Genomic DNA, 56,367 nt, shown 5'->3' with positions numbered 1-56,367 from the left:
ACGGCAGGGCAAGACGTTCCTGCTCGACGCGCTGGCGCGGGCGACCGGCGGGTTCTACTTCGCGGCGACTGAGGACACCGAACTGGAGTCGCTGCGCCGGTTCGGGCGTGCGCTGGCCGCCCGCGCCGGCACCGGCGGCGAGTTCCAGCTGCACAGCTGGGAGGACGCGCTCCGGCAGCTGTACGCCGTGGTGCCGGATGGCTTGATCATCATCGACGAGCTGCCGTACCTCCTGGCTGCCAGCCCGGCGCTTGCCTCACAACTACAGCAGGTGCTGGACCCCGGCGGGCTCGCCCGCGAGACGACGTCGAAGCTGCTGGTCTGCGGCTCGGCGATGGCCGTGATGGGGAGCCTGCTGAGCGGCAACGCCCCGTTGCGCGGCCGGGCGAGCCTGGAACTGGTGGTCCCGCCCATGGATTACCGCACCGCGGCGGAGTTCTGGGGCGTGATCGACCAGCCGGAGTTGGCCGTGCTGCTGCACAGCGTCGTCGGCGGCACCCCCGCATACCGGCACGAGTTCGTGCACTCCGACGCACCGGCAGACCTCGCCGACTTCGGCGACTGGGTAGTGCGCACGGTACTGAATCCGGCCGTGCCGCTGTTCCGCGAAGCCCGCTACCTGCTGGCCGAGGAGACCGGAGCCCGGGACACCCCGCTCTACCACGGGGTCCTGGGCGCGATCGCGCTCGGCCACAACACGCGCGGCGGCATAGCCGGATACCTGGAGCGTCCCTCGACCAACATCAGTCACCCGCTGACCGTGCTGGAGGACTGCGGGCTGGTCTCCAAGGAGCCCGACGCCTTCCGCACCGGGCGATCGACGTACCGGATCGCGGAACCGCTGATCACCTTCTACTCCGCAGTGATGCGGCGCAACTGGAGCTTCCTGGAGCGCGGCATGGCCGAACAGGCCTGGCAGGCCGGCCAGGGAACCTTCCGGTCCCAGGTCGTCGGCCCGCATTTCGAGCAACTGTGCCGGGAGTACGCCCTGCGAAACGCGGTCGCTCTGTTCGGCGGACCGCCGAGCACGGTCGCGGCGGGCACGGTCGCCGATCCGGCCACCCGGTCACAGATTCAGGTCGACGTCGCGGTGCTGGGCACCGAGGGCGGGGTGATCTCGCTCGGCGAGGCCAAGTGGCAGCAGACCATGGGCCTGCCCCACCTGGACCGGCTGCGCCGGGCCCGCGACCTGCTCGCCGCCAAGGGCCACCGGACGACCGGCACCCGCCTGGCCTGCTACGGCGGCGCGGGCTTCACACCGGACCTGCGGCGCGTCGCCGAGGCCGAGAACGTCCTGCTGGTCGACCTCCCGGCGCTCTATGCCCAACCGTGATCGCGTAGGCCGTCCACGGGCTGCAGCATCGCCTTGATCGTTCGACTTGCCGGGCACCTGTGCGTATCTTGCGACCGAATACCCACAGGTGCCTGGCAAGTCCGGCGATCATGAGCGGCGCGCCGACGGCGCGACCGGCGGACGGTCAGGGACGGCGGAGGGACTCGTAAACCGCGAGGAGTTGGCTGGTGACGACGTCCGGGTGGAAGGTGTCGAGGTAGCGGCGGCGGGCCACGTCGGTGAGGGTCGGGGCGGCCTTGAGGGCGTCAGGCAGGGCGGCGGCCCAGTCGTCGACGGTGGGCGGGACCGCGAACCCGGCGTTGTCGATCAGGTACGGGATGCCGCCGAGGTTGCTGCCGAGCACCGGCCGGCCGTTCGCCAGCGCCTCGATGATCGCGGTCGGCAGCACGTCGTGCCAGGTCGACGGCACGGCCACCATCGCCGAGGTGCGCAGCGCGGCGCGTACCCCCATCCGGTCCATCGGGCCGAGGTATTCGACGTCGGCCCGCTCTGCGGCCACCTGCTCGGCCAGGCCGCGCAGCTCGCCGTCACCGGCGATGCGCAGCCGGCCCAGCGACCCGTCGGGGTGCCGCCGCCACGCGTCCAGCAGCAGGCCGAGCCCCTTCTCCGGGGACAGCCGGGCGGCGAACAGCAGCCCGTCCCCCGCGGTGATCGGCGGCGGGCCCGGGTCCTCGACGGCGTTCGGCTTGACCGTGATCTGGCGGTCGGTGATGCCGTAGTCGCGCAGGTGCCCGGCGATGGCCTCGGTGAGCGCGATGTACCGGTCCACCGAACGCCAGGTCGAGCGGTGCACCGCCAGCGTGGTGGCCATGATCGCGCTCTGCGCGGTGGAGCCGCGGTAGCACTTGTGCTTGATCGCGGGCAGCGCGAACGCCTTGCCGCGGCACTCATGGCAGGCGTGGCCGTCGCGGAAGTACAGGCCGGGCGCGCACACCTGGCGGTAGTTGTGCACCGTCTGCACCACCGGCACGCCGTGCGCGTGGGCGGTCCGCACCACCCAGGGCGAGAGCAGAGGGTACGGGTTGTGCAGGTGCAACACGTCGGGGCGCTGCTCGCGCAGCAGCCGGGCCAGGTCCTTCTGCGCCGCCGGGGCCCAGATCGGGGAAATCGGCAGCAGCGCCTTCTGCGCGGCCGACAGCGACGGGATGTCGTCGGAACTGCGCAGGAACGGCAGCACCGTGACACCGGCCTGCTCCAGCTGCGCCATCTCAAGATCGACGATGATGTTCTCGCCCGAGGGCAGCTCGGAGCGGTACCGATTGTGGGCGACGACGACCTTCAACGGTTTCCTGCTCTCTGCTCGGCTGACCATAGAACGGTAGCGTTAGCGCCGTGCCCGAGTTGCCCGAGGTGGAGGCGCTCGCCGCGTACCTGCGTGAGCGAGCGGTCGGCCGGCGCGTCGAGCGGGTCGACGTGTCTGCGATCAGCGCCCTGAAGACGTTCGACCCGCCCCTGTCCGCGACCCATGGACTGACGATCACCGGTGCCGGCCGGCACGGCAAGTTCCTGGACATCGAGCTCGGGGACCTGCACCTGGTGATCCACCTGGCCCGCGCGGGCTGGCTGCACTACCGCGACGCGCTGCCGGACACCCTGCTCAAACCGGGCAGCGGGCCGATCGCGCTGCGGGTGCGGCTGTCCGACGGGTCGGGCTTCGACCTGACCGAGGCCGGCACCCGCAAGAAGCTCTCCGCGTATCTGGTGACCGACGTGAACCAGGTCCCCGGCATCGCCCGGCTCGGACCGGACGCGCTGGGCCTGGACCTGGCCGGGCTGACCGAGGTGCTGCGTCCCCTCAACTCCCAGATCAAGGGGGTGCTGCGGGACCAGCAGGTGCTCTCGGGGATCGGCAACGCGTACTCCGACGAGATTCTGCACGTGGCTCGGCTGTCGCCGTACGCGCGGGCGGACCGGCTGACGCCCGAACAACTGGAGAGCCTGCACAGCGCTATCCAGCAGGTGCTGACCGAGGCGTTGGAGCGCTCGGTCGGGCAGAAGGCCGCCACGCTGAAATCGGAGAAGCGGGCCGGCCTGCGGGTACACGGGCGTACCGGGCAGCCGTGCCCCGTCTGCGGCGATACGGTGCGTGAGGTGTCGTTCGCCGATTCCAGCCTGCAGTACTGCCCTACCTGCCAAACCGGTGGAAAACCGCTCGCAGATCGCCGACTTTCCAAACTCCTGCGCTAGTGTCACGCACAGCCCAGTTCGTATAGTGTCCCGGTCCTGGGGTGTTCGGACGCATCGGCAACACGGTGTCTCCGCTAACCCCGGACAAACCATGCGAGACTGAACGTTGTGGGCGACACCCGTCCTGCCGCACGTTCCGACCGCAGGGCTGCAGCACCTGCCGGCGCCACCGGGCAGGAACGTGACGCACGGGAGGACCCAGGTGAGGTGACGACGAGCCTGAAGCACCCGACCACCGTGCCCAAGCGGTCGAACGTCCCGGATTACGTAGCCGACCGATACGAGTTGCCCCCCGTGCCGAAGACCAACGGTGTCGCCCGCAACGCGTTCGCCCGGGGCACCGCGCGCCGCGCCCGCTGGCACCGGCCCTACATCCTTTGCCTGGTCATCGGCGACCTGCTCTGCGCCATGGCGGCGAGCTGGACCGCGATCTCGCAGTTCGCGAACAACCGGGTCACCTCCGGTTTCGACCAGATCGCGCAGTTCCAGCTGGTCGCGTACGGCATGATGCCGTTGATCTGGTTGCTGCTGCTCTGGGGCAACGGCGCGTACGACCGGCGGGTGATCGGTCTGGGCACCGACGAGTTCAAGCGGGTCTTCCGCGCGACCATCGCCGTCGCCGCGACCGTGTCCTTCCTCGCCTTCGGTTTCCAGAAGGCCGGCCAGGACGAGGGCCTGTCCCGCGGCACCGTCGGCTTCGTGATCATCGCCGCGATGGCGTACATCTTCGGCATGCGCCTGCTGGCCCGCCGCGCGCTGTATGTCGTGCGCCGCCGCGGCAGGCTGGCCACGTACCGGATGCTGCTGATCGGCTCGCTGCCCGAGACGCTGTTCGTGTACAAGGTCGTCTCGCGCAACCCGAAGGCCGGGCTGGTGCCCGTCGCCATCCACCTCTCCGAGCACCTGCCGGCCTCCCGGCGCGCGCAGGCCCCGGTGCCGGTGCACTACGGGCGCGACCTCGTCGATCTCGTGCACGAGCTGCGCGCCGACACCATCGCGGTGTGCGGCTCGGCCGGCGCGGAACCCGACGAGCTGCGCCGCCTCGCCTGGCAGCTGGAGGGCACCGGCATCGACCTGGTGGTCGCGCCGCAGCTCACCGACATCGCCGGACCCCGGGTGCACATCCGCCCGATCGAAGGCCTGCCGCTGCTGCACGTCGAGGAGCCCAAGCTCTCCGGCATGGCCTGGCTGGCCAAGAACTCGCTGGACCGCATCGCTGCCTTCATCGGCCTGGTGCTGCTCGCCCCGCTGCTGCTGGTGATCTCGCTGGCCATCTCGATCACCGACCGCGGCCCGGCGTTCTTCCGGCAGCTGCGGGTCGGCCACGAGGGCCGGGTGTTCAAGGTGTGGAAGTTCCGCACCATGTACACCGACGCCGAGGAGCGCAAGAGCAAGCTCGAAGCCCAGAACGAGGGCGACGGCATGCTCTTCAAGATCCGCGACGACCCGCGGGTCACGCCGGTCGGGCGCTTCCTGCGGGCCAGCTCGATCGACGAGCTGCCCCAGCTGATCAATGTGCTCAAGGGCGAGATGTCGCTGGTCGGGCCGCGCCCGCTGCCCGCCGACGACGGCGACTACCTGGGCGACGTGCGGCGCCGGCTGCTGGTGCGGCCCGGCATGACCGGCCTGTGGCAGGTCTCCGGCCGCTCCGACCTGAGCTGGGACGAGGCGGTCCGCCTGGACCTCTACTACGTCGACAACTGGTCGCTGGCGTACGACCTGAGCATCCTGTGGCGCACCGTCGGCGTCGTGCTCCGCCGCAAGGGCGCGTACTGACGAAGACCTGAAAACGGCCGGGCAGCCCGTGGGCTGCCCGGCCGTTCCCGTTTCAGGCGAAGATCACGTCCAGATCCAGCTCGTATGGAAACGGCACGGTGCCGCTCATCAAGCCGGTGCGCTTCTCCTGGATGAGGTAGCCCTTGGGGCCGGGTTGGGCCAGCACCTGGACTTCCCTGACGCTGGGCTCGACTATCCAGTACTCCGGCACGCCGACCATGGCGTATCCGGCGCGCTTGAGCACCAGGTCGGTGCTGGGATTGCTGGGCGAAACCACCTCGACGACCAGCTTCGCCGCAGTCGGTGGCAACGCCGCCACCGAACTGCTGAGCAGGTCGGCGTCGAAGATCACGAGGTCGGGGATGAAGTAGGAATTGGCGTCACGCCGTAGCACCCCGAGGTTCTCCCCGACCACAAGATGTGCGGGTGCCTGCGATTCCAGCAGCCTGCGCAGGCGATACAACGTCGCGAAGTGGGCCATGGGGGGTGGTGGGGTCACGAGCAGGGTCCCGTCGAAGATCTCGTACCGGTAGCCGTCGTCGGGAGTGTCGAGAAGGTCCTCGAACTGCCAGGCGCGCAGCGGCTGAGGCCGGAGCAGCGGATGGGTCATCGTTGTCACCCGTCCTCTCTATCGGTGCCCGTGTGACATCTCCAGAGTGCAGCACGAAGCTGCGGTGAGGAAGCTTCCCCAGGTCACATGAACGACGCCGGGCAGGCACCGCGACGCCTTCGGACCCGTCCCACGCACAAGTCCTTCACAACTGGGACTGAGGTTGCGCACAGGTGACCGCTACAGTCCCTGGTCATGAGTGAACGTCGGGTCCTGGTGGTGGAGGACGATCCCACCATCGCCGGGTCGGTGATCGCCCGGCTGCGGGCTGAGGGCTTTGCCGTCGCGCATGCCGGGACGGGGCCCGCTGCCGTGGAGGCGGCGGGGCGACTGAAGCCGGATCTGATCGTGCTGGATCTGATGCTGCCGGGGTTCGACGGGTTGGAGGTCTGCCGCCGGGTGCAGGCGCAGCGTCCGGTGCCGGTGCTCATGCTCACCGCCCGCGACGACGAGAACGACCTGCTGGTCGGGCTGGCCGTGGGCGCCGACGACTACCTGACCAAGCCGTTCTCGATGCGGGTGCTGGCCGCCCGGGTGCACGCGCTGCTGCGCCGGGCCGACCGGTCCACCGCGCCGGACGCGCCGATCAAGCTCGGCCCACTGGAGATCATCCGTTCCGAGCGCCGGGTGCGCCGGGACGGGGCCGAGGCGCACCTGACCCCGACCGAGTACGACCTGCTGGTGTACCTCGCCGAGCGGCACCGGTCGGTGCTGCCTCGGGAGCGGCTGCTGGCCGAGATCTGGGGCTGGGCCGAGGGCTACGGCACCCGCACGGTCGATTCCCACATCAAGGCGCTGCGCCGCAAGCTGGGTGCCGACCTGATTCGCACGGTGCACGGAGTCGGATACGCCCTGGAAGCCGAAACCACGTGATCGAACGCGTCCTCGACTGGCTCACCCACCCCATGTACCGGGTGCTGGGGCCGCTGATCGTGCTGTCCAACCGGGTGCTGGACCGGCTGCCCCGCCCGCTCGACCCGTTCCGGTCGATCAAGCTGAAGCTGGCCATCCTGCTCGGCATCTCGGGCGCGACCGGCCTGCTGGTGTTCTGGGGACGGCTCGGTTTCGTCAACTGGCCGGTCGCCATCTCCGCGGCCCTGGTCGGGCTGATCACGCTGCAGGTGCTGGCGCACGGCATGACCAAGCCGCTTCGCGAGATGACCGCGGCGGCGCGGGCGATGGCCCGCGGCGACTACAGCCGCCGGGTGCGCGCCACCAGCCGGGACGAGGTGGGCGAGCTGGCCCGCGCGTTCAACCTGATGGCGGCCGACCTCGCCGCCAGCGACCAGCAGCGGCGCGAGCTGATCGCGAACGTGTCGCACGAGCTGCGTACGCCGATCACCGCGCTGCACGGGGTGCTGGAGAACATCGTCGACGGGGTGAGCGAGGCCGACCCGGCGACGCTGCGCACCGCGCTGGCGCAGACCGAGCGGCTGGCCCGCCTGGTGACCGAGCTGCTGGACCTGTCGAAGGTCGACGCGGGCGCGGCGGCCCTGCGCCGGGAGCCGATGCCGGTGGCGGAGTTCCTGGCCCGGGTGGTCGAGGAGGCGAGCCTGAACGCCCCGGCGACCCGGTTCCGGCTGCACGACGTCACCCCGCACACCATCAGCGCCGACCCGGCGCGCCTGCACCAGGTGTTCGCGAACCTGCTGGAGAACGCGGCCCGGCACAGCCCGGCCGGCGGGCTGGTCACCGTCAGCGCCCGCCCGACCGGCACGCAGACCGTCTTCGAGGTGCTCGACCAGGGAGTGGGCATCGCGCCCGCCCTCCGGGAGCGGGTCTTCGAGCGTTTCACCCGGGGCAAGAGCGCCGAGTCGTCCGACGGCGGCACCGGACTCGGCCTCGCCATCGCCCGCTGGGCGGTGGAACTGCACCACGGCACGATCGCGATCGTCGACCCGCCCGGCGGGACCGGCTGCCGCGTACGCATCACCCTGCCCCAGAAGTCCATGCCTCATCAGTCGCCCGCAGAAGTCGGAGCCAACGATGTCAGACACCTCTCCGGACACCCCAGCGCAGCCTGACAGCTCACCGCCGCCCGAGTCGTCGCCGCCGTCCGCCGACGCGGGCCCGTCCGCGAGCCCGGACGCGCAGGTCACGGGGACCGAGCAGGCTCCCGCTGCGGAAACGTGGACCGCACCGGACCCCGCGCCGCCGACGGCCGAGGACAGCACCGCCGCTGTGACCAAGACGTCGGCCCCGGCCCCCGCGGCGACCGCGGTGCCCCCGCAGACGTACCCGGCCGACATGTCGCGGTTCTCGCCGCTGCCGCCGCCCCCGCCGGGCTTCCTGCAGGCGCGCTGGCAGGGGCCCGACTACGCGGGCGGGCCGGCGGCCTGGATCGCGGCGCTGGTCGGCGGCCTGGCCACCGCCATCGCGCTGCCGCTGACCCGCCCCGGCATCGGCTGGCTGCTGGTGGGCCTGGTCATGACGGGTGCGGTCTGGCACGCGGCACGGTTCGGCCCGAAGCCCGACACGGCGCTGGAGCGCTGGATCCGGGTCGGCTGGGCGGTGCTCGCCGTGGCGCTGCTGGCCGTCGGCACCTTCCGCGACGCGGGCTGGCTGTTCGTCTTCTGCGTGCTCGGCGCGATCGCGTGCGGTTCGCTGGCGGTGGCCGGCGGGCACTCGGTGCGGGCCGTCGTCGTCGGCGCGCTGGCGGTGCCGCTGGCGTTCTTCCGGGCCATCCCTTGGCTGGCCCGGGGCGCACGCGCCTGGCAGCAGACGCGGGAGAAGAGCGGCACCGCGGGCCGCGTGGTGCTGTCGCTGATCGTGACGTTCGTGCTGCTGGTGGTCTTCGGCGCGCTGTTCGCCTCGGCCGACGCCGCGTTCGCGACCCTGCTCGGCGACATCCTGCCCGAGCTGAACGCCCGCATGATCTTCCGCGGTGTGCTGTACACCGTGGTCGGCGGCCTGATCACCGCCGGCGCGATCTTCACCGTGCTGGCCCCGCCGGACCTGTCCGGCATGGAGCGCCCGGCGACGCGGCGCATCGGCCGCATCGAGGTCGCCCTGCCGCTCGGCGGCCTGGTGCTGCTGTTCGGCGCGTTCGTGGCGGTGCAGCTGCGCTTCTTCTTCGGCGACAAGGCCTACATCCAGAAGACCAGCGGACTGACCTTCTCGGAGTACGCGGTGCAGGGCTTCCGCCAGCTGCTCGTGGTGACCATGCTGACCCTGGTCGTCATCGGCCTGGTGTCGCGCTGGGCGGCGAAGGAGGCCCGCCAGGACCGGATCCTGCTGCGTACCCTGCTCGGCGCGCTGGTGCTGCTGAGCATGGTGATCGTCGGCTCCGCGGTCTGGCGCATGTGGCTCTACCAGAACACCTACGGCTGGACCCGGGAGCGGCTGTTCTTCGGCTCGGTCGAGCTCTACCTGGGCGGCGTGTTCATCCTGATCGCGCTGGCCGGGTGGAAGCTGCGGGCCTCGTGGTTCCCGCGGGCCGCGGTGGCCGGGTTCGCCGGGCTGCTGCTGTTCCTGGGCGTCGCGAACCCGGAGCACTTCATCGCGGAGCAGAACGTCGAGCGCTTCCAGAAGATCGACTTCTGGTACCTGCGGGCGCTCGGCCCGGACGCGGCACCGGCTCTCGCCGAGCTGCCGGAGCCGTACCGCAGCTGCGCACTGAGCTGGGTCATCCGCGACCTGAAGGCCGACCCGGACCAGTGGTACTCCTGGAATCTCAGCCGGGCCCAGGCCGCCGAGCTGCTGGAGGACATGTACGTCATGGGGGCCAGCCAGGCCTGCAACGAGTCCGAGCGCCTCAACGCGAAGAGGTGATCCCGCGCCTGCCCGTCGCCTCCCGCGAGGGGCGACGGGCAGGCGGCGCGCGTCTACAGTCGGACGCGTGATCGAGGACAGTGCGTTCGCCCTGCAGGGGCTCGTCAAGAGGTTCGACACCAAGGTCGCCGTGGACGGCGTGGACCTCGCCGTGCCGGCGGGCTCGTTCTTCGGCCTGCTCGGGCCGAACGGAGCCGGTAAGACCACCACCCTGTCCATGGCCGTCGGCCTGCTGCGGCCGGACGCCGGGCGGGCCCTGGTGCTCGGCCACGACGTGTGGCAGGACCCGGTCCGGGCGAAGTCGCTGATCGGCGTGATGCCCGACGGCGTACGCCTATTCGACCGGCTCGACGGCACCGAGCTGCTCACCTACCAGGGCCTGCTGCGCGGCATGGCGCCTGACGTCATCGACGCGCGGGTCACCGAACTGCTGGACGTGCTGGCGCTGACCGACGCCGGGCGCACCCTGGTCATCGACTACTCGGCCGGCATGAAGAAGAAGATCGCGCTGGCCTGCGCGCTGCTGCACGCGCCCCGGCTGCTGGTGCTCGATGAGCCGTTCGAGGCCGTCGACCCCGTCAGCGGCGCGGCCATCCGCGACATCCTCACCCGCTACGTCGCCGGCGGCGGCACCGTCATCTTCTCCAGCCACGTGCTGGAGGTGGTGGAGCGGCTGTGCACCCACGTCGCGATCATGGCGAACGGCCGGATCAGCACGGTCGGCGCCCTCGACGAGGTACGCGATGGGCGCTCCCTGGAGGAGGCCTTCGTCGCGGTGGTCGGCGGGCGCACTTCGACCGGCTCGGAGCTGTCATGGCTCTGACCTTCGCCCGGCTGAAGCTGCGCGTGCTGCGCAACGGCTTCCGCGGCCGCCCCGGCAAAATCGCTCTGTTCGTGATCGGCCTGCTCTGTGCGCTGTTCTACGGCACCATGGCGGCGCTGTTCTTCCTGGTCCCGTACCTGCCGAACGGGCCGGACTGGGCGGCGGTGGTCCCTGCGCTCGGCGGGACGGTGCTGGTGCTCGGCTGGATCCTGATGCCGCTGGTCTGGTTCGGTGTCGACGAGACCCTGGAGCCCGGCCGCTTCGCGCTGCTGCCGGTGCCCCGGGCCACGCTGCTGCGCGGGCTGCTGGTCGCCGCACTGCTGGGGGTGCCCGCGTTCGGCACCCTGCTGGCGACCTCCGGGCTGGCCATCGGCGCGGGCATCGCCGGGGGCCCGCTGCCCGCGGTGGCCGCCGCCGTCGGCGTGCTGCTCGGACTGCTGCTGTGTGTGGTGGTGAGCCGAGCCGTGACCAGCGGGTTCTCCCGCGCGCTGCGGTCGCGGCGGACCCGCGACCTGGCCGCGGTGGTGCTCGCCGTGCTCGCCGCGTCGCTGGGCCCGCTGCAGTTCCTGCTCACCTCGGGCGCGCAGCAGGTCGGCACGCAGCGCCTGGCCGCCCTCGCCGACGTGCTCGGCTGGACCCCGCTGGCAGCGCCGTACGTGGTGGGCCTGGACGCGGTGCAGGGACGCTGGGCGGCGGTCGCGGCGCGGCTGGCCGTGACCGCCGTGACGATCCTGCTGCTGGCGTGGTGGTGGTCGCGTTCGCTGGAGTCGGCGATGCTCGGCACGGCCGGGGGTGGCGAGGTCCGGGTGCGGGCGGCCACCGGAGCCCCGGTCGCCCGGTTCTTCGGGCGGAGCCGGCAGCCACGCACCGCTTACGGCGCGATGGTGGTCCGCGAGCTGCGCTACTGGGTACGCGACGTGCGGCGGCGGGCCAGCCTTATCACGTTCGCGGTGATCGGGGTGTTCCTGCCGGTCGTCATGAACCTCGGCCCGGGCGCCGGTGGCAACGTCGTCGCGCAGAGCGTGAACGGCGGTTCCATGGTGCTGGTCGGCGCGCTGGCCGGGCTCGGCATCGCGAACCAGTTCGGCTACGACGGCACCGCGTACGCGATGCACGTGGTGTCCGGGGTGTCGGGCCGGCTGGAGCTGCGGGCCAGGACGGTGGCGTACTCCTGGTACATCGTGCCGCTGCTGCTCGGCCTCGCCGTGCTCAACGCGGTGCTGCGCGGGGACCTGCTGCTGCTCCCGGTCATGGTCGGCACCCTGTTCGCCGCGTACGGCACCGGGCTGGCCTGCGCGATGCACGTGTCGGTGTGGGCGGCGTACTCGCTGCCGGAGAACCAGAACCCGTTCGCGATCAACACGGGCACCGGTGTCGCGAAGAGCTTCCTGGCGATGGCGGCGTGGCTGGCGGGCATGGCGCTGGCGCTGCCGGTGCTGCTGCTGGTGCTGCTCGGCGGGTCGGTCGGGGCGGTGCTCGCACTGCCGGTCGGGCTGGCGTACGCGGCCGGTGCGATCTGGCTCGGGCTGCTCACCGCCGGTGACATCCTCGACCACCGGCAACCTGAGCTGCTGGCGGCGATCACCCCCCGGACATGAAGGGTTCACCTACGAATCGTCGGCCGGTGGCGCAGCTCACCGAATAATCGTTGGAGTTTGTGGGGCCCCATGCGATGTAATAGTTGGTATGAGCATCATGAAGAAGATGCGGACGCGGAGCCGCAGCGCCGAGCAGATCCACCTCGAGCGCACCCACGCCGAGCGCGCGCAGCGTCGCCGCGCCGCGGAACTCGGTGACCCGATGGCAGCCGTGTTCGTACGCCTGCACTGAAACTTTTCTCCTCCTCCAAGAGCGTTGCGGCCCCTGTCGCGCCATCCGGCGACAGGGGCCGCAATGCTTTCCCGGCCGTGCCAGGCCACCGACGTGAACCCACCTCCCGTATTCCAGTCGCGCGGGAGTACCGGTACGGTGGGCACGGCCGCCACCCCTCGGCTCATGACCCCTGCGTTGTTTCCGCGCGGGCGTCTCCAGGGCTGGCGAGAGAGAAGGAGGCGTGCGCGTATGACGTCCGAGGCACCGCAGCAGCCCGGCTGGCCGCCGGCTGACGCAGCCGAGCGCAAGAGCGGATTCGGCCTGTTCGAGGCGCCGCCGGCACCCGACGAGTTCCCGGTGTTCACTCCGTACGGCAGCGCGCCGGAGGAGGCGTTCCCGCCGGACTCGGTCGCCGACCAGGCCCCGCCCGCATTCGGCGGGTTCCCGGCCGAGCCCCCGGCCGCCGCGCCGACCGGCGACGGAGCGCCGTACGTGCCGGCTCCGGCCGTCGTGCCGATCCCCGGCGTACGCCACGAGATGTCGTCGTCGTTCGCGGCGCACGAACCTTTCGTCACCTCGGCGCCGCCTGCCGAGCCCGACTGGTCGACGCCGCAGGCGCAGCCGGAGTGGGCCGCGTCCCAGGACTGGTCCACCCCCGCCGAGCAGCCGTGGCAGGCCGAGCCCGCCGCCGAGCAGCCCTGGCAGTCGGCCGCCGCCGCACCCGCCGCGGAGCAGGCCTGGCCCGACTACTCCGACTTCAGCAAGCCGCAGGAGCAGCCCCCGGCCGCGCCCGCCTTCGAGCCGGCCCCGGCCGAGCCGGCCACCGCGTCGGGCTCCTGGGCCGCGTTCGCCGCCGGTGAGTCGCCCAAGCCCAGCGCTCCGTCCGGCCCGTGGACCCCGCCGCCCGCGGTCGCCGCGCTGATGGACCCCGAGCCGGAGGCCCCGGCCGCCCCGGCCTACGAGCCGCCGCCCGCCTACGAGCCCGCGCCGTACACGCCGACCTCCTCTTACGAGCCCGCGCCGTCCTACGAGCCCGCTCCCGCGTACGAGCCTGCCTCGTCGTACGAGCCCGCGCCGTCGTCGTCGTACGAGCCCGCGCCGTCGTATGAGCCCGCCTCGTCGTACGAGCCCGCGCCTGCGCCGTCCTACGAACCGGCCCCGTCTTACGAGCCCGCCTCGTCGCCCGCTCCGGCGTACGAGCCCACTCCCGCGTACGAGCCCGCCTCGTCGTACGAGCCCGCGTCGTCCTACGAGCCCGCCTCGTCGTACGAGCCCGCCTCGTCGTACGAGCCCGCACCGGCGGCTCCCGCGTACGAGCCCGTTGCCGCCGCGGCTCCGGTGAGCCCGCCGCCGAGCGCCGGTCCGGTCAGTTCGCCGCCCGCGCCGACGACGCCGGTCAGCACGCCGCCGGCCATTCCGGTCACGCCGCCGCCGTCGGTGGCGCGCGCCTCGGCCGGAGTCGCCTCCGTCTCGGTGCCGGCCGCGAGCCGGGTGAGCCCCGCAGAGGACACGCCCGCCGCGATGCCCAAGCCCCAGGGCCGGGTGTACGGCTCTGCCACCGTGTCCGCGCCCGCCGAGGAGGCCCCGGCCGCCGCGCCGATGTCGCCGCCTCCCCCGCCGCCGGCGCAGCCCGCGGCGGGTGCCGCGCGGGCCACCGCCCGGGTGACCGTGCCCGGTGCTCAGCCCGCTCAGGCCGAGCCCCACGCCGCCCCGCCGATCGCCCGCTCGTCCACGGTGTACGGCGCGCCCGCCCGCCCGGCCGAGCAGCCCGCTCCGCCCGCTCCTGAGCAGGCCGCACCGCAGGGTGGTGCCCCCGCGCCGGCCCAGCGCCAGCCCCGCCAGCACGCGTTCGGTGACCTGCTCCAGCCTGCCGGGGCTCCCCCGGCGGCTGCCGCGGTGCCCCCGGCCGCTCCGCCTGCTCCGGCCGGCCCGCCGCCCTCGGTGTACGGCAACCCGCCCGCGACGCCGCCCGGCCCGCCGCAGCGCCCTCCGATGCAGCCGCCGGCCCGTCCGGCCGGGCCCCCGCCCGGTGCGGGCATCGTGCCCGGTCAGCGTCCGCCGATGGACTCGCCGCCGCCCGCGGCGCAGGAGCAGTCTCGGTTCGACAACTTCAAGCCGGACGAGACCGGCACCGGCTCGCTGGAGATCAAGCCGGTCCGCAGCGGGCGCGTGATCCTCATGGTGGTCGTCGGCTGCGCGCTGCTGCTGGCGCTGGCGTTCGGCGTCCTGATCGGCGCGGACAAGTTGATCAACGGCGACGACGGCGCCGCCCCCGCGTTCGGTGTGGGCGACTGCCTCAAGCAGTCGGGCAGCGTGGCCGTCGCGGCCGCGTGCACGGATCCGCAGACCTACAAGGTCACCTCGGTCGCCGACAGCAAGGAGCAGTGCGACAAGACGCAGCCGCACGTCACCGTCGACAGCAAGGTGCTGTGCCTGGCTCCGAACACCGCCGAGGGCGGTCAGCCGTCCACGGCTCCGTCGGAGCCCGCGGCCACGCCGACCCCGTGACGACGGCTTACCCGTAACGAGTGAAAGGCCCTGTGGCACTGACCACAGGGCCTTTTATTTCGTTCGCATGACGTCACACCCGGCCAGCACACTGGCCGCATGTTGCGCGACGCCCTGCCCGCGAGGCCCGAAGCACGCCGGATGCTCGTCGGCACCCTTTTCTCCGCGCTGGGCCGAGGGCTGACGCTGCCGTTCCTGTTCATCTACCTGACCGAGGTGCGGCACCTGTCCGGCACCACGGTGGGCCTGCTCATCGGCTGGTTCGGCCTGCTCACCCTCGCGGTCGCGCCGCTGTCCGGCTCGCTGATCGACCGGTTCGGCGCGCGCCGGGTGGTCATGCCCGCACTGCTCATCGAGGCGGTCGGCGTCGGCTCGCTGGCCCTGGTCGGCACCACCTGGCAGGCCGCGGTGGCGCTGACGCTGAGCGGCCTGGGCGCGTCGACGATCTGGGCCGGCATGAACACGGTCTTCACCTCGATCACCGGCGAGCAGGAGCGGCAACGGGTCTTCGGCCTCCAATTCGCGCTGCTCAACCTGGGCATCGGCATCGGCTCGGCGACCGCGGGCAGCATCGTGGACACCGCCCGGCCGGGCACCTTCCAGCTGATCTACGTGCTGGACATGTTCTGCTACGCCGGGCCGTTCCTGATCCTGCTGTCCATGCCGAAGGTGGGCCGGCGGCTGGTCGAGACGCCGACGCTGACCGAGACCGGCCGCAAGCGGGGGTACGGCGAGGTGCTGCGGCACAAGCCGTTCCGCCGCCTGATGATCTTCAGCGTGCTGCTGACGGTGTCCGGGTACGCGCAGCTGGAGGTCGGTTTCACCGGCTTCGCGACCAAGGTCGCGGGCGTCACCCCGCAGATCATCGGCTACTCGTTCACCGCCAACACCGTCGTGATCGTGCTGGCGCAACTGCTGGTCATCAAGAAGCTGCAAGGCCGCAGCCGCAGCCGGGCACTGGCCTCGGTCGGCGCCGTGTTCGGCACGGCGTGGCTGGTGCTCGGCCTGGCCGGCTACATCGACGGCGGCAACATGGTGCTCAGCGCCGCGATCGTGATCCTGTTCGGCGCGATCTTCGCGGTCGGCGAGACGATGCTCTCCCCGGTCAGCCCCGCCCTGGTCAACGTGCTCGCCACGGACGAGCTGCGCGGTCGCTACAACGCGCTCTCCTCGATGGTGTGGGGCATGTCCGCGATCGTCGCCCCGGTCAGCGCCGGCCCGCTGCTCGGCGCCGGGCTCGGCGGCGTGTGGATCGCCCTGGTCACCGCGGGCACGCTCGCCGCCTCGCTGGTGGCCCTGTCGCTGCGCAAGCTGATCACGCCGGAGCAGGACGGCCGCACGGTCGCGACCGTGCCCGGCGTGCTGGAGCCGGCCCCGGCCTGACCGCGCGGCGGTATGCCACGTCACCACCCCGCCCCTGCGTCCACCGCCCCATGATCGGGCAGAATGGCGGTATGCGGGTACGGGCGCCGGAGCTGCGCGGACGAGGCTGGTTGAACACCGGCGGCAAGGATCTCAAGCTGGCCGACCTGCGCGGCCGGATCGTGATTCTGGACTTCTGGACCTTCTGCTGCATCAACTGCCTGCACGTGCTCGACGAGCTGCGCCCGCTCGAAGAGAAGTACGCCGACGTGCTGGTGATCATCGGGGTGCATTCGCCGAAGTTCGAGCACGAGCGCGACGCGGACGCGCTGGCCGCGGCGGTGGAGCGTTACGGCGTGGACCACCCGGTGCTCGACGACCCGGACATGGACATGTGGCAGCAGTACGCCGCCAAGGCCTGGCCGACGCTCTCGGTGATCGACCCCGAGGGTTACGTCGTGGCGAACATGGCCGGCGAGGGCCACGCCGAAGGGCTGCGCCGCCTGCTGGACGAGCTGATCGCCGTGCACGAGGCGAAGGGCACGCTGCACCGCGGCGACGGCCCGTTCGTGCCCCCGCCGCCGAGCGACACCCTGCTGCGCTTCCCCGGCAAGGCGCTGCCGCTGCCCGACGGCACCGTGCTCGTCTCCGACTCGGCCCGGCACAGCCTCGCCGTCCTCGACCAGGACCTGTCGGCGGTGCTCCGCCGGGTGGGCTCCGGCGGGCGCGGTCGCGCCGACGGCGGCCCGGCCGAGGCGAGCTTCTCCGAGCCGCAGGGCCTGTGCCTGCTGCCCGCCGACATCGCGGCGCTCGTCGGCTACGACGTCGTCGTCGCGGACACCGTGAACCACCTGCTGCGCGGCGTACGGCTGAGCGACCTGGCCGTGACGACGGTGGCCGGCACCGGCAGGCAGTGGCGGTCGAGCCTGGACGAGCACGCCCACGACGCCCGGTCCATGGACCTGTCCTCGCCGTGGGACGTCGCCTGGTACGGCGGCAAGGTGATCATCGCCATGGCGGGCACGCACACGCTGTGGTGGTTCGACCCGGTGAAGCGGACCGTCGGCCTGTACGCGGGCACCACCGTCGAGGCGCTGCGCGACGGCGCGCTGGACCAGGTGTGGATGGCCCAGCCGTCCGGCCTGTCCGCCTCGCCCGACGGCCGCAGGCTGTGGCTGGCCGACTCGGAGACCAGCGCGCTGCGCTGGATCGAGGACGGGCAGATGCACACCGCGGTCGGCCAGGGCCTGTTCGACTTCGGGCACGTGGACGGACCCGCCGACCAGGCGCTGCTGCAGCACCCGCTGGGCGTGTGCGCGCTGCCGGACGGCTCGGTGCTGATCGCGGACACGTACAACGGCGCGGTCCGGCGCTGGCAGGACGGCACGGTGTCCACCGTGGACAGCGGCCTGGCCGAGCCCAGCGACGTGGTGCTCGACGCGGACGGCAGCGTGATCGTGGTCGAGTCGGCCGCGCACCGGCTGGTCCGGCTCGCCCCCGGCGCGGCCGGTGTGGTCGACGGCGGCCGGCACAAGGTCGAGCGGCCCCCGTCGCCGCTGACCCCGGGCACGGTCACGCTCGACGTCATCTTCACCCCCGCGCCGGGCCAGAAGCTCGACCGCAGTTTCGGCGACCCGACCCGGCTGGAGGTGTCCGCCTCCCCCGCCGAGCTGCTGCTGGAGGGCGCCGGGGTCACCACGGACCTGTCCCGCAAGCTGGTCCTCAACCCGGCCGTGGCCCAGGGCGTGCTCCAGGTCGTGGCGCAGGCGGCGACCTGCGATGAAGACGCCGAGTTCGCGGCCTGCCACCTCACCCGCCAGGACTGGGGCGTACCGGTCGTCATCACCCCGGACGGTCCCGACCGCCTCCCCCTGATCCTCCGCGGCCTCGACGGCTAAGGCAGGAAGGGGCGGAGAGGCACTTCGGCGTACTGGAGTGCCTCTCGGACGGCGCGGGCCAGCGCGACCGCGCCCGGGGTGTCGCCGTGCAGGCAGATCGAGTCGACGGCGTGCGGCAGCACCGTGCCGTCGAGCGCGATGACCCGCTGGTCCACGGCCATCAGCAGGGCGCGGGCCACCACCTCCTCCTGGTCGGTGATGACCGCGCCGGGCTTGGTACGCGGGAGCAGGGTGCCGTCGGCCCGGTAGGCGCGGTCGGCGAAGCCCTCCGCGTAGACCGGCACGACCGCGTCCCCGGCCGCGGTGGCCAGCGGCGAGCCGGGCGCACACAGCACCGGCAGGCCGGTCGCCTGTGCGGCCTCGACGATCGCGTCGATGTGCGCGGTCGCGTGGTAGAGCGCACCGTGGGGTTTCAGGTATCGCACCCGGGCGCCCTCGGCCGCGGCCAGCGCCTGGAGCGCCCCGACCTGGTAGATGATCTCGTCGCGGAGCTGGTCGAGGTCGTACTCGATGAACCTGCGGCCGAAGCCGGCCAGGTCGCGGTAGCCGACCTGCGCGCCCACCGCGACACCCTGCCGGGCGGCCAGGTCGCAGGTGCGGCGCATGGTCGCCGCGTCCCCGGCGTGGAAGCCGCAGGCGACGTTGGCGCTGGTCACCAGGTCGAGCAGGGCCTCGTCGTCCCCGAGTTCCCAGCGGCCGAAACCCTCACCGAGATCAGCGTTGAGATCCATAGAGGAACACAGTAGTGCCTGGACGCGCCTGCGCGAGCAGCCCGAGATCGGCGGGGTGCACGACGCCGACGACCGGGTAGCCGCCGGTGGTCGGGTGGTCGGCGAGGAACACCAGCGGCCGGCCGTCGCCGGGCACCTGGATCGCCCCGGCGAGCAGCCCTTCGCTGGGCAACTCCCCGGTCACGGCCCGGGTCAGCGGCGGCCCGTCGAGCCGCACCCCGATCCGGTCGCCCTGCCCGACCGTGTACGCGTCGCGCAGCAGCTCACCCGGGTCGGCGAACCAGTCGTCCCGCGGCCCGAACCGCACCCGCAACCGGATCTCGCCCCCGGGCGCGGACACCGGCACGAAGTCGACCGCGAGCGGTCCGACGCCGCGTTCACCGGCGCCGCCGCCCATCCCCGGACCCTGCGGTCCGGGTCCTGTCGCAGGGCCGGACGACACACCGGCCGACACTCGGGCAGCGCCGGGGTGCGCCTGGCCAACGGGAAGCGTCTGCCCTGCGCGCAGCGGTTCAGGGCCGATGCCGGAGAGCGTGTCGGTGCTGCGCGAGCCGAGCACCGGCGGCACCGCGATGCCGCCCGACACGGCGAGGTAGCTGCGGATACCCTGGTCCGGCGGTCCGATCTCGACGCATGAGCCCGCGGGCAGTCCGAACGCGACCCCGTAGGGTGCCGGGCGGCCATTGACGGCCAGCGGCGCGGGCGCGCCGGTGAGCGCGCACCAGACGGACACGCGCGCCCGCAGGACCGTGCCGCCGTAGGTGAGTTCGATCGCGGCGCTGCTCTCGGGGTTGCCGACGAGGCGGTTGGCCAGCCGCAGTGCCGCCGGGTCGAGCGCGCCGGACCGGGCGACGCCGAGTTCGGCATAGCCGACACGGCCCAGGTCCTGCACGGTGGCCAGCGGGCCAGGCTTCAGCACCTCAAGCATCGACGAACCTGACTACCGTTCCCGGCGCGAGCAGCGCGGGAGGGTCGCGGTCGAGGTCGAACAGGACCAGCTCGGTGCGGCCCACCAGCTGCCAGCCGCCGGGCGAGCTGCGCGGATAGATTCCGGCGTACGGCCCCGCGAGCGCCACCGAGCCCGCCGGCACCCTGGCCCGCGGGCTGGCCAGCCGGGGCAGCCACCGCTGCTCGGCCAGCCCGGTCAGATAGCCGAAGCCGGGCGCGAACCCGCAGAACGCGACCGTGAACTCGGTCTCCCGCAGCACCCGCGCCGGATCGGCCTGCCACGCCGCCGCGACGGCGTCGTGGTCGGGCCCGTCCCAGTGCACCGGAACGTCCACGCGGGACGGTGGCGCGGACGGCGCGGCCTCGGGTGCGAGTTCCGCCCAGCGCGGCTCGCCCCGCACCCCGCGCAGCAGCACCGTTCGCGCCGCGGGCACTATCTCCTCGCAGGCCAGCTCGCCGCGCTCGCGGGCGGCGCGCAGCGCGCGGAACCACGCTGCCGGGTCGTCGACCTCCAGCAGCAACGAGTCCCAGCCGTACTTCCGGACCAGCACGACGCAGATGTTACCGGCCTCACGCGCTTAGGCTACGCACGAGTAACCTACGGTGCCGTAGCCTAGGGGGCATGACCGACACGGCCGCCCCGCGACGTCTGCGCCCCGTCGACATCGGCAAGCCACGGATGCGTGGCTGGCTGCACGCGTACGCCTTCTTCGTCGCCCTGGTGTGCGGCATCGTCCTGGTCTCCATCGCCGCGTTCCGGCCCGGCGGCACACCCGTGACCAGCGTGGCGGTCTACAGCCTCACCGTGTGCGGGCTGTTCGGCGTCAGCGGGCTCTACCACCGGCGGGTCTGGAGCGAGCGCGGCTACCAGCTCATGCGGCGGCTCGACCACGCCATGATCTTCATCTTCATCGCGGGCACGTACACCCCGTTCTGCCTGCTCCTGCTGCCGTCCGGCAAGGCCGTGCTGCTGCTGGCCCTGGTCTGGGCGGGGGCACTGGGCGGCGCTGCCATGTCGCTGATCTGGCCGCACGCGCCGCGCTGGGTCTCCGCGCCGCTCTACCTGGCCCTGGGCTGGGTCGCCGTCGCCGTGCTGCCCGACATCCTGCACAACGGCGGCGTCACCGCCCTGGTCCTGCTGATTGTCGGCGGCCTGGCCTACAGCGTCGGCGCGGTCTTCTACGCACTGCGCCGCCCCAACCCGTGGCCGACCGTCTTCGGCCACCACGAGTTCTTCCATGCCTGCACCCTGGTCGCCGCCATCTGCCACCACATCGCCATCTACTTCGCCCTCTTCGCCTGACCCCAGCGCATGATCGCTCGACTTGCCAGGCACTTGGCCGAATGAGCCGTCAAGATACGCACACCTGCCCGGCAAGTCGGGCGATCTAGGGTCAGGCGCGGGCGGTGTGGGCGGCTACGAGTTTGGCCGTGTCGGTGTCGGGCCAGTCTGTTTCGGGCTGGTGGACGGCCAGGCCGCAGGTGCGCAGGCCGTCGGAGTCGACCTCGCCGCCGCCCGCGTCGAGCTGCGCGGAGAGCTGGGAGATGGTCGGGTTGTGCCCGATGACCAGGACCGTGCGGAACTCGGGTTCCACTTCCCGGATGAGGGCGAGCAGCTCGTCGGGCGAGCCCTCGTACAGCCGGCGTTCGTAGCGGACCACCGGCGACCCGGCGCCGGCCAGCGCGACCGCGACCGAGTGCCAGGTCTGGCGGGTGCGCCTGGCCGGCGAGCAGAGCACGAGGTCGGGCACGTAGCCGTGGTTGACCATCCAGGCTCCGGCCGCGGCGGCGTCGGCATGGCCGCGGTCGGTCAGCGGGCGGTCGGTGTCGGCCAGCCCCGCGGGGCGGTCGGCCTTGGCGTGACGCAGCAGCACCAGGGTGCGTGGGCGCGTTCCGGCGCCGGACAGCGGGGCCATGTGCCCAGCTTGCCGCAAGCGCGACGGTTGCGCATCCCAACTTCGGCGATAACCGCTCGGCACCCGGCTGAACGGCGCAGACGGGAACGGCGCCCCCGCGTGAGGAGGGGCGCCGTTCACCTATTCGTGGGATGGGTGCGGGGCGCGGCCGGGGCCGCACCCCGTGGGGTCAGAAGGAGGCCTCGTCCAGGTCCATCGCATCGAGCGTGGCCAGCTCGACGATGCGCCGGTCGGAGCCCAGCCGCGGCAGCACCTCGCGCGAGAAGAAACGCGCGGTGGCCACGACACCGGTGTAGAACGCCTGGTCGGTGCCCGGCTCGCCGGACAGCTTGCGCAGCGCGACCTCGGCGCGGCGCAGCAGCAGCCAGCCGACGACCAGGTCGCCCACGGCGAGCAGCAGGCGGCGCGAGTGCAGGCCGACCTTGTACAGCGCCCGCGGGTCGTCGCCCTGCGACTCGGCGAGCCAGCCGGTGAACGTGCCGAGCATGGCCTGCACGTCGCCGAGGGCGGCGGCCAGGGACGCGCGCTCCTCCTTGAGCTGGCCGTTGCCGGCCTCGTTGGTGAGGAACTCCTGGATCTCGCCGGCAACCGACATCAGGGCCCGGCCGTTGTCCCGCACGATCTTGCGGAACAGCAGGTCGAGGCTCTGGATCGCGGTGGTGCCCTCATACAGGGAGTCGATCTTCGCGTCGCGGACGTACTGCTCCAGCGGGTAGTCCTGCAGGAAGCCCGAACCGCCGAAGGTCTGCAGCGACTCCGAGCCGAGCAGCTCGAACGCACGCTCGGAGCCGCAGCCCTTGACCAGGGGCAGCAGGAAGTCGTTGATCTTCGAGGCCCGCTTGGCGGCCTTCTCGTCACCGGCGGCGGTGGCGATCGACACCCGGTCCTGCCAGTACGCCGTGTACGCGACCAGCGCGCGCAGGCCCTCGGCGTACGACTTCTGCAGCAGCAGCGAGCGGCGTACGTCCGGGTGGTTGGTGATGGCGACGCGCGGCGCGGTCTTGTCCGTCATCTTCAGCAGGTCGGCACCCTGCACGCGCTCCTTGGCGTAGGACAGCGCGTTGAGGTAACCGGTCGACAGCGTCGCGATGGCCTTGGTGCCGACCATCATCCGGGCGTTCTCGATGATCAGGAACATCTGCCGGATGCCCTCGTGCACCTCGCCGACGAGCCAGCCCTTGGCCGGAACGCCGTGGCCGCCGAAGGTGGTCTCGCAGGTCGTGGAGACCTTGATGCCCATCTTGTGCTCGACGTTGGTGACGAAGACGCCGTTGCGCTCGCCCAGCTCGCCGGTCTCGGCGTCGAAGTGGAACTTCGGCACCACGAACAGCGACAGGCCCTTGGTGCCCGCCGCGTGACCCTCGGGGCGGGCCAGCACGTAGTGGATGATGTTGTCGGACATGTCGTGCTCGGCCGAGGTGATGAAGCGCTTCACGCCCTCGATGTGCCAGGAGCCGTCGTCCTGCTTGACCGCCTTGGTGCGGCCCGCGCCCACGTCCGAGCCCGCGTCGGGCTCGGTGAGCACCATCGTCGAGCCCCACTTCTTGTCGACGAACAGCTCGGCCCACTTCTTCTGCTCGTCGGTGCCCTCCAGGAAGAGCACGTGCGCGAACGACGGGCCGGAACCGAACATCCAGACCGGCGCGTTCGAGCCCAGCACCAGCTCGGCGAAGGCCCAGGTCAGGGTGCGCGGGGCGGAGCTGCCGCCGAGGGCGGGCGGCAGGTCCAGGCGCCAGAACTCCGAGTCCATCCAGGTCTGGAAGGACTGCTTGAAGCTCTCCGGCATGGTCACGGTGTAGTTCGCCGGGTCGTACACCGGAGGATTGCGGTCGGCGTCGGCGTAGCTCGCGGCCAGGTCGACGCGCGCCATGCGGTCGATCTCGCTCAGCACGCTGCGCGCGGTGTCCGCGTCGACCTCGGCGAAGGGGCCCTCGCCGAAGGGCGTGTCGAAGACCTCGAACAGGTTGAACTCAAGATCCCGCAAGTTGCTCTGGTAGTGGCTCATTCTTCCCGCCCTCAGCGCATTCAGTTACCGACCAGTAAGTACGACTGTATTACTCGTCAGTAACCATCGGCAAGCGAACTGCCGAGAAGTTCACATCACAACCAGGTGAAATCCCCCACCCTTCATCGCGCCGACGCGCGACCGTGGCGGACATAGTTAATAAAACGGACACATGCAAGGCACCACGCCGCGATGCCGCAACCTAACCGCATCGACGTCGTTCTTCCGGGTGACGCGCGGGCACCCTCGCCCCGCCGGCCACAGGGGAGGAAGAAAGATGATCGAGAACCTGCGCAAGCTGATGTTCGAGCCGCGCTACCCGATCCGCTACATCGGCCGCCACCGCGCCCCGAGCGCGCTGCCCTCGCTGACGCTGGCCGTGCGCCGCAGCCGCACGACCTCGGTCGCCTAGTTCGTCGCGCCGAGTTCCCAGCTCGGCACCGGGGCCAGGGTCGGCTGCGACGGACCCGCGTACTCCATCAGGATCAGCGCGATGTCGTCGTCCAGCCGGTTGTGCACCCATTCCAGCAGCGCCGACTCGACCGAGGCCAGACCGTCGCCGACGGTGCCGTGGCCGAGCAGCTTCCAGGCCCGCTCGGTGATCGGGAAGAACTCTCCGTCACGCCGCGCCTCGGCCAGACCGTCGGTCAGCAGCAGCAACCGGTCACCGGGCTCCAGCCGCTCCACGCGGCTGCGCACCACCGGCATGAAACCCAGCGGCGGCGCCGGCGAGGGGGGATCAAGGGTGATCACCTCGCCGCGCCGGATCAGGATCGGCGCGGGGTGACCGCAATTGACGATCGTCAGCGTGCCGCCGCGCTCCTCGACCAGGCACGCGGTGACGAAGTCCTCGTCGCCCACGCTGCGGGCCACCGCCCGGTCCAGGTCGGCGACGATCGCGCGCAGGTCGGCCCGCTCGAAGGCGACATGGCGGTACGAGCCCAGCACGATGCTCGCCGTACGCACGGCGTCCAGGCCCTTGCCCCGCACGTCACCGATGATCATGCGCACGCCGTACGGGGTGTCCAGCGCCTCGTACAGGTCGCCGCCGATGTCGGCCGCGGCGGTCGCGGAGATGTACCGGCCGGCCACCGCCAGCGTGCCCACCTTCGGGCCGAGCGGCCGCAGCACCGCCTGCTGCGCGATGGTGGCGAGCTTGGCCAGCTCGGCGATGCGCTCGGCCTGCCGCTGCCGGACCACCGCCACCAGCGCCGCGATGCCGGTCGCCAGACCGATGCCGATGACGTTGATGAACGCCGACAGATCGTCCTGGCTCATGCCGAAGAAGGCGAAAACCGTGCCCACCGCCGTCGCGACACCGCCCGCGAGCAGCACCGCCTGCCACGGCGCGAACACCGCGGCAAGGAACGGCACGGTCGCCATCAGGCCGACGAAGCGCGCCTCGCGGCCGTCGGCCAGCTCCACCGCGCTGATCAAGAAGAGCAGCACGAAGGCCGCGCCGAGTCCGGCGCGGAATCCAGGGCTTAGCGGGCGGCCGCCCGACAGGACAAGTGGAATGCGTACGGCAACCAGCATGCCTGATCAACTCCGCCACACCGCTCAGATTGTCTCGTCGGCGGACCGCATTCTGTACGGTCGGACGAGACGCTCTTTCACGATTTTTCAGAAACTGTTTGGCTCGTTTTGGAAACAGGCAGCTTGCACCGGATCTCCGTTGAACGGAGGCGCGGCGGGCCTCAGGCGGGGTCGGCCAGGCGCGCCCGTTGAGATACGAGCGGGACGCCGTCGGGCCCTGATACCGCGAGCCGTTGACGCTGGAGCCGTGCGGGTGCTGCCTGCCCTTCAGCCGCCGCGGGCCCACCCGAACGGCCGGAATTCCGCACTCCCGCGCAGGCTACAAGGGCTTCTTCGGGCGGCGATCACCCGATAGGGGACGCACCGCGTGTCTCGATGGCGGACTAGAACATGTGTTCGATAAAGTCCACCCCATGGCAACCTGGACCGAATTCGCCGCCGCCACACCGTGGCTGGCCTCGTCGATCCGTGCCCTGCTGCACCAGTACGGGCCGGGCATGGGCTACCTGGCGACCGTACGGGCCGACGGCGGGCCACGGGTACACCCCGTCTCCCCCATCGTCACCGACGAGGGTCTCTACTGCTTCGTGATCGACTCACCGAAGCGGCGCGACCTCGAACGCGACGGGCGCTACGCCCTGCACGCCTTCCCCGCCGAGGACAGCGACGTCGAGGCGTACGTCAGCGGCCGCGCCCACCCCGTCACCAGCATCGCCACCGTCGAACACCTCGCCCGCCGGCATCGGGCCGCGCCCACCCTCGACTGGCGGCTCTACGAGCTCACCGTCGAGTCGGCGCTGCTGCACCGGCACGAGGCGGGGGCATACCCGAGCACCTGGCGCGACCCGGCGGCGGGCAGGAACGGGCCGGCGTACGAACGTCGGCCCCGCAAACCGTTCCTGCAGCTCGTGGCCGCGTAGGCGAGCGCCGTGGCGAACTGCCGCGGTTACCTACGTGCACGCGACCCGTGACGTCAGGTACAGTGGTGGCCGCTCGCGGGTGTAGTTCAATGGCAGAACATCAGCTTCCCAAGCTGACAGTGAGGGTTCGATTCCCTTCACCCGCTCCACGCGAAAAGCCCAGGTCGGAAGCGATTCCGAGCCTGGGCTTTCGTTTACTCCGGCATCGGCGACGATCTGGCGGGCCGTCCACGGGCCACTGACTCATCACGGCTCCCACGCCGCATTCGCGAGTCGGCCGCGTCGAGCACCCGCTGGATCAGCTGGGTGGTCGAGATACCTCCCGTACGCCGAACGTAAGTGAGTTTCCCGGCAGCCGCAGCCGGCCCGTATACGAACTCGGCCGCCTCTGGCGACAAGTCGTCGCCGTGTACCACGGTGGTGATCCCGTGCTCGGCAAGAAACCCTTCGGTCACCTGGAACGGGGCGTCCTCAATAACCTCATCGACGTACCTGCACGACTCGATCACGGCGACACGCTCGGCAAGGGTCATGATGGGACGACGCTTGTAGGAGGCTGCGGTGTCGTCCGACAGCACGCCGACGACGAGCCAGTCACCATGGCGGCGCGCCTCCCGGAGGAGAGAGACGTGGCCCGCGTGGAACAGGTCTCCAACCATGTCGACGTAGACCCGCGATGTGCCGGCCGCACGCACGTCTGGGTTCTCCACAACTATTCACCTTCTCCTTCTCCCACACCAGTCGCGGTCGCTTGCCGTTCTGCCGGACGAAACCTGCGAGGAGCGCGCACCGGCAGATCCGTGCGCCCGCCGAGGGAAGCCACGCTGATCCAGCTCCAGCTTGTCGGCCTCGCTGAGGCACGGGCCGACGTCGACCAGTACGGGCAACTGCGTGCGATGTGGCGCACGAGACCCGTCAGCCAGCACGCTGACCTTCGAAGCGGTCTGCTGACCTGCTCTCGCGGCCGATTACCTGTCCTGCTGCCGACGCACCATCTCGGTGATCCAGATGGGGGCGAATGGGGACGTGCAGTTCGGCGGGGTCGGGTAGTCCTTGAGAACCTCCAGCCGCTCGCCGATGTCGAGGGCGCGGGCGCGGAGTTCCGGGTGCTCGATCCCGAGCTGGGCCAGGCAGTGGTTCATCGCCCACTGCAGGCGGTCCGGGGCGTCCTTCATCTCCGCCTCGATGGTGTCGAGCAGCCCGCCGAGGTCGAGACCCTCGGGTTTCTTCGCCACGCGTTCGGTGGTCAGCGCCCAGCCGGCGCTGGCGACCACGGGATCCGGGTCGGCGAACCAGGCCACCCGCAGCTCTTCGGCGTGTGCGCTCTTCTTCACCACGTAGTTCACGAGCCAGTCGTGCACCTTCGGTGTGCGCGCCTCGCGCAGCATGGCGTCCAGCTCGGCGCGCTCGAACGCCTTCGGGCGGCAGATCAGGAGCGCCAGCAGCCGTGCCGCGGTGTCGCCGGTGTCCCAGAGCCGCCGGGCGAGTTCCTGCTGCGTCTTCAGCCGCTTCGCAACCTCCCGCAACTTGCCGAGGTTCACCCCGTGATCGTCGCCGTGCTTCTCGTTCACCTGGCGGACCTTCGGGTCTTCCAGCGCGGCCAACTCGGCCATCACCTCGGCCACCGTCGTCTCGGCCACCTCAGCCTCCTCTCCGCCACGGACGGGCTCCAGGCTACGAGGAAAGCACGGACCACCACGTGGTCGGCAAGCGCATGGGGCAGGTTGCCGCAAACCGTCCTCGGGCCGGTGCGGGTCAGCGGCCCGCCGGTGTGGAGTTGTCGTGGCAGTAGGGCGTGGTGGGCACCCCGGGTGGCGCGGTGTCCGTGAGGAAGCCGAGCGCGAACATCACCACGAGGGCGACCATGCCGAGGATCGCACCGAGCGCGAAGTTGCGGGACTCCGCCGAGTCGGTCGTGAAGAACGTGGACACGGCGCCCATGAACAGGATGGCGCACGGAACCACGCCGAGGCATGCGGCGCTGAGGTACCACGCCCGTGCGCAGTTGCCGAACTGTGCGGGTTGCAGCAGGAACATCAGGACGGCCGGTGACAGTCCGACCAGGACACCCATACCTCTGCGCAGCCATTTCGACGCCCCCATTGCGGGGACGCTACGACATTCCGGCGGACGCGTGGGGGCGGCCGTCAGGCCGCGGACGCCTCCAGGGCTGCCCTGATCCGGTGGAACTCCGCCTCGATCTGGGCGGCGGGCCTCTTGTAGGTGAACACCACGACACCGACGAGCGTGTCCGTGGCCCAGGCGCATACCGGGAAGTCGGCCCCACCGCCGTCGGCCAGGCCGCACTCGATCTCGGCGGCCGGACCGACCGCCTCGACCTTGACGGTCGAGCCCATGGTCAGCCCCGGATTGCGCCGGTCGGGGACGGGGCGCAGCGATTCGAGCGCCGTGACTAGGGCCGCCTGCCGGCCCGCGACCTGCGTCGCCACCACTCCGGCCAGCACGATCCCCTTGCCGCCAGGATCCTTGTACGAAGCCCCGACGGCCGACTCCCCCTCCGGGAAGGCGTACACGAGCACGGCCTGCAGGTCCTTGCCCCAGTCGTCCTTGTCAGCGACGATCATCATCCGTTTGCCGTCCAGGTCGAGGGGCAGCGCCACGTGGCGGGCAGACGGCGACGGGGAGGCCACGACCGCCGGTTCATCTGCGGACGGCGAACAGCCGGTGCCCAGGACGGCCATCGCGCTGAGGGCTGCGGCGCATACGCCGATCCGGAAGGCGGCGCGGGTCATGGACTGCTCCGATCGCGAAAGGTGGCCGGAGCCTACAAAACATTGATCGCCGGCGCGCTCCCCCGCCCGGCTCAGCCTGCGAGCACCTCGGACAGGGTGGCCGGTTTGAGGCCACGCTCGGCGAGGCCCTTGAGGATGTGCGGGAGCGCTTCGTCGGTGAACTGGGCGTTGGCCTCGGTGACGTGCAGGATGATCACGGAACCGGGCTTGACCTTCTTGAGGACCGCGTTCACGATCGGCCGCCAGTCGGTGGCGAACGGGTCGCCGCTGACGACGTCGCCGTCGACGACGGTCAGGCCGAGCGAGGACATGGCGCGCAGCGCCGCCCGGTCGTGGCACAGGCCGGGGAAGCGGAAGTAGCGGGTCTGGCGTCCGCCGTACCGCTCGATGATTTTGAAGGTCTTCGCGACGTCCTCGGTCATCGTGGCCGCGGGGATGCGCGGCAGGGTGTAGCAGTCGGCGGTGAAGGCCTGGTGGCCATAGGTGTGGTTGGCCAGTTCGAAGCGGGGGTTGCCGGCGAGGCGCTCGGTCAGCGCGGGGTAGCGCTGCACCCACTTGCCGGTCAGGAAGAAGGTGGCCGGGATCTTGTCGCGCTCCAGCATCTCGATGATCCGGACATTCGCGTACGACTTGACGCGGCCGCTCTTGAGCTGGGCCAGCATGCTGTCGGTCATGTCCGCGTCGAAGGTGAGCGCGACGAGGTTGCCGGTGCGCGGCCCGTGGTTCACGACCGGCGGCAGCAGACCGGGCTTGGTCTGGCCGGGCCGCCCCGGGCGGGCGCTCGGTGACGCGGACGGGCTCGGCGCCACCGACGGTCCCGGCGTGGCCGACGCGGCGGCGCTGCTGGTGGATGCGGCCACGAAGGCCGGTTCATCCGTTTCTGCACCGCATGCGGCCAGTAGGAAGACTGCAGCAAGCAGCGCGGGTACAGCCGAGGGGAGGCGCACGCGGCAATGATCGCAGCAAGCGGGCCGTCCGCGCCGCCCCTCCCCGGAACTCAGCGCAGCAGGCTGCCCGCGATCTCGCGGCCCTGCGGGGTCCACGGCGCGGGGCGGCCGGTGCGGTCCATCTTGACCATGACCCGGCGACCGTCGGCGAAGACGGTTCCGCCGTCCTCGGACAGGAAACGGAAGCCGTAGACGGCGCTGGTCTCGCCCATGCTGTCCAGCCAGAAGTGGACCAGGATCGGGCCGGTGCCGCGGACCGGAGCGTGGTAGGTGATGGTGAACTCGCGCACCGCGGCGATCATGTCGGGGCTGCTCGGCGCGCCGTCGCGGAAGCCGTAGCCGTGCTCGGCCCAGAACTCCGACATGGCCCGCTCCAGGATCAGGGCGTAGCGGGCGTTGTGCATGATGCCGACGATGTCGAGGTCGTCGATGTGGACGACGGCCCGGCGGACCGTGCCGGTGGTGGTGTCGAGGGTGGCGGTGGTCATCTCGGGCCTTTCAGTCGTACGGCAGCAGGTCGGGGTCGGTGGCGAGGCCGCGCAGGCGGGCGAGCACGGCCTGGCGGGCGTCGTCGGGGCTGCGGGCCAGCAGGCGCGAGTGCAGCAGCGCGGCGACACCGGCCGCGTCGACCTCGAAGGCCAGCCGCCGGGGCACCGTGTCGGCAGGCAGTTCGCCCAGCTCGACGGCCTCGGTGACGAGGCGCTCCAGCAGCGTGATCCACTCCGCGAGCACCGCGGCGAGCCGATCGGGCACGACGCCCGTGCGGCCGGTCGACTCGAACTCGGCGATGGCGAAGAAGCAGCCGCCGGGGAGCACCCGCTCGCTGTAGAAGGCCAGGCGCGACTCGTGCAGCGCGAACAGGCGGCGCAGGCCGCGGGGCCGGTCCAGGGCCGGGCCGACGACGCGGCGGGCCCACTGGTCGCGGGCGTGTTCGATCGCGGCGAGCTGCAGTTCCTCCTTGGAGGACCAGTGCGCGAAGAGCCCTGACTTGCTGACGTGCAACCGGTCGGCGAGCTGGCCCAGGGACAGGCCGTCGAGCCCTGCCTGGCTGGCCAGCGCCACGGCGGCGTCGAGCACCGCGGTGCGGGTGCGCTCGCCGCGGGCCAGCCGCCCGTCCGTTCCGGTCATGGAGCCAGGCTATTAAGAAGACCGATCGGTCGTACGGTTTTGTGAGGCGACTCACGGAGTTCGTGCTCGTCGCCGCAGCTCAGCCAGGCCGCGATGATGGGAAGGGCACCTTCACAACGCTCCGCGTTGTGAAGGTGCCCTTCCTTTCCTCAAGGGACGACGAGGGTGAGGTGGCGGGTGCCGGTGGCGATGGTGATGCGCTGGCCCCAGGCAAGTACGAGGTGGTCCGATTCGACGCCGTCGGCGAAGGCGACCAGGCGCTCGCTCTCGCTGGTCAGGGTGAGGCGCTGGCCGGAGCCGACACGTCCGGCGGTGAGGCGTGCGCCGGTGGCAGGCGAGGGCCAGGCTTCGCGGACGAACCAGCACAGCTCGGACGCGTCCGGGCCGGGCAGGGTGTTCGCCAGGTCGCGCATCAGGGCCACCGACGCGCACCAGCCGGTGGCACCCGTACCGGTGCCGACCAGCACGCCTGACGACGAGTGCCGCTCCTGCTCGCCCTGCGGCGTGGTGAGCAGGTAGCGGGAGGACTGGTGGCTCTGGTGGCCGATGTAGATCTCGTTGAGGCCGGCGAGCTGCTGGCCGTCGTCGAGCGTGGCCACGGCCATCGCGCGCGACTGCGTGGCGGCGCGGCCGGCGAGCACCGCGGGCAGCAGGCCCGCCACATCGCGGGCGGCGAACCGGGCCAGGACTCCGGGGTTGCGCTCGGGCTCGGGGTTCACGCCGAGCACCGGCTGCCCGGCGAGATACTTCGCCGCGTTCGCGACCAGCCCGTCCTGCCCGACGGTGACCACGATGTCCTCCGGCGCGAACAGGAAGCGGGACAGGTCGTCGCGGTGCACCTGCCCGCGCCGCCAGTCCGCCGGCAGGGCGGCACTGACCGTGGCCAGCGCCGCCTCCTGCGCGGCGTGCCGCGCCTCCACCTCGGCGATCTCCCTCCCCCGTTCCTTCAGGAAGTAAGCCGCAGCGGCGCGCGTGCCGTGGCGGCCCAGCAGCTCGTCGAGCTCACTGCGCCGGGAGACCACCACCACCCGTGGGGCCAGCGTCGCGCTCATGCCTCCTCCTCCTCGCTCCGCTCGTCGTCAGCACGAGGACCAGCCGACACGATTCGCTCGCCTCGCTCGCTCATGCCGCTCAGCGGTCCGACGGGCCCGCGCCGAAGCGCGAGAGCAGGCCGGTGACGACGTCGGGCGTGACGGTGAGCTGGCCGATCTCCGGGAGCTGGCCGGCGAGCTCGCGCAGCGCCAGGCCCTGCAGCACCGCCGGCGGCAGGTCCCGGTACGCGGCGAGCTTGGCGGCCTCGGCCTCGCCCTGGGCGACGCCGAGTGCTCGCACACCCGCGGCCTTGGCCTCGGCCAGCAGCTGCTCCTTCTCCGCCTCGGCGGCGTTGAGCAGCTTCTCGCGCTCGGCCTTGCCCTGCGCCTCGACGAGCTGGGCGGCGGCGACGAGTTCGGCCTTGCGCCGGGTGTTGGCACCGTTCTGCTCGACGAGCTGCTGCTCGCGCCGGGCCAGCTCGATCTTGTTCTGGAGTTCGTTCTCGGCGATGCCGCGCTCCTGCTCGACGGCCTGCGCCCGGCGGGCGAAGGTGGCCCGGTCGGCCTCCACCTGCACCGCCTCCCGGGTCGGGGTCTGCAGCGCGCGCTCCAGCTCCGGCTCCGGCCGGATCGCCACCACGCGGGCGCTGACCACCTGGACGCCCAGGTCGGTCAGGCGCGGCTCGGCGCCCAGCGCCGCCGACACCGCCTCGCGCACCGCGGCGACCTCGCTCAGCGCCTCGGCTAGCGGCAGCCGGGTCAGCAGATCGAGCGCGGGCTGCTGGGCCAGCTCGGCCAGCAGGGTGGCGATCTGGTCGAGCGGCCGGGCCCGCGCGGTGCCGAGGTAGGGGTCGATCGAGAAGTCCAGCCGGCCGACGGCGACGGCGGGGTCGGCCACCCGGTAGGTCACCGTGGCCTGCACGGTGACGTCGGTGAAGTCGCTGGTGCGGGCGTGGAACAGCAGCGGCAGCTCGCGGTCGTCGACCGGCACCTCACTGAGCACCGCGGTCAGCGGCCGGTACCAGAAGGCCAGGCCGATGCCCTCCCGCTTGGCCCGGCCGCGGACGCTGTGGCGCACCCAGTTCGTCGGCGTGCTGCGCAGGTGGCGCAGGAAGAAGCGCTTGGACACGTCAGCCATCGTGATCGTTCTCCTTCGGAGGATTCCCCGGTCCCTTTTTCGTCATGATGACGATAAGCTTCGTGATACATTCTCGTCAAGGTGGTGATAAATCAGATGGCCGACTATCCAGCGTTCTCCGTCACAGCCGACCTGGTGGTGCTGACGGTGCAGGACAACGAGATGCGGGTCCTGCTGGTGCGCCGGGGCATCGAGCCCTATCGGGGGCAGTGGGCGCTGCCCGGCGGTTTCGTGCTGCCCGACGAGGACCTCGACGCGGCCGCCGCCAGGGAGCTGCGCGAGGAGACCGGGCTGACCGCGCCGGTGGGACACCTGGAGCAGCTGGCCAGTTACGGCGCGCCCGGGCGGGACCCGCGCGGCCGGGTGGTGACCGTGGCCTATCTGGCGCTGCTGCCGCACCTGCCCGCGCCGGTCGCGGGCAGCGACGCGGAGGGCGCGGCCTGGACGGCGCTACCGGTCCCGGAGCTGGCGTTCGATCACGCGCGCATCCTGGCCGACGGGGTGGAGCGCGCCCGCGCCAAGCTGGAGTACTCCCCGCTGGCGACGGCGTTCTGCCCGCCCGAGTTCACCATCAGCGAGTTGCGCGAGGTCTACGAGACGGTCTGGGGCGCCCGGCTCGACCCCCGCAACTTCCACCGCAAGGTGACCAGCACCCCCGGCTTCATCGAGCCCGTCGGCCGCAGCATCGCCGCCGAACGCGGCCGCCCCGCCCAGCTCTTCCGCCGCGGCCCCGCCCGCCTCCTCCACCCACCCATGCTCCGCCCCACCCCCTGACCCCCGGCCCCTGCCGCAGCTCTTAAAAAGTCGCGGCCTCAGAGGGTGTCTGAGGCCGCGACTTTCAAGAGTTGCGTCGCGGGTGAGGCCGGGCCGGAGGGCCGGGCAGGGTGGGGTCAGGAGGGGCGGCCGAAGCTGTGGATGGGGGCGGCGTCCATGCGGCGCATCGCGATGGGTTTGCCGGTCTGGGAGGCGTGGACGATCCAGCCGTTGCCGGCGTACATGCCGACGTGGTGCAGGTCGCTGTAGTAGAAGACCAGGTCGCCGGGTTTGAGGTCGGCGCGGCTGACGGACTTCACGGCGGCGCGCTGGGATCGGGCGTTGTGCGGCAGGGAGACGCCCGCCTGGGCCCAGGCGGCCTTGGTCAGGCCGGAGCAGTCGAACGTGCTCGGGCCGTCGTCGCCCCAGCCGTACATCTTGCCGATCTGGCGGCAGGCGAACTGGACCGCCTTGCCGGCCGGGCCGCCGGGGTACGCCGTCGGGCAGGGCACGGGGGCGAGCTCGCCGGTGCCGGCGCCGCTGCCGTACGCCTGGAGCCGCAGCTTGTTCAACTTCGCGATCTCCGCCTCGATGGACTTGGTCCGTGATCCCTGCTCCGCCTCGGTCTTGGCGAGCTGCGCGATGGTCTCGTCCAGCGGCTGCTTCACCGCGTCCAATGCCGCCTTGGCGGTGAGGGTGTCGGCGATGCGGGCCTTCTTGTCGTGGGCGAGCTGGTCGAGCACGACGAGCCGCTTCGCCATGACACTGGCGTCACCGCTGCTGAGGAACGCGTTGACCTGGGCCAGGGTGCCGCCGCGATAGAGCTGGTCGGCCAGCACGCCGATGCGCGTCCGGGTGGCCTGCACCTGCAGCTCCAGGGGCGCGAGCTGCGCCTCCAGTTCGGCGGCCTTCTTGCGCTGCTTGGCCAGCTTCGCCTTGGTGGCGTTGTGCTCCTCGATGACCGGCTCGAGCTTGGCCCACTGCTCGTCGATCTGCTTCTCGATCTCGGCGGGGGTCGGTGCCGCATGGGCCTGTGCCGCTGGCGCGAGCAGGCCCAGCAGGACGACGCCGACCGTCAGCAGGCCGCGGCGTATTCGTGGTGCGCTGGGAAGCCCCGCGTGGGGCCGATTATGGCTACACACGGGGATTCACGTTAGGCAAGACCGTTACAAGAACGCAAGGGCCTCTATCCGATCGCGACGAACAGGTCGTCGAGCGTGCCGTGGAACTGGTCGTTGTTCGGGGCGACACCCTTGCCGCCGATACGCAGCGGGGCGTCGTTGGAGATGTTCAGGTCGGCCGGGATGGCGGCCTCGCCCTGCGCCACGCCGTCCACGGTGATGCGCAGTACTGCCCCGTCACGTGCGCATTCGACGGTGTGCCAGGTCCCGTCGGCGATCCCCTGCGTCGCCTGCGCGACGTGGATGACGTTCTTGCCGTTCTGCGGACCGGCCACGACGCAGGAGGGCATGCCCTTGGCACCGTCGACCTGGAGCTTGAACTGAGTGCCGAACTGCGAGTAGCCCTTCTGCAGCACGTTCGCGCCCTTGGCCGTCTCCTCGGGGGCCATCAGCACCGCCGCGCCCCAGCGGAACGCGCGCAGTCCGGGGTTGAGCGCCGGGTTCGCGCCTGCGTCGAGGATCGCGCGGGGGCACTGCTTGTCGTCCTTGCTCGCGCACGGACCGGGGAAGCGCACCGCGAAGTCGCCGTCGCGCGGCACGAGGGAGACGTCGCCGCCGGTCTGGCTCTCCTCGCGCACGGTGAGGGTCCCGGCGTCCGAGCCGACCACGCGGGCCTGCTCCAGGCCGTTCGCGAAGTCGAACACCACGCCCTCGCCGATGGCCTGGGCGGACGGGCTCGGCGCGGCCGCGCTCGGACTGGGCGCCGCGGACGGCGACGCCGGGGTCGCGGTCGGAGGCTCGGGCTCGTCGCCGGTCAGTTGCACCACCAGGACCGTGGCGACCACGGCCAGTAGCACCAGTCCGGCAATGATCGCGGGCCATTTGAATCGCATTCGCTCATATTTACCAGAGCGGCGTCATCCCCGGACACCCGGTGAACAGCCGTAGCACCTGGCGGAACGGCCCACCCGAGCGATGAAGATTAGTTTCATATTGGCAACGCGCATCGGTAACTATTGACTAACCGTACGGCCGAGGGCAGGGTGACCGCATCGGACACTCGAAGGGAGCCGTACGTGTCACCCCGAATCCCCCTGCGCCGGCTGGCGCTGCTCACCGCGGTGGGTCTGGGGCTCGGCGCCGGCGTAACGCCGGTGGCCGCCCAGGCCGAGTCGCCACCCACCCGGCAGGACGACTACCTGGCGGCCGCCCAGGAATACGGCGTACCCGTGGACGTGCTGCTCGGTGTCTCCTATCTGGAGTCCCGCTGGGACGCCAACGCGGGCACGCCCAGCACCTCCGGCGGCTACGGCCCGATGCACCTCACCGACGCGGCGTACGTCGCCGCGCTGGCTCCGGCCGCCGAGCCGGAGTCCGAGCCCGCCCCCGAGGAGGACTCCCGGGGTGACGACAGCCGCCCGAAGGCGGTCGGCCACCCCGACGGCACCCCGGCTCCGGCCGAGGCGGCGCTGCGCACCCTGCCCGCCGCGGCGGAGCTGACCGGCCTGTCCGCCGAGACGCTGCGCACGGACCCGGTCGCGAACATCCGCGGCGGAGCCGCACTGCTGGCCTCGTACCAGCAGCAGTTGAACGCGCCGCAGGGCGCGGACACCGACCCGGCGGCGTGGTACGGCGCGGTCGCCCGCTACTCCGGCGCGGACACCGAGCAGGCCGCGGGCGCGTTCGCCGACGAGGTGTACGCGACACTGCGCGACGGCGTCGCCCGCACCACCGACGAGGGCCACGCCCTCAGCCTGACCCCCCGGTCGGTGACCCCGGTCAAGGACTGGCTGATCCGGCTCGGCCTGCGCAAGCTGGCCCGCCCCGACGGCATCGAGTGCCCCATCGACATCTCGTGCGAGTCGCTGCCCGCGCCGTACGAGGCGTTCGGCGACGGCGACTACGGCAACCACGACCTGGGCAACCGGCCGCAGTCGCAGCGCATCGAGTACATCGTCATCCACGACACCGAGGCGAGCTGGGCCACGACCCTGAAGCTGGTTGCCGACCCGACCTACGTCAGCTGGCACTACTCGCTGCGCTCGGTCGACGGGCACATCGCCCAGCACGTGAAGGCCAAGGACGTCGGCTGGCACGCGGGCAACTGGTACGTCAACGCCAAGTCCATCGGCCTGGAGCACGAGGGCTTCGCGGCGCAGGGCGGCTGGTACACCGAGGCGCTCTACCGCACCTCGGCGAAGCTGGTCCGGCACCTGGCCCTGCGGCTGGGCATCCCGCTGGACCGCAAGCACATCATCGGACACGACAACGTGCCCGGCACCATCACCTCCACGGTCGCCGGCATGCACTGGGACCCGGGCCCGTACTGGGACTGGTCGCACTACTTCGACCTGCTCAAGGCCCCGTTCCGGGGGCTGCCGGAGCCGCTGGCGGGCCACGCCGGACTGGTCACCGTCAACCCCGACTTCGCCACCAACAAGCCGGCGTTCACCGGCTGCACCGGCGCGGCGAGCAACCCGTGCCCGCTGCGCTCCAGCTCGTCGGTCATCCTGCGCAGCGCGCCCGAGCTGACCGCCCCGCTGGTCCGCGACCCGGGCCGGTGCGGCACCAAGGCGAGCACCATGGTGGTCAGCGACCACTGCGCACGGGCCTCGGCGGGTCAGACGTACGCCGTCGCCGAGCGCACCGCCGAGTGGACCGCGATCTGGTACCTCGGCCAGAAGGCCTGGTTCCGCAACGCCGACGCGGGACCGCTGTGGAACGTCGGGTTCGTCGTCGAGCCGAAGCCGGGCCTGGCGAGCATCCCGGTGTTCGGCCGGGCCTACCCGGAGGCGGCGGCCTACCCGGCCGGTGTGCCGGTGCAGGCGGTCAGCCCGCTGGCCCAGTACACGATCACGGCCGGGCAGCGGTACGCGGCCGGGCCGGTGCTCACCGGTGAGTACTACCGCGCCGCCACGTTCGACGGATCCGGTCCCGGTGACCGCACCGTCATCCGGGGCGAGCAGCAGTACGTGCAGATCCAGTTCGGCCAGCGCATCGCGTACGTGCTGCGCGCCGACGTGGTGCTGAAGCCGGCCGTGTCGTTCTGACCCGTCCCGGCGCAACGAGAAGGGCTCCCCGCCGTTCGCGGGGAGCCCTTCTCCGTGCTGAGAGGTCAGTAGGCCCGGCGGTAGCCGGCGACCGGCATGACATCGATGTACTGCATCCGCACCACGTCGCCGGTGTGCGGTGCGTGCACCATCACCCGGCGGCCGTTGACCGTGCCGACGTACATGCCCACGTGGTGCAGGTCGCCGTAGAAGAAGACCAGGTCACCGACCGCGGGCGTGGACACCTTCGTCGTCTCGCCCCACTGGTCCTTGGTGTAGTGGGTGAGGCTGACGCCCGCCTTGCCGTACGCCCACTGGGTCAGGCCGGAGCAGTCGAAGCTGCTCGGACCGGCCGCGCCCCACACGTACGGCTTGCTGATCTGCTTGCAGGCCCACGCGGCGGCGGTCTGGCCCTTGCCGGAGCCCATCTGCGCCGGGCAGGCCGCGCCGATCTTCAGCGAGCCGCCGGAGCCGCCGGTGCCGTACGCCTGCGTCCGCAGCTTCTGCAGGCGGCTCATCTCGCCCTCGATGACCTTCTTCTTCGCGGCCAGGTCGGCGTCCTTGAGCTTGGTGTCCGCGATGGCCTTGTCCAGCGTGGCCTTCTCGCCGTCGTACTTGGCCTTGGCCTCCGAGGTCGCCGAGATCTGCTCCTGCTTGCCGTGCGCGATCTGCTGCAGCATCATCAGCTGGTCCGCGAACTGCTTCGGCGAGCCGCTGCTCAGCAGCGCGTTCACCTCGGCGCTGCGGCCGCCCTTGTAGTACTCGGCGGCGATGACGCCGACCCGGGTCCGGGTCACCTCGACGGTCAGCCGCAGCGGCTGCAGCTTCGTCTCCAGGCCGGCGGCCTTCTTCTGCAGCTTGACCAGCTCGCTGTGGACCTTGTTGTAGTCCTCGACCAGCGGCTCGAGCTTCTCCCACGTCTTGGCGATCTCAGCCTCGATCTCGCTGATCGACGGCTCGGCGTGTGCGGGCAGGGCCGGCGCGACGCCGACGAGCATGGCTGCGACCAGCACAAGCGCACGGGTGAGCGTGCGCGACGCGGTACGGAGGGGGGTCACCGGAGCTCCTTTTCCGCCGACCGCGACCGGTGGAACAGGGGGTGAACCCGGGCGCGGTGTCCGGGGCGGGGTCGCGAGGGGTCACAACCCGGCGTACGCACCAGACGGTCACCAACCCTAGAAAAGAAGGTGAGCCGGTTTCAAGCCGGAAGCGAGACAACTTCGCTGAGCTGCCCTGATGTCACTCAGCGTGCCCCGGAGAAGGCGGTTCGCGCCGCCGCCGACAGCCACGCTGACCTGCGCAGGTGTCGGCGGCGGTCACGCAGCGTCAGGACACCTCATACCGCCGAGGCCATGATGGCGTTGAGCACATCGTCGAGTGTCACCACACCCACCGGCAGCTGGCCCTCGCTCACCAGCACGATGTGCCGCCGCTCGCGGCGCATCGACAGCAGCAGCTCGGCCAGCGAACGGTCCGGCGGCACGACCGCCAGCGGCCGGACCAGACCGCCCGGGATCGGCTCGCGGCGGCTCGCGCCCTCCAGCCCGATCACGTCCTTGATGTGCACGAAGCCCAGCACCCGCCGGGTGCCGCGGGCCACCACCGGGAACCGGGACCGGCCGGTGCGGGTCGCCAGCACCTCCAGCGTGGCCGGTGACGTGTCGTCGGTGACGATGGTGACCGCCGACCACGGCCGCAGCGCGTCCGCGGCGGTGCGCTGGTGCAGCGCCAGCGCGCCCGCGATCCGCGCGTGCTGCTCGGGGTCCAGCAGCCCCTCGGTGTGCGCCTGCTGCACGAGGCCCGCCAGCTCCTCGGCGGTGAACACGGTCTTCACCGCGTCCGCGGCCTCGACCCGCCACAGCCGCAGCACCTTACGCGACGCCCACTTCATCGCCACCAGCAGCGGTTTGGTGGCGATGCAGAACGCCAGCATCGGCGGGCCCAGCCAGAGCACACTCTCCTCCGGCCCGGCCAGCGTGATGTTCTTCGGCACCATCTCACCGATCACCGTGTGCAGGAAGACCACGACGAGCAGCGCCAGCACGAAGGCGATCGGGTGCTGCATGTTCTGCGGCAGGTTGAGCGCGTGGAACAGCGGTTCGATGAAGTGCGCCAGCGCGGGCTCCGCGATCGCGCCCAGCGCCAGCGAGCACAGCGTGATGCCCAGCTGCGCGCCGGCGATCATCAGCGGGATCTGGTTCATCGCCGACAGCGCCCAGGCCGCCGGGCGCGAGTGCTGCGCCTTCGGCTCGATGACGGTACGCCGGGAGGCGATCAGCGCGAACTCCGCGCCGACGAAGAACGCGTTGCCCAGCAGCAGCGCCGCGGTGATCAGCAGTTCACTCATCGTCGTCGCCCGCCAGCCGGACCAGCCGCACCTGCTCCACCCGGTGCCGGTCCATCTCCACCACGGTGAACTCCCAGTCGTTGGCGACCAGGGCGTCGCCGACCACCGGGATCCGGCCCAGCTCCGCCATCAGGTATCCGCCCAGCGTCTCGTACGGGCCCTCGGGCAGCCGGAACCCGGTCTGCTCGTCCAGCTCGTCCTCGCGCAGCATCCCGTCGACCAGCCAGGTGCGCACCCCGCCCGGCACGGTCACCTCGATCGAGCCCGACTCCTCCTCCTCGGCGGTGTCGTGCTCGTCCGCGATCTCGCCGACCAGCTCCTCGACCAGGTCCTCGATGGTGACGACACCGTCGGTGCCGCCGTACTCGTCCACGACGATGGCGAAGTCGGAGCGGCTCTCCCGCAGTGCGGCGACCACCTTGTCCAGGTCGAGCGAGGCCGGGACCAGCACCGGTTCGCGGGCCACCGCGGCGACCGTGGTCAGCGAGCGGCGGGCCGGCGGCACCGCGAGCGCGTCGTTGACCGACACCACGCCGGTGACCGTGTCCAGCGTCTGCTCGTACACCGGGAAGCGGCTGTGGCCCGTCTCCCGGGCGGCTTCGAACAGCTCGGCGACGGTGGCCGAGCCGGCCAGGCCGACCACGTCGATGCGCGGGGTCATCGCCTCGGCCGCGTGCTTGTCGCCGAAGCGGACCGTGCGCTGCAGCAGCAGGGCGGTCTCCGAGGGCAGCGCGCCGGCCTGCGCCGAGATCGCGGCCAGCAGGCCCAGCTCCTCGGGCGAGCGGGCGCTGGCCAGCTCCTCCTGCGGCTCGATGCCCATCCGGCGGACCAGCCAGTTGGCGGTGCCGTTCAACGCGAAGATCAGCGGTTTGAAGATCCGGGAGAAGACCCGCATCGGTCCGGCCGTACGCAGCGCCACCGGCATCGGGCGGGACAGCGCCGCGTTCTTCGGCACCAGCTCACCGAAGAGCATCGAGAACAGCGTCGCGATGGCCAGCGAGATCACGTGGCTCAGCCCCGGGGGCGCGCCCAGCGGTTCGACCAGCGGGCGCAGCGCCGGCTCGGCGAGGTAACCGGTGAGCAGCGCGGTCAGCGTGATGCCCAGCTGCGCGCCGGAGAGCTGGAAGGACAGCTCGCGCAGAGCGCGGCGCACCGTGCGCGCCTGGCGCTCGCCGCGGTCGGCCCGCGTGTCGATCTCCGCCCGGTCGACCGTGACCAGCGCGAACTCAGCCGCCACGAAGAATGCGGTGCCGACCGTGAGCAGCACGAAGAACAGAATGGGCAGGATTGCCGACAACGCGTCGATGGCGAGATCACCTCAGCGCCAGATTGTAGTCAGATCCACCCAACACCTCTCCGACCACCGGCGCGACCCCGTCCGGCCCCGGCGCGGCGCGCCCGCGGCCTCCTTGATCATCGGACTTGCCTGGCACCTGTGCGTATCAACGCGCAAGATACGCACAGGTGCCCGGCAAGTCGAGCGATCTTGGTGCGGGTCCGGACCCCACCGGACGCTGCATGTCAGGACTGAGCCGGACACGCATGTCCGCGGCGCGCGACGGACTCGCTTGGCCCGGTCCCGTCAGGCGGTGGGGGTCGGCTTGACGGAGCGGAGCAGGACCGAGGCGACGTCGATGACCTCGACCTCCTCCTGGCCCTTGGAGCGCACGCCGTCGGTGATCATCGTGGAGCAGAAGGGGCAGCCGACCGCGATGGTCTTCGCACCGGTGGCCAGGGCTTCCTCGGTGCGCTCGACGTTGATGCGCTTGCCGATGCGCTCTTCCATCCACATTCGCGCGCCGCCGGCGCCGCAGCAGAACGAGCGCTCCTCGCGGCGGCCCATCTCCAGGATGCCGGTGCCCGCGGTGGGGGCGGTGCCCGCGCCGATGGCGGCGCCGAGGACCTCGCGCGGCGGGGTGAAGACCCGGTTGTGGCGGCCCAGGTAGCACGGGTCGTGGTAGGTCAGCCCGCCGTCGACCGGCGCGACCGGGGTGAGCTTGCCGGTCTTGACCAGGTGCGCCAGCAGCTCGGTGTGGTGGACGACCTCGACTTCGAGCCCCAGCTCCTTGTACTCGTTGCCGATGGTGTTGAAGCAGTGCGGGCAGGTCGCGACGATCTTCAGCGCGCCCGACTCCTTGATCGTCTCGACGTTCTGCTGGGCGAGCATCTGGTAGACGAACTCGTTGCCGATGCGCCGCGCCGGGTCACCGGTGCAGGTCTCGTTGTTGCCGAGGATGGCGAAGGAGACCCCGGCCTCGTTGAGCAGCGTCGCGACCGCGCGGGTGGTCTTCTTCGCCTTGTCCTCGAACGCGCCGGCACAGCCGACCCAGAACAGGTACTCGAACTCGTCGGTCTCGCCGACCCGGGGCACGGCGAAGTCCAGGCCCTTGGTCCAGTCCTCGCGGGTGTTGGGCGGCGCGCCCCAGGGGTTGCCTTTGTTCTCGAGGTTGCGCAGCATCGCCCCGGCCTCGGACGGGAACGACGACTCGATCATCACCTGGTAGCGGCGCATGTCGACGATGTGGTCGACGTGCTCGATGTCGACGGGGCACTGCTCGACGCACGCGCCGCAGGTGGTGCAGGACCACAGCGCGTCGGGGTCGATGACGCCCAGCTCGGCCGCGCCGCCGATCAGCGGCCGTTCGGCCTCGGCCAGGGCGAGCACGTTGACGCCGGCGAGCTGCTCGGCGGTGCCCTTCTCCTCGCCGGACAGGTCCTTGCCGCCGCCGGCCAGCAGGTAGGGGGCCTTGGCGTAGGCGTGGTCGCGCAGGCTCAGCACGATCAGCTTCGGCGACAGCGGCTTGCCGGTGTTCCAGGCCGGGCACTGCGACTGGCAGCGGCCGCACTCGGTGCACGTGGAGAAGTCCAGCAGGCCCTTCCACCCGAAGTGCTCGACCTGGGAGACGCCGAAGGTGTCCTTCTCGGGGTCGGCCTCCTCCAGGTCGATCGGGGCGCCGTTGGAGGTCATCGGCTTGAGCGCGCCGAGGGCGGGCGCGCCGTCGGCGTGACGCTTGAAGTAGATGTTGAAGAAGGCCAGGAAGCGGTGCCAGGCCACACCCATGGTGGGGTTGAGGCCGATGGTGATCGCCCAGCCCATGGACACCAGGATCTTGATCAGGGCGGTGATCGTGATCGCGGTCAGCGAGGCGGGCAGGATTGCGCCGAGCGCATGCGAGAACGGGGTGGCCCACACCGGGTGGTGGAACAGCCCGGACGACACCTTGAAGCCGCGGATGAGGAAGCCCAGCACCAGCACGGACAGGATGACGTACTCGACGAAGAACGCCTGCCACATCGTCGAGCCGGCGAAGCGGGAGTTCGAGGTGCGCGACGGCAGCTGGCGCAGGCGGATCACGATCAGCACGATGATCGCCGGGATGCCGAGGATGCCGATCCACTCGGTCACGAACGCGAACACGTCCCAGCCGCCGAGGATCGGCAGCTCCCACTCGGGGTTGACGACCTCGAAGTAGGCGCCGGCGACCAGCGTGGACAGCACGATGAAGCCGATCATCACCAGCCAGTGCGCCGCGCCGACCACGGACCACTTGAACATCTTCGTGTGGCCGAAGGTCTCGGTCAGCATGGTCTTCCACCGGGCCGCCCGCTGACCCGAGCGCGTGGGATCGGGCTGGCCGAGCCGGATGACGGCGAGCATCTGCCGCACCGCCCGTACGACCAGCGCCACCGCGACCGCGGTCACGGCCACCGCGATGACCGTACTGACGATCTGAACGCCGCCCATACCCACGCCTCCCTGCGTCGGAACAGCCCTGTGTATAAACCCCACCGCAGCCTACGCCCTAGTTACCGTTCAGTAATGTGAGGGTTGGCACAGCGCTGCCCTCACCCTAGGCCAGCGGCAGGTCACCGGGGCCGCGGACAGCTCCGGACAGCATCCGGGGTCACGGCCCCCCACGCAGGTGCGCAGAAGGCCGCGACCCCGGATCGCGAGCTATCGTGGTCGGCTGCGGAAGCTCAGCGCCACTTCGAGAGGAGGCCGAGCGCGCCGACCATGGCGCCGAAGCCGACGGCCAGGTTCCAGTAACCCCAGCCCGCCACCGGGTACAGCGTTTCGGACAGGTAGTACACAACCAGCCAAGCGATGCCGAACACGATCAGACTGACCGCGGTGATCGGCAGCCAGATCGGACTCGGCTTCTTGTCCGTGGCGGTCGACGAGGGCAGCACGTCGGTGGGCGGCGTGTAGATCTTCTTCTTGCGGACCTGCGACTTCGGCACGGTTGTCTCCTGGAGGGGCCCTGCCCACACCGGTCGATGACCTAGGGCATGGGCCTGAATAATGTTCGACAGATAGCGTAGTCAGATCGTCGCGTTTTGGCACGGAGGGGGAGTGGTGGAATACACATCCGGCACCTCGTCATGGCGGAAAGCCGTGCTCCGGGTCGGGCGCGCGTTCAATCCCCTGCCCGGCCATCGCCGCAGCGGGTGGACCCTCGGCGTGCCGCTGATCGCCGCCACCGCGGGCCTGCTGTTCACCGTGAGCGCGACCACCTCCCAGGGAACCACGCTACGCGAGGACAACAGTGTTCGGCTGGATCAACTGGTGGGAAAGAAGGAAGCCGAGGTCGGCACGTACGTCCGCGACGTGAACCAGCTGCGCGCCGACATCGACGCGCTGGCCGGCGCGCAGGCCGGCGGCGACGGCCCGCTGTCGGCCGAACGCACCCGCGGCGAGGGTTACCTGAGCGACGCCGGGATGACCGCGATGCACGGCCCGGGCCTGACCGTGCGCATGGACGACGCGCCGCCCGGCGGCAACGGCCTGTCCACCGGGGCCACGCAGGACGACCTGGTCGTGCACCAGCAGGACGTGCAGGCAGTGGTGAACGCGCTGTGGGCGGGCGGGGCCGAGGCCATGACGATCATGGGCGTACGGGTCGTCACCACCACCGCCGTGCAGTGCGTCGGCAACACGCTGCTGCTCGAAGGGCGGCGCTACTCCCCCGAGTTCGTGATCTCGGCGATCGGCGATCCGGCCAAGATGCAGGCCTCGCTCGACGCGGCCCTCGGCGTACAGGCCTTCCGGGACGCTGTACGCGCATACGGCCTGGGATATAGCGTCACCCGCGAGACCGACATCGTCGCTCCCGCGTACCAGGGATCGGTGCTGCTGCGCCATGCCTCGGTCCCGCGTTAGCAAGAGCCGGAGACACGGATGAGCAGGCATCGGGCGCAAGAACCCGAGGACGACGAGACGACCATGTTCCCCCGCGTGGTCGACGCCGCGCCGACGGCGGACGCCTCCTCCATCACCAGCGTGCTGCCGGTCTTCCCGGCGGACGCCACCACGGTGCTGCCGGTCATCACCTCGGCCACCGCGCCGCCGAACCCGGCGACCCCGCTGAGCCCGGCAGCGCCCGTCAGCCCGGCGGCACAGACCAGCCCGGCGGCTCCGGTCAGCCCGGCGGCGCAGTTCGGCCCGGCCGCCGCGGACGAGACGACGCAGCTGCCCCGGATCACGGACCAGACCGTGCCGCCGCCCCGGATCGCCCGGCCCGCGCCCGCCGTGGCGAGCGGTCGAGCCGTCGCCACCGACGAGACCGGTCTGCTGGGCGCGATCCCGCCCGCGCCGCCCTCGTCACCCGAGGACGACGCCAAGCCCTCGCCGCGGCCCCGCTGGAGCGGCGAGCCGCCACCCGCGCCGGTCAAGGCGATCCGGGCCGGCGAGAAGAACTACCGGAGCATCCACTCCGAGTACACCCGGACCACCGTGGGCTCGGTGATCCGGACGACGCTGCGCGGCACCGGCGAGCTCATGATCACGTTCGGCCTGGTCATCCTGCTGTTCGCCGCCTACGAGGTGTGGGGCAAGACGGCCATCGTCGACGCCCACCAGACCGAGCTGGAGCAGCAGCTGGACTGGGACGAGCCGGTCGTCGGCCCGACCCCGTCGGCGTCGGCGTCCCCGCTCGCGCCGCTGCCCGGCAACGCCGTGGCCAAGCTCTACCTGCCCACGCTGAAGAAGCACTGGGTGGTGGTGCAGGGCGTCACCCAGAAGGACATCCGGTTCGCCCCCGGCCACTACCCCAACAGTGCGATGCCGGGCCAGAAGGGCAACTTCTCGGTGGCCGGCCACCGCAACCGGGCCACCTTCTGGAACCTGGACCAGCTGAAGCCGGGCGACAAGATGGTCGTGGAGACGAAGACCACCTTCTACGTGTACGAGGTGGTCAAGCAGCGCATCGTGCTGCCGACCGCGGTGGAGGTGGTGCGCGCGGTGCCGCCGACCATGGAGGCCGGCAAGCTGATCACGCTGACCACCTGCAACCCGAAGCTCGACAACTACCAGCGGCTGATCATCCACGGCAAGCTCGTCGACGAGCAGCCGCGGTCCGAGGGTCGGCCGGTCGAGTTGGCGGGGATGTCCTGATGTACGCGTGGATCTGGCGCAAGCTGCCCTTCGGCCTCGGCGGCAAGCTGGGCGGCTCGCTGGTGCTGCTCGGCATCCTCGGCGCGCTGCTGTGGTACGTGATCTTCCCGTGGGCCGAGCCCCTGCTGCCCTTCGACGACGTCCAGGTCGGCGACCCCGACAGCGGCTACACGCAGCTGGACGAGACGTTCCCGGAGCCGTCGGGTTCACCCTCCGGCGAGCCGGGCGACGGCCACGACATCCCGTACGACACCGGCGAGACCCCGAAACCGAGCGCCAGCAGGTGAGTGCCATGCGCGTTCTTGTGATCGACAACTACGACTCGTTCGTCTACAACCTGGTGCAGTACCTCGGCCAGCTCGGGGTGGACTGCGAGGTGCGGCGCAACGACGAGATCAGCGTCGCCGACGTCGGGCGGGTCGGGGCGGCCGGTGTGCTGCTCTCCCCCGGCCCGGGTGCGCCCGAGTCGGCCGGCAACTGCCTCGATGTGATCGCCGAGTACGCCGGGAAGATCCCACTGTTCGGGGTCTGCCTGGGCCACCAGGCCATCGGGCAGGCCTTCGGCGGCACGGTGACCCGCGCCCCGGAACTGCTGCACGGCAAGACGTCGTCGGTCACGCACACCGGTGTGGGCGTGCTGGCGGGCCTGCCTGACCCGTTCACGGCCACCCGGTACCACTCCCTGGCCGTGCTGGAGGAGACCCTGCCCGCCGAGATCGAGGTCACCGGGCGTACCGAATCGGGTGTCGTGATGGCGATGCGGCACCGCTCGCTGCCCATCGAGGGCGTGCAGTTCCATCCGGAGTCGGTGCTCACCCAGGGCGGCCACCTCATGCTCGCGAACTGGCTGGCATCCTGCGGCCACCCGGCGGCCCTGGACCGCGCACCTGAGCTGGCCGAAGAGGTCGAGCAGCGACGCCTGGCCGCCTTCCCGGCCTGACAGCAGGGCCTACCCGAACAGGGCAGCAAGAAGCCCGGACAGTGCGTCTTGGTCGCACCGTCCGGGCTTCAGTGGATCACGGCGTGGGCGTCGCAGAGGGAGACGGCGGGGGCGACTGCTCCGCCTCCCGGAACACCAGGATCGTGATGACCGAGTTGACCGCCTTGAGGGTGCCCGCGGCCGGGTCCTGGAACTCCACCGTGCCGACCTTGTTCGCGTCCTCGGTGGGGCTGCCCTGCTTCACGTTGTACCGGAAGCCGGCCTGCTCCAGGGCCGCGATCGCCTGCGCCTCGGTCTTGCCGGTCACCGGGGGAACCGGCTTGCGGTTGCCCTTGGAGACCTTGAGCGTGACCTTCGAGCCCTCAGCGACCTTCTCGCCCGCCCCCGGGTTGGTGGACAGCACGGTGCCCTCGGGCTTCTCGCTGTCCTCGGCGACCACCTCGGGCACCAGGCTCAGCTCGCGCAGCGCGTTCTCCGCGAAGGCCTGGGTCGAGTTCTCCAGCGGCGGGATCGTCTTCAGCGGCTTGCCGCCGCAGATCTGGTACTTGACCTCGGACTTCTCCCGGACCTCGGCACCCTTCGCCGGATCCTGCTTGGCGACGGTGTTCTCCTGGCAGTTCGACTCCAGGATCGGGTCACCGAGGGTCGGCTTGAGGCCCTTCGCGACCAGTGCGTCCCGTGCCTGGGCCTCGGTCTTGCCGAGCAGGTCCGGGACCGCGACGTCCTTGGGCTGGCTGGCCAGGATCAGGCCCGCGGTCAGCGCCACCACGGCCAGCACGCCGAGCGCGGTCAGGGTCGCGATGACCCAGCCGGACGCACGGCGGCGGCGGGCGTCGCCGACCCGGGCCGGGGCGTTGCGGTTGGCACCGGTCCGCGCCGGGGCCGTCATCGGGATCGTCTGCTCCTCGCGGAGCACCGGCGTCGCGAGGACCGGGCGGCCCGCGGCGGCCCGCAGCAGGTCGGCGCGCATCTCGCCGGCCGACTGGTAGCGGTTGGCCGGGTTCTTGGACAGCGCCTTGAGCACGACCGCGTCGATGTCGGGGGTGACGTCCCGGTTCGACTCGCTCGGGGCCGGCGGCTCCTCCCGCACGTGCTGGTAGGCCACCGCCACCGGGGAGTCGCCGACGAACGGCGGGTGCCCGCAGAGCAGCTCGAACAGCACACAACCGGCGGCGTACACGTCGGAGCGCGCGTCCACGGCCTCACCGCGCGCCTGCTCCGGGGAGAGGTACTGGGCGGTGCCGATGACGGCGGAGGTCTGCGTCATGGTGGTCGCACCGGACGCCAGCGCCCGCGCGATACCGAAGTCCATGACCTTGACCTGGGCGTTCGGCGTGAACATGACGTTGCCGGGCTTGATGTCCCGGTGGATGATGCCGTGCCGGTGGCTGAACTCCAGGGCCGCGCAGATGTCGGCGGTGATCTCCATGGCGCGGCGGGGCATCAGGCGACCCTCGGCGGCCAGCACCTCCTTGAGGGTGCGGCCGGCCACGAACTCCATGACGATGTAGGGCAGCACCTCGCCGGTCGCCGCCCGCTCCTCGCCGGTGTCGTAGACCGCGACGATCGCCGGGTGGTTCAGCGCCGCCGCGTTCTGCGCCTCACGGCGGAAGCGCATCTGGAACGTCGCGTCGCGGGCCAGGTCCGTGCGCAGCATCTTGATCGCGACGTCGCGCCCGAGGCGCAGGTCGCGTCCCCGGTGCACCTCGGCCATGCCGCCGTAGCCGAGCAACTCGCCGACTTGATACCTGCCACCCAGCAGGCGGGCCTGCGCGTTCATCGCGTACGTCGTCCTTCGGTCATTTGGTCCATGCTCACGTGGTCAGCCCCGTTCAGCCATCCGCCAGCCGAAAGTGTGACTTGTTCGGAATGTACGGCGCTGCCTCCGAGGGCATTGCCCTTGTTCTTCTCGTTCTCCCGGACCAGGTAGCCGATGTAGCCGGCGCACGCGAGCACCGCCAGCATCCCGAGGACCACCAGGATCACGGTCAGGGCGGTCCGCCCGCCGCCGGCGGGTGCGGGAGCCTGCGGCCCGTACGGTACCCCGTGGACGGGGGTCAGCGGGGCAGGCGCAGCCGGGACGGGCGCAGATCCTCGCTGGTAGCCCCCGTTGGGGCGAACCGGGGCGGGGGTCGCGGGGCTCAGCGGCCGCGACGGGCCGGGCGAGACCGGAGTGGCCGAGACCGGGCTCGGCGACACCGGCTGCACCGGCAGGGTCGGTCCGCTGCCGTGGGTCAGCGCGCCGGCGGCCTGGCGGGCGGCGTTGGCGAACGAGGCCGCCGTCGGCCACCGGTTGCCCGGCTCCTTGGACATGGCGCGCTCGACGATCTGCCGCACCACCGGCGGGATGTCGTTCGGCATCGCCTTGGGCGTGCCGGTGACGTGCTTCATCGCGATTTCGAGCGGCGTGTCGCCGTCGTAGGGCCGGTGCCCGGTGAGGCACTGGTACGCCACCACGCCCAGCGAGTAGACGTCCGACGCGGCCGACGCGCCGACCCCGGAGGCCTGCTCCGGAGCCAGGTACGAGGCGGTGCCCATGACCGCGCCGGTGGCCGTGAGCTGGCTGGCCGCGGCCGACCGGGCGATGCCGAAGTCGGTCAGCACCAGCGTGCCGTTGGAACGCACCAGCAGGTTGCCCGGCTTCACGTCGCGGTGCACGATGCCCTTGTCATGGGCGGCCTGGAGCGCATCGGCGGCCTGCGCGACCAGCAGCATGGTGCGGGCCGGGGTCAGCCGGCCGACCTTGTTGAGCGTGCGCGAGAGCGGGTCGCCCTCGATCAGCTCCATGATCAGATATGCCAGGTGCTGGTCGTTGCCGAAGTCGTAGATGCGCACGACGCCCGGGTGGTTGATGCCCGCCATCGTCTTGGCCTCGGCGTGGAAGCGCTTGACGAAGCCCGGCTCCTCCAGCAGCGCCGAGAGCATGATCTTGATGGCGACGGTGCGGTCGAGCACGTCGTCGGTGCCCTTCCAGACGTCGCCCATGCCGCCGGAGGCGATCCGCGATTCGATGCGGTAGCGGCCGTTGAGCACAGTGCCAGGGGAGACCATCAGTTGCCACCCTTGTCCTTGATCACGCCGTGCATGACCAGCCCGGCGATACGAGCCGCCTCACCGCTGCCGCCCTTGCCGGCATCATCCAGGATGACTGCGACAGCGGCGACCGCTCGGCCGTCCTTCATCGCGAACCCGATGAACCAGCCGTCGGAGCCCGCGTTGGCCTCCTCGTCGGCGGTGCCGGTGCCGGTCTTGCCGCCGACCACGTAGCCGTTGATCTGCGCCTTCTTGCCGGTGCCGTTCTCGACGACGCTGACCATCATCTCGCGCAGCTGCGCGGCCTCACTCGCCGAGCAGCTGCGGCGCAGCTCCTTCGGCGCAGCGGAGTAGAGCCCGGTGGTCAGGTCCGGCCCGACCAGCCGCTCGACGAGATAGGGCCGCATCTGGGAGCAGTCGTTGGCGATCGACGCGGCGACCATCGCGTTCTGCAGCGGGGTCACCCGCACCTCGTTGAGGCCGATCGACGAGATCGCGATGTTCGGCTTGTCGTCGCCGCCCGAGCTGGTGGTCAGCGGGCCGAGCACGCTCTCCTCGACCCGCAGGCCCCGGTCGGTCGCGGACAGGTTGCCCACCCGCAGGCTGTTGTCGTAGAAGCCGAAGGCCCGCGCGGTGTCGTTGAGCCGCTGCGAGCCCAGCTCCACGCCGAGGCGCGCGAACGCGGTGTTGCAGGAGACGGTCAGCGCCTCCTTCAGCGTCATCTGCTCCTGGGGGCAGGTCGACGACGTCGCATTCTTGATGACGTGCGTGGTGCCGGGCGCCTGGTAACCGGGGCCGGCCTGCAGCGGCGTGTCCGGGTTCCGGTTGGCGGACAGCGCCGCCGCCGAGACCAGCACCTTGAACGTCGACGCCGGCGGGTAGGTCTCCTGCAGCGCCCGGTTCAGCAGCGGGTTGCCGGCCTGGCCTTCCAGCCGCTTGTACGCGTCGGCCGCCTTGCCGTCGTGGGAGACCAGCGGGTTCGGGTCGAAGCTCGGGAAGGACGCCATGGCGAGGATCGCGCCGGTGTTCGGGTCGAGCGCCACCACCGCGCCCGACTTCGCGCCGAGCTTGTTGTTGGCCAGCTCCTTGTACGCGGTGTCCTGCGCGGTCTTCGACAGGGTCAGCGTCACGTTGCCGCCGGCGGTGTGCGAGCCGGTGAAGATGTCGCGCAGCCGGTCGGCGAAGAGCTTGTCGGAGCTGCCTGAGAGGAAGTCGTTCTCCAGCTGCTCCACACCGGTCGCCGTGCCGTTGACCGGCTTGTAGCCGATCACGTGCGCGTACGCCGCGCCGCCGGGGTAGCTGCGCAGGTACTTCAGGTTGCCCTTGGTGGCCTCGGAGAGCGCGATCGGCTTGCTGCCGGGGTTGCTCACCATGATGTAGCCGCGCTGGCGGTCGTACTCGTCGATCTGCACGCGGCCGTTGTAAGGGCTGGTCCGGTAGTCGTTGCCCTTGTACGCCTGGACCCAGTTCAGGTTGGCGAAGAGCAGGCCGAACAGCACCATCACGACCACACCGACGCGACGCAGAGGGGCGTTCACCGGCGGACACCTCCCGTCGATGCGGGCGTGCGCGCCGCGTCAGAGATCCGCAGCAGCAGCGCGACCAGCAGCCAGTTGGCCACCAGCGACGAGCCGCCCGCGGACAGGAACGGCGTGGTCTGACCCGTCAGCGGGATCAGCTTGCTCACCCCACCGATGATCACGAACACCTGCAGCGCCAGCGTGAACGCCAGACCGCCGGCCAGCAGCTTGCCGAACGAGTCGCGCACGGCCAGCGCGGCACGCAGACCGCGGGAGACCACGAGCAGGTACAGAGCCAGCATCGCGGTGAGGCCGAACAGGCCGATCTCCTCACCCATGCCCGCGAAGATGAAGTCGTTGCGCACTTCGGGCACCAGCAGCGGGTTGCCCGCGCCGGGGCCGGTGCCGAACATGCCGCCGGTGCCCAGGCCCAGCATCGACTGGACGAGCTGATAGCCGCGGTCGTACGGCTCGGCGAACGGGTCCAGCCAGATCTCGACCCGCTGGCCGAAGTTGGTGAACGGGCCGCCCACCGCGCCGGCCAGCACGTATGCCAGCACCGCGCCGCCGAAGAACAGCACCAGACCGATGATCAGCCAGCTGACCCGCTCGGTGGCCACGTAGAGCGTCACCACGAACATGCCGAAGTACAGCAGCGAGGTGCCGAGGTCCTTCTCGAAGATGAGGACCAGGAGGCTCATCGCCCAGACGACGATGACCGGGCCCAGGTCGCGCCCGCGCGGGAAGTCGATGCCGAGGAAGCGGCGGCTGGCCAGGGCCAGCACCTCGCGCTTGCGGACCAGGTAGTACGCGAAGAAGGCCAGCAGCATCAGCTTCGCGAACTCGCCCGGCTGGATGGCGAAGAAGCTGCCGAACCGGATCCACAGCTTCGCGCCGTTGACCTCGGAGACGCTGCCGGGCAGCACCGCGGGCAGCAGCACCAGGACGATACCGGCCAGGCCGAGTGTCCAGGCGTACTTGGAGACCTCGCGGTGGTCGCGGACGAACCACAGCAGCACCATCGCGCCGGTCACCGCGATCAGGGTCCAGAGCAGCTGCTTGCCGCCGTCACCCGCGAAGATCGCGAGCTCCGGCCGGTCGTCGATCTTCGCCCGGCCCAGGTCGAGCCGGCGCAGGAAGGCCACACCCAGCCCGTTGAGCAGCGCCACGGTCGGCACCAGCACCGGGTCGGCGAACGGCGCGCGCAGCCGGATGACGACGTGCAGCGCCAGGAACACGGCGGTGAGCACACCGGCCGGGTACCAGAAGTCCATCGTGACCGTGTCGAGCATGTTCGCCTCGACCGCCGCCAGGTAACCGGCGACCATGGCCATGGCCAGCAGCAGCAGCCACAGTTCGGTGCGGCGCACCCGGCGGGCCGCCGGATCCAGGCGCAGCAGCGACGGCTTCGCCGCCACGGGCGTCTCGGGGACGGCCGCGGCTGCTGCGGGAGGGGCGGTATGGGGGGTGGTCACGACGTCCTCATGCTCAATTCGGCCGGCAGGGCACCGGGCTCGGCACCACCGGCTCGCTGGGCGGGCTGCTCGCGTCGGCGGCCGGCAGCGGGGTGGCCGTCGGCGTGACCCCGGGCGACGGCGTCGCCGACGGGGAGGGGCTGGCCGAGGTCGGGCAGCTGGGCAGGATGTTCATGTTCGCCGGGTCGTCGCGGATCAGGTTCTCCAACCGGGAGACCGCGTCGGCCTCGTTGTCGGCCTGGATGCCCTTGCGCACCTGCTCCTGCGCGACGGTGGTCAGGTCGTCGAGGGTGACCTCGCTGACCTGCTCCGGCTGGGAGAGGTCGAAGCCCGCGATCTGGCCCGGGACGCCACGGAATATCGCCACGTGCCCGGCCTCGGTCGCCCCGATGTAGTAGCGCGACTGCGAGTAGTCCCAGGCGAACCAGACACCGGCGCCGAGCACCACGAGCAGGCCCAGCACGAGCAGCCCGGCGCGCACCGGATGCCGGCCGCGCCGCGCCGCGGGCTCCGCGGGCGGGGCGGCGGGCTCGGCGGCGGCCGGGCGCGGCGTGGCGGTCAGCGCCGAGGCGCGGGCCGCGGGGGTGGACTCGACCTGGGCCTCGCTGGTGTTGCCGCGATCGCGGGCGGCCGCGCCGCCGACCACGGGTGCCTGCTCGACGATGTCCTCGTCGGTGGCGTCCGCGATGATCACGGTGATGTTGTCCGGCCCGCCGCCGCGCAGGGCGAGCGCGATGAGGCGCTCGACGCACGCGGTCGGGTCGACGTACTCACGCATGGTCTGGCCGATGGTCTCCGCGCTGACCACGCCCGACAGACCGTCGGAGCAGATCAGGTAGCGGTCGCCGGGGTGCACCGGCCGGACGGTGTAGTCCGGCTCGATGTCGCGCCCGTCCATCGCGCGGGTGAGCAGCGAGCGCTGGGGATGGCTGCTGGCCTCCTCCGCGCTGATGCGACCCTCGTCCACCAGCATCTGGACGTACGTGTCGTCCTTGGTGATCTGGTTGAACTCGCCGTCGCGCAGGAGGTAGGCCCGCGAGTCGCCGATGTGGGCCATGCCCAGTTTGGAGCCGGTGAAGAGCATCGCGGTGAGCGTGGTGCCCATCCCCTCCAGGTGGGGGTTGGCGTCCACGGTGTCGCGAAGCTGCTGGTTGGCGAGGTTGACGGCCGACCGGAGGGCGTCGACGATCGCGTCGCCGGGGACGTCCTCGTCGAGCGGGGCCATGGCGCCGATGACGATGTTGCTGGCGACGTCACCGGCGGCCATGCCGCCCATGCCGTCGGCGACGGCGAGCAGCCGCGGCCCGGCGTAGACGGAGTCTTGGTTTCCGTCACGGATGAGGCCGCGGTCACTGCGGGCCGCGTAGCGCAGGATGATTGTCATGGCCGTAATTCGAGGGACGTGCGGCCGATGCGAATCGGCACGCCGAGGGGTACGGGAGTAGGTCCGCTCACCTTGCTGCGGTCCAGATACGTGCCATTGGTCGAGCCGAGGTCCTCCACCATCCACTGCCCGTCCCGGGGGACCAGGCGGGCGTGGCGGGCGGAGGCGTAGTCGTCGGTGATGACCAGCGTGGAGTCCTCCGCCCGGCCGATGGTGATCGGAGCCTCGCCCAGCGTGATCTTGGTGCCGGCGAGCGAGCCCGCCGTGACCACCAAGGTGTGCGCGGCCCGGCCCTTCTTGACCTTGGCCGGGCGCGCGCTGCCCGCCGCCTGCGCGGTCCCCGCGACTCCGCGGGGTGCGGCGACCAGCCGGCTCGTGCGCGAGCCGGCGAACAGATCCCGTCGGATGACCCCGACCACCGTGAACACGAAGATCCACAGCAGCACGAGGAAGCCGAACCGGGCGGCGGTGAGAACGATTTCGGGCAAGGCCGATCAGCCGTCCACGCGGAACGTCAGGGTGGTCGTGCCGATCTGGATCATGTCGCCCGGGTTCAGGGCGACCGCGGAGACCCGCTGACCGTTGACCATCGTCCCGTTGGTCGATCCGAGATCGGTCAGCACCACCTGGGAGCCGTCGAAGTCGAGCCGGGCGTGTCGCCGCGAGATGCCGACGTCGGGCAGGCGCAGGTTGGCCTGGTCCCCACGACCGATCGTGGTCGAGCCGATGGCCAGCGGGAACGTCCGCCCGTCACCGGAGACGAGGCGCACGTTGCGCGCGCCGCCCCCGCCAGGCGGCGGGCCCGCCTGCTGGCCGCCGTACGGCGGGTACTGCGGCGGGGCCTCGTAGCTCGCCTGCGGCGCCTGGTCGGCCGTGTAGACCTCGGCCGAGACGCGGAACATGCCCGTGTCCAGGCCGTCCCCACGCTCGATCTCGACGATCACGTCGCCGTACACCGTCCAGGCCTGCTCGCCGATGAACTCGGCCTGCGACTGCGCCAGCTCCTGAGCCAGCGCGGCCGCGTACGGCGCGAGCCGGCTGTGGTCGTACGGCGAGAGATCGATCACATAGCGGTTCGGCACGAGCGTGCGCCCACCAACCAGGATCGCCTTGTGAGCTTCTGCCTCACGCTGCATGGCATTCAGGATCTCCACAGGGTGGACGACCCCCTTGAATACCTTCGCGAAGGCGCCCTC

General features: G+C 71.2%; 52 protein-coding genes and 1 tRNA gene (2 of these 53 running past the window's edge). 22 read left to right on the top strand and 31 right to left on the bottom strand.

All coding sequences use genetic code 11. The features are described from left to right. On the top strand, window positions 1–1,333 hold the 3' portion of the coding sequence (locus tag AB0B35_RS18090) for an ATP-binding protein (RefSeq protein ID WP_361046542.1). 113 nt of this gene lie to the left of the window's left edge; only the last 1,333 of its 1,446 coding nucleotides appear in the window; the start codon falls outside the window, past its left edge; it ends in the stop codon at window positions 1,331–1,333. Between the two features lie 145 nt (window positions 1,334–1,478). Here the strand turns inward: AB0B35_RS18090 and AB0B35_RS18085 are convergent, their stop codons facing one another. Continuing rightward, window positions 1,479–2,636 (bottom strand): glycosyltransferase family 4 protein, encoded by a 1,158-nt coding sequence (locus AB0B35_RS18085; RefSeq protein WP_361046539.1) that lies wholly within the window; start codon window positions 2,634–2,636, stop codon window positions 1,479–1,481. A gap of 50 nt (window positions 2,637–2,686) precedes the next feature. Here AB0B35_RS18085 and AB0B35_RS18080 point away from each other — a divergent pair, with 50 nt between their 5' ends. Together AB0B35_RS18080 and AB0B35_RS18075 are read left to right on the top strand one after the other, a co-directional pair. Continuing rightward, the gene (locus AB0B35_RS18080; protein ID WP_361046536.1) at window positions 2,687–3,541 is read left to right on the top strand and encodes a DNA-formamidopyrimidine glycosylase family protein; all 855 of its coding nucleotides are present in this window, start codon (window positions 2,687–2,689) and stop codon (window positions 3,539–3,541) included. A 237-nt stretch (window positions 3,542–3,778) separates the two neighbouring features. Continuing rightward, entirely contained in the window at window positions 3,779–5,317 is a 1,539-nt protein-coding gene (locus AB0B35_RS18075; RefSeq protein ID WP_360524157.1) for a sugar transferase, read from the top strand. A 52-nt stretch (window positions 5,318–5,369) separates the two neighbouring features. Here AB0B35_RS18075 and AB0B35_RS18070 read toward each other — a convergent pair whose 3' ends face one another. Next, on the bottom strand, window positions 5,370–5,927 hold the full coding sequence (locus AB0B35_RS18070; protein ID WP_361046534.1) for a Uma2 family endonuclease: 558 nt from the start codon (window positions 5,925–5,927) through the stop codon (window positions 5,370–5,372). 195 nt (window positions 5,928–6,122) lie between these two features. Here AB0B35_RS18070 and AB0B35_RS18065 point away from each other — a divergent pair, with 195 nt between their 5' ends. The 9 genes from AB0B35_RS18065 to AB0B35_RS18025 all read left to right on the top strand — a co-directional run bounded on the left by AB0B35_RS18065 (window position 6,123) and on the right by AB0B35_RS18025 (window position 18,101). Then, entirely contained in the window at window positions 6,123–6,800 is a 678-nt protein-coding gene (locus tag AB0B35_RS18065) for a response regulator transcription factor (protein WP_360523725.1), read from the top strand. A 32-nt stretch (window positions 6,801–6,832) separates the two neighbouring features. Beyond that, window positions 6,833–7,951, top strand: coding sequence for a HAMP domain-containing sensor histidine kinase (locus tag AB0B35_RS18060; protein WP_361046657.1), 1,119 nt, complete (start codon window positions 6,833–6,835; stop codon window positions 7,949–7,951). Further along, on the top strand, window positions 7,914–9,698 hold the full coding sequence (locus AB0B35_RS18055; protein ID WP_361046531.1) for a DUF4173 domain-containing protein: 1,785 nt from the start codon (window positions 7,914–7,916) through the stop codon (window positions 9,696–9,698). Before AB0B35_RS18060 ends, AB0B35_RS18055 begins: the two co-directional genes overlap by 38 nt. Window positions 9,699–9,765: 67 nt before the next feature. After that, complete coding sequence (locus AB0B35_RS18050) at window positions 9,766–10,521, top strand: ABC transporter ATP-binding protein (protein ID WP_361046528.1); 756 nt, start codon at window positions 9,766–9,768, stop codon at window positions 10,519–10,521. Then, entirely contained in the window at window positions 10,512–12,119 is a 1,608-nt protein-coding gene (locus AB0B35_RS18045; RefSeq protein ID WP_361046525.1) for an ABC transporter permease, read from the top strand. Before AB0B35_RS18050 ends, AB0B35_RS18045 begins: the two co-directional genes overlap by 10 nt. Window positions 12,120–12,225: 106 nt before the next feature. Next, a complete protein-coding gene (locus tag AB0B35_RS18040; protein ID WP_269059019.1) occupies window positions 12,226–12,351 on the top strand; it encodes a hypothetical protein in 126 nt (41 codons plus the stop codon). A 231-nt stretch (window positions 12,352–12,582) separates the two neighbouring features. Continuing rightward, window positions 12,583–14,841 (top strand): hypothetical protein, encoded by a 2,259-nt coding sequence (locus AB0B35_RS18035; protein WP_361046522.1) that lies wholly within the window; start codon window positions 12,583–12,585, stop codon window positions 14,839–14,841. Window positions 14,842–14,940: 99 nt separating this feature from the next. Then, entirely contained in the window at window positions 14,941–16,224 is a 1,284-nt protein-coding gene (locus tag AB0B35_RS18030; RefSeq protein WP_361046520.1) for an MFS transporter, read from the top strand. 71 nt (window positions 16,225–16,295) lie between these two features. Further along, entirely contained in the window at window positions 16,296–18,101 is a 1,806-nt protein-coding gene (locus AB0B35_RS18025) for an NHL domain-containing thioredoxin family protein (protein WP_361046517.1), read from the top strand. On the opposite strand, the gene AB0B35_RS18020 is transcribed toward AB0B35_RS18025, so the two are convergent. From AB0B35_RS18020 to AB0B35_RS18010, 3 genes are read right to left on the bottom strand one after another with little or no spacing between them, the layout of a single operon-like run. Beyond that, window positions 18,098–18,832 carry a 5-oxoprolinase subunit PxpA gene (locus tag AB0B35_RS18020; protein WP_361046515.1) on the bottom strand — a complete coding sequence of 245 codons (735 nt, stop codon included), beginning with the start codon at window positions 18,830–18,832 and terminating at the stop codon, window positions 18,098–18,100. The two genes, AB0B35_RS18025 and AB0B35_RS18020, sit on opposite strands and share 4 nt — an antisense overlap. After that, window positions 18,816–19,760, bottom strand: coding sequence for a biotin-dependent carboxyltransferase family protein (locus tag AB0B35_RS18015; protein WP_361046512.1), 945 nt, complete (start codon window positions 19,758–19,760; stop codon window positions 18,816–18,818). Before AB0B35_RS18015 ends, AB0B35_RS18020 begins: the two co-directional genes overlap by 17 nt. After that, window positions 19,753–20,298: a carboxyltransferase domain-containing protein gene (locus tag AB0B35_RS18010; RefSeq protein WP_361046655.1), complete on the bottom strand. Its 546-nt coding sequence runs from the start codon at window positions 20,296–20,298 to the stop codon at window positions 19,753–19,755. Before AB0B35_RS18010 ends, AB0B35_RS18015 begins: the two co-directional genes overlap by 8 nt. A 104-nt stretch (window positions 20,299–20,402) precedes the next feature. Between AB0B35_RS18010 and AB0B35_RS18005 the strand changes: the two genes are divergently transcribed. Further along, entirely contained in the window at window positions 20,403–21,083 is a 681-nt protein-coding gene (locus tag AB0B35_RS18005) for a hemolysin III family protein (protein ID WP_361046509.1), read from the top strand. 91 nt (window positions 21,084–21,174) lie between these two features. Here AB0B35_RS18005 and AB0B35_RS18000 read toward each other — a convergent pair whose 3' ends face one another. Together AB0B35_RS18000 and AB0B35_RS17995 are read right to left on the bottom strand one after the other, a co-directional pair. Beyond that, complete coding sequence (locus tag AB0B35_RS18000) at window positions 21,175–21,687, bottom strand: histidine phosphatase family protein (RefSeq protein WP_361046653.1); 513 nt, start codon at window positions 21,685–21,687, stop codon at window positions 21,175–21,177. Window positions 21,688–21,865: 178 nt separating this feature from the next. Beyond that, window positions 21,866–23,701, bottom strand: a complete 1,836-nt coding sequence (locus AB0B35_RS17995) for an acyl-CoA dehydrogenase (RefSeq protein WP_361046507.1) — start codon at window positions 23,699–23,701, stop codon at window positions 21,866–21,868. 277 nt (window positions 23,702–23,978) lie between these two features. Here AB0B35_RS17995 and AB0B35_RS17990 point away from each other — a divergent pair, with 277 nt between their 5' ends. Then, the gene (locus AB0B35_RS17990) at window positions 23,979–24,113 is read left to right on the top strand and encodes a hypothetical protein (RefSeq protein ID WP_360523691.1); all 135 of its coding nucleotides are present in this window, start codon (window positions 23,979–23,981) and stop codon (window positions 24,111–24,113) included. On the opposite strand, the gene AB0B35_RS17985 is transcribed toward AB0B35_RS17990, so the two are convergent. Next, entirely contained in the window at window positions 24,110–25,237 is a 1,128-nt protein-coding gene (locus tag AB0B35_RS17985) for a SpoIIE family protein phosphatase (protein WP_360523689.1), read from the bottom strand. The two genes, AB0B35_RS17990 and AB0B35_RS17985, sit on opposite strands and share 4 nt — an antisense overlap. Window positions 25,238–25,650: 413 nt before the next feature. On the opposite strand from AB0B35_RS17985, the gene AB0B35_RS17980 reads away from it, so the two are divergent. Next, window positions 25,651–26,157: a pyridoxamine 5'-phosphate oxidase family protein gene (locus AB0B35_RS17980; protein ID WP_361046504.1), complete on the top strand. Its 507-nt coding sequence runs from the start codon at window positions 25,651–25,653 to the stop codon at window positions 26,155–26,157. Between the two features lie 75 nt (window positions 26,158–26,232). Next, window positions 26,233–26,306 (top strand) — tRNA-Gly (locus AB0B35_RS17975). A gap of 45 nt (window positions 26,307–26,351) precedes the next feature. Here the strand turns inward: AB0B35_RS17975 and AB0B35_RS17970 are convergent. The 9 genes from AB0B35_RS17970 to AB0B35_RS17930 all read right to left on the bottom strand — a co-directional run bounded on the left by AB0B35_RS17970 (window position 26,352) and on the right by AB0B35_RS17930 (window position 33,154). Continuing rightward, window positions 26,352–26,867, bottom strand: a complete 516-nt coding sequence (locus AB0B35_RS17970) for an adenylyltransferase/cytidyltransferase family protein (RefSeq protein WP_361046501.1) — start codon at window positions 26,865–26,867, stop codon at window positions 26,352–26,354. Between the two features lie 258 nt (window positions 26,868–27,125). Next, entirely contained in the window at window positions 27,126–27,797 is a 672-nt protein-coding gene (locus AB0B35_RS17965) for a DNA alkylation repair protein (RefSeq protein ID WP_361046498.1), read from the bottom strand. Between the two features lie 115 nt (window positions 27,798–27,912). After that, window positions 27,913–28,260, bottom strand: a complete 348-nt coding sequence (locus tag AB0B35_RS17960; RefSeq protein ID WP_361046495.1) for a hypothetical protein — start codon at window positions 28,258–28,260, stop codon at window positions 27,913–27,915. A gap of 44 nt (window positions 28,261–28,304) precedes the next feature. Beyond that, entirely contained in the window at window positions 28,305–28,910 is a 606-nt protein-coding gene (locus tag AB0B35_RS17955) for a hypothetical protein (protein ID WP_361046492.1), read from the bottom strand. A 71-nt stretch (window positions 28,911–28,981) separates the two neighbouring features. Then, window positions 28,982–29,770: a polysaccharide deacetylase family protein gene (locus tag AB0B35_RS17950; RefSeq protein WP_361046489.1), complete on the bottom strand. Its 789-nt coding sequence runs from the start codon at window positions 29,768–29,770 to the stop codon at window positions 28,982–28,984. A 137-nt stretch (window positions 29,771–29,907) separates the two neighbouring features. Continuing rightward, window positions 29,908–30,345: a thioesterase family protein gene (locus AB0B35_RS17945; RefSeq protein ID WP_361046486.1), complete on the bottom strand. Its 438-nt coding sequence runs from the start codon at window positions 30,343–30,345 to the stop codon at window positions 29,908–29,910. A 10-nt stretch (window positions 30,346–30,355) separates the two neighbouring features. After that, window positions 30,356–30,985, bottom strand: coding sequence for a TetR/AcrR family transcriptional regulator (locus AB0B35_RS17940; RefSeq protein ID WP_361046483.1), 630 nt, complete (start codon window positions 30,983–30,985; stop codon window positions 30,356–30,358). A 149-nt stretch (window positions 30,986–31,134) separates the two neighbouring features. Beyond that, on the bottom strand, window positions 31,135–32,037 hold the full coding sequence (locus AB0B35_RS17935; protein WP_361046480.1) for a hypothetical protein: 903 nt from the start codon (window positions 32,035–32,037) through the stop codon (window positions 31,135–31,137). A gap of 79 nt (window positions 32,038–32,116) precedes the next feature. Continuing rightward, complete coding sequence (locus AB0B35_RS17930; RefSeq protein ID WP_361046477.1) at window positions 32,117–33,154, bottom strand: SPFH domain-containing protein; 1,038 nt, start codon at window positions 33,152–33,154, stop codon at window positions 32,117–32,119. Between the two features lie 96 nt (window positions 33,155–33,250). Here AB0B35_RS17930 and AB0B35_RS17925 point away from each other — a divergent pair, with 96 nt between their 5' ends. Beyond that, window positions 33,251–33,928, top strand: a complete 678-nt coding sequence (locus AB0B35_RS17925) for an NUDIX domain-containing protein (protein WP_360523647.1) — start codon at window positions 33,251–33,253, stop codon at window positions 33,926–33,928. Between the two features lie 116 nt (window positions 33,929–34,044). Here AB0B35_RS17925 and AB0B35_RS17920 read toward each other — a convergent pair whose 3' ends face one another. Both AB0B35_RS17920 and AB0B35_RS17915 read right to left on the bottom strand, forming a co-directional pair. Continuing rightward, window positions 34,045–35,049, bottom strand: a complete 1,005-nt coding sequence (locus tag AB0B35_RS17920) for an NlpC/P60 family protein (RefSeq protein ID WP_361046474.1) — start codon at window positions 35,047–35,049, stop codon at window positions 34,045–34,047. Between the two features lie 44 nt (window positions 35,050–35,093). Next, window positions 35,094–35,921, bottom strand: coding sequence for a LamG-like jellyroll fold domain-containing protein (locus AB0B35_RS17915; RefSeq protein ID WP_361046471.1), 828 nt, complete (start codon window positions 35,919–35,921; stop codon window positions 35,094–35,096). A 183-nt stretch (window positions 35,922–36,104) separates the two neighbouring features. On the opposite strand from AB0B35_RS17915, the gene AB0B35_RS17910 reads away from it, so the two are divergent. After that, complete coding sequence (locus AB0B35_RS17910) at window positions 36,105–38,078, top strand: peptidoglycan recognition family protein (protein WP_361046469.1); 1,974 nt, start codon at window positions 36,105–36,107, stop codon at window positions 38,076–38,078. Between the two features lie 65 nt (window positions 38,079–38,143). On the opposite strand, the gene AB0B35_RS17905 is transcribed toward AB0B35_RS17910, so the two are convergent. The 5 genes from AB0B35_RS17905 to AB0B35_RS17885 form a co-directional block, all read right to left on the bottom strand. Beyond that, window positions 38,144–39,136, bottom strand: coding sequence for an NlpC/P60 family protein (locus AB0B35_RS17905; RefSeq protein ID WP_361046466.1), 993 nt, complete (start codon window positions 39,134–39,136; stop codon window positions 38,144–38,146). A gap of 278 nt (window positions 39,137–39,414) precedes the next feature. Beyond that, window positions 39,415–40,425 carry a hemolysin family protein gene (locus AB0B35_RS17900; RefSeq protein ID WP_361046463.1) on the bottom strand — a complete coding sequence of 337 codons (1,011 nt, stop codon included), beginning with the start codon at window positions 40,423–40,425 and terminating at the stop codon, window positions 39,415–39,417. Beyond that, window positions 40,418–41,692 (bottom strand): hemolysin family protein, encoded by a 1,275-nt coding sequence (locus tag AB0B35_RS17895; RefSeq protein WP_361046460.1) that lies wholly within the window; start codon window positions 41,690–41,692, stop codon window positions 40,418–40,420. Before AB0B35_RS17895 ends, AB0B35_RS17900 begins: the two co-directional genes overlap by 8 nt. A 315-nt stretch (window positions 41,693–42,007) precedes the next feature. Further along, window positions 42,008–44,170 carry a (Fe-S)-binding protein gene (locus AB0B35_RS17890; protein WP_361046457.1) on the bottom strand — a complete coding sequence of 721 codons (2,163 nt, stop codon included), beginning with the start codon at window positions 44,168–44,170 and terminating at the stop codon, window positions 42,008–42,010. Window positions 44,171–44,403: 233 nt separating this feature from the next. Further along, complete coding sequence (locus tag AB0B35_RS17885) at window positions 44,404–44,667, bottom strand: cell division protein CrgA (protein WP_360523624.1); 264 nt, start codon at window positions 44,665–44,667, stop codon at window positions 44,404–44,406. Between the two features lie 115 nt (window positions 44,668–44,782). Between AB0B35_RS17885 and AB0B35_RS17880 the strand changes: the two genes are divergently transcribed. From AB0B35_RS17880 to AB0B35_RS17865, 4 genes are read left to right on the top strand one after another with little or no spacing between them, the layout of a single operon-like run. Continuing rightward, complete coding sequence (locus tag AB0B35_RS17880) at window positions 44,783–45,586, top strand: DUF881 domain-containing protein (protein ID WP_361046454.1); 804 nt, start codon at window positions 44,783–44,785, stop codon at window positions 45,584–45,586. Between the two features lie 18 nt (window positions 45,587–45,604). Then, window positions 45,605–46,819, top strand: a complete 1,215-nt coding sequence (locus AB0B35_RS17875; RefSeq protein WP_361046451.1) for a class E sortase — start codon at window positions 45,605–45,607, stop codon at window positions 46,817–46,819. Continuing rightward, window positions 46,819–47,106: a hypothetical protein gene (locus AB0B35_RS17870; RefSeq protein ID WP_361046449.1), complete on the top strand. Its 288-nt coding sequence runs from the start codon at window positions 46,819–46,821 to the stop codon at window positions 47,104–47,106. The genes AB0B35_RS17875 and AB0B35_RS17870 overlap by 1 nt, the downstream gene beginning before the upstream one ends. Window positions 47,107–47,111: 5 nt before the next feature. Further along, the gene (locus AB0B35_RS17865; protein WP_361046446.1) at window positions 47,112–47,759 is read left to right on the top strand and encodes an aminodeoxychorismate/anthranilate synthase component II; all 648 of its coding nucleotides are present in this window, start codon (window positions 47,112–47,114) and stop codon (window positions 47,757–47,759) included. Window positions 47,760–47,835: 76 nt separating this feature from the next. Here AB0B35_RS17865 and pknB read toward each other — a convergent pair whose 3' ends face one another. The 7 genes from pknB to AB0B35_RS17830 form a co-directional block, all read right to left on the bottom strand. Beyond that, complete coding sequence (gene pknB / locus AB0B35_RS17860) at window positions 47,836–49,539, bottom strand: Stk1 family PASTA domain-containing Ser/Thr kinase (protein WP_361046443.1); 1,704 nt, start codon at window positions 49,537–49,539, stop codon at window positions 47,836–47,838. Further along, window positions 49,536–50,810: a serine/threonine-protein kinase gene (locus tag AB0B35_RS17855; protein ID WP_361046440.1), complete on the bottom strand. Its 1,275-nt coding sequence runs from the start codon at window positions 50,808–50,810 to the stop codon at window positions 49,536–49,538. The genes pknB and AB0B35_RS17855 overlap by 4 nt, the downstream gene beginning before the upstream one ends. After that, complete coding sequence (locus AB0B35_RS17850; protein ID WP_361046437.1) at window positions 50,810–52,330, bottom strand: penicillin-binding protein 2; 1,521 nt, start codon at window positions 52,328–52,330, stop codon at window positions 50,810–50,812. Before AB0B35_RS17850 ends, AB0B35_RS17855 begins: the two co-directional genes overlap by 1 nt. Continuing rightward, window positions 52,327–53,646 carry an FtsW/RodA/SpoVE family cell cycle protein gene (locus tag AB0B35_RS17845; RefSeq protein ID WP_360524149.1) on the bottom strand — a complete coding sequence of 440 codons (1,320 nt, stop codon included), beginning with the start codon at window positions 53,644–53,646 and terminating at the stop codon, window positions 52,327–52,329. Before AB0B35_RS17845 ends, AB0B35_RS17850 begins: the two co-directional genes overlap by 4 nt. A 154-nt stretch (window positions 53,647–53,800) precedes the next feature. Then, the gene (locus tag AB0B35_RS17840; RefSeq protein ID WP_360523600.1) at window positions 53,801–55,171 is read right to left on the bottom strand and encodes a PP2C family serine/threonine-protein phosphatase; all 1,371 of its coding nucleotides are present in this window, start codon (window positions 55,169–55,171) and stop codon (window positions 53,801–53,803) included. Then, window positions 55,168–55,659, bottom strand: coding sequence for an FHA domain-containing protein (locus AB0B35_RS17835; protein ID WP_360523597.1), 492 nt, complete (start codon window positions 55,657–55,659; stop codon window positions 55,168–55,170). The genes AB0B35_RS17840 and AB0B35_RS17835 overlap by 4 nt, the downstream gene beginning before the upstream one ends. A gap of 6 nt (window positions 55,660–55,665) precedes the next feature. Beyond that, window positions 55,666–56,367, bottom strand: the 3' portion of a protein-coding gene (locus AB0B35_RS17830; RefSeq protein ID WP_203691934.1) for a DUF3662 and FHA domain-containing protein. It continues 45 nt past the right edge of the window; only the last 702 of its 747 coding nucleotides appear in the window; the start codon falls outside the window, past its right edge; the stop codon is at window positions 55,666–55,668.

Origin of the sequence: Catellatospora sp. NPDC049133 (assembly GCF_040648455.1) — a bacterium.
In the GTDB taxonomy this organism is placed as follows: Bacteria; Actinomycetota; Actinomycetes; order Mycobacteriales; family Micromonosporaceae; genus Catellatospora; species Catellatospora aurea.
This window is presented reverse-complemented; position numbering and strand designations above follow the sequence as displayed.

Excerpts from the sequence above, each read along its gene's own strand:
- AB0B35_RS17995 (WP_361046507.1), bottom strand. The coding sequence starts at position 23,701 with ATGAGCCACTACCAGAGCAACTTGCGGGATCTTGAGTTCAACCTGTTC.
- AB0B35_RS17980 (WP_361046504.1), top strand. The coding sequence starts at position 25,651 with ATGGCAACCTGGACCGAATTCGCCGCCGCCACACCGTGGCTGGCCTCG.
- AB0B35_RS17840 (WP_360523600.1), bottom strand. The coding sequence starts at position 55,171 with ATGACAATCATCCTGCGCTACGCGGCCCGCAGTGACCGCGGCCTCATC.
- AB0B35_RS17855 (WP_361046440.1), bottom strand. The coding sequence starts at position 50,810 with ATGGTCTCCCCTGGCACTGTGCTCAACGGCCGCTACCGCATCGAATCG.
- AB0B35_RS17925 (WP_360523647.1), top strand. The coding sequence starts at position 33,251 with ATGGCCGACTATCCAGCGTTCTCCGTCACAGCCGACCTGGTGGTGCTG.
- AB0B35_RS18045 (WP_361046525.1), top strand. The coding sequence starts at position 10,512 with ATGGCTCTGACCTTCGCCCGGCTGAAGCTGCGCGTGCTGCGCAACGGC.
- AB0B35_RS18020 (WP_361046515.1), bottom strand. The coding sequence starts at position 18,832 with ATGGATCTCAACGCTGATCTCGGTGAGGGTTTCGGCCGCTGGGAACTC.
- AB0B35_RS17935 (WP_361046480.1), bottom strand. The coding sequence starts at position 32,037 with ATGAGCGCGACGCTGGCCCCACGGGTGGTGGTGGTCTCCCGGCGCAGT.
- AB0B35_RS18005 (WP_361046509.1), top strand. The coding sequence starts at position 20,403 with ATGACCGACACGGCCGCCCCGCGACGTCTGCGCCCCGTCGACATCGGC.
- AB0B35_RS18060 (WP_361046657.1), top strand. The coding sequence starts at position 6,833 with ATGTACCGGGTGCTGGGGCCGCTGATCGTGCTGTCCAACCGGGTGCTG.
- AB0B35_RS18015 (WP_361046512.1), bottom strand. The coding sequence starts at position 19,760 with ATGCTTGAGGTGCTGAAGCCTGGCCCGCTGGCCACCGTGCAGGACCTG.
- AB0B35_RS18055 (WP_361046531.1), top strand. The coding sequence starts at position 7,914 with ATGTCAGACACCTCTCCGGACACCCCAGCGCAGCCTGACAGCTCACCG.
- AB0B35_RS17940 (WP_361046483.1), bottom strand. The coding sequence starts at position 30,985 with ATGACCGGAACGGACGGGCGGCTGGCCCGCGGCGAGCGCACCCGCACC.
- AB0B35_RS17875 (WP_361046451.1), top strand. The coding sequence starts at position 45,605 with ATGAGCAGGCATCGGGCGCAAGAACCCGAGGACGACGAGACGACCATG.
- AB0B35_RS17845 (WP_360524149.1), bottom strand. The coding sequence starts at position 53,646 with ATGGCCATGGTCGCCGGTTACCTGGCGGCGGTCGAGGCGAACATGCTC.
- AB0B35_RS18040 (WP_269059019.1), top strand. The coding sequence starts at position 12,226 with ATGCGGACGCGGAGCCGCAGCGCCGAGCAGATCCACCTCGAGCGCACC.
- AB0B35_RS17890 (WP_361046457.1), bottom strand. The coding sequence starts at position 44,170 with ATGGGCGGCGTTCAGATCGTCAGTACGGTCATCGCGGTGGCCGTGACC.
- AB0B35_RS17960 (WP_361046495.1), bottom strand. The coding sequence starts at position 28,260 with ATGGGGGCGTCGAAATGGCTGCGCAGAGGTATGGGTGTCCTGGTCGGA.
- AB0B35_RS17985 (WP_360523689.1), bottom strand. The coding sequence starts at position 25,237 with ATGCTGGTTGCCGTACGCATTCCACTTGTCCTGTCGGGCGGCCGCCCG.
- AB0B35_RS17915 (WP_361046471.1), bottom strand. The coding sequence starts at position 35,921 with ATGCGATTCAAATGGCCCGCGATCATTGCCGGACTGGTGCTACTGGCC.
- AB0B35_RS18065 (WP_360523725.1), top strand. The coding sequence starts at position 6,123 with ATGAGTGAACGTCGGGTCCTGGTGGTGGAGGACGATCCCACCATCGCC.
- AB0B35_RS17930 (WP_361046477.1), bottom strand. The coding sequence starts at position 33,154 with ATGGCTGACGTGTCCAAGCGCTTCTTCCTGCGCCACCTGCGCAGCACG.
- AB0B35_RS17945 (WP_361046486.1), bottom strand. The coding sequence starts at position 30,345 with ATGACCACCGCCACCCTCGACACCACCACCGGCACGGTCCGCCGGGCC.
- AB0B35_RS18035 (WP_361046522.1), top strand. The coding sequence starts at position 12,583 with ATGACGTCCGAGGCACCGCAGCAGCCCGGCTGGCCGCCGGCTGACGCA.
- AB0B35_RS17865 (WP_361046446.1), top strand. The coding sequence starts at position 47,112 with ATGCGCGTTCTTGTGATCGACAACTACGACTCGTTCGTCTACAACCTG.
- AB0B35_RS17990 (WP_360523691.1), top strand. The coding sequence starts at position 23,979 with ATGATCGAGAACCTGCGCAAGCTGATGTTCGAGCCGCGCTACCCGATC.
- AB0B35_RS18025 (WP_361046517.1), top strand. The coding sequence starts at position 16,296 with ATGCGGGTACGGGCGCCGGAGCTGCGCGGACGAGGCTGGTTGAACACC.
- AB0B35_RS18030 (WP_361046520.1), top strand. The coding sequence starts at position 14,941 with ATGTTGCGCGACGCCCTGCCCGCGAGGCCCGAAGCACGCCGGATGCTC.
- pknB (WP_361046443.1), bottom strand. The coding sequence starts at position 49,539 with ATGAACGCGCAGGCCCGCCTGCTGGGTGGCAGGTATCAAGTCGGCGAG.
- AB0B35_RS18070 (WP_361046534.1), bottom strand. The coding sequence starts at position 5,927 with ATGACCCATCCGCTGCTCCGGCCTCAGCCGCTGCGCGCCTGGCAGTTC.
- AB0B35_RS17900 (WP_361046463.1), bottom strand. The coding sequence starts at position 40,425 with ATGAGTGAACTGCTGATCACCGCGGCGCTGCTGCTGGGCAACGCGTTC.
- AB0B35_RS17870 (WP_361046449.1), top strand. The coding sequence starts at position 46,819 with ATGTACGCGTGGATCTGGCGCAAGCTGCCCTTCGGCCTCGGCGGCAAG.
- AB0B35_RS17955 (WP_361046492.1), bottom strand. The coding sequence starts at position 28,910 with ATGACCCGCGCCGCCTTCCGGATCGGCGTATGCGCCGCAGCCCTCAGC.